Source organism: Endozoicomonas sp. ISHI1 (genome assembly GCF_024606225.1).
In the GTDB taxonomy this organism is placed as follows: domain Bacteria; phylum Pseudomonadota; class Gammaproteobacteria; order Pseudomonadales; family Endozoicomonadaceae; genus Endozoicomonas_A.
The window spans coordinates 1-57,311 of the sequence record NZ_JAGRPU010000004.1; the positions used below are offsets into that span (position 1 = coordinate 1).

The 57,311-nt window shown below is 47.5% G+C and carries 54 protein-coding genes and 1 pseudogene; 27 read left to right on the forward strand and 28 right to left on the reverse strand.

The annotated features are described in order from the left end of the window. Positions 1-236 (forward strand): transposase (locus KBW69_RS04280; RefSeq protein ID WP_257280042.1); only part of this gene is annotated, 236 nt, incomplete at its 5' end. 304 nt (positions 237-540) lie between these two features. Here KBW69_RS04280 and KBW69_RS04285 read toward each other — a convergent pair. The 3 genes from KBW69_RS04285 to phrB form a co-directional block, all read right to left on the reverse strand. Beyond that, positions 541-1,515: a DUF523 and DUF1722 domain-containing protein gene (locus KBW69_RS04285; RefSeq protein WP_257255356.1), complete on the reverse strand. Its 975-nt coding sequence runs from the start codon at positions 1,513-1,515 to the stop codon at positions 541-543. A 223-nt stretch (positions 1,516-1,738) separates the two neighbouring features. Beyond that, positions 1,739-1,933 carry a hypothetical protein gene (locus KBW69_RS04290; protein ID WP_257255355.1) on the reverse strand — a complete coding sequence of 65 codons (195 nt, stop codon included), beginning with the start codon at positions 1,931-1,933 and terminating at the stop codon, positions 1,739-1,741. Positions 1,934-2,032: 99 nt separating this feature from the next. Further along, a complete protein-coding gene (gene phrB / locus KBW69_RS04295) occupies positions 2,033-3,451 on the reverse strand; it encodes a deoxyribodipyrimidine photo-lyase (RefSeq protein WP_257280043.1) in 1,419 nt (472 codons plus the stop codon). 285 nt (positions 3,452-3,736) lie between these two features. Here phrB and eat point away from each other — a divergent pair, with 285 nt between their 5' ends. From eat to ilvD, 7 genes are all read left to right on the forward strand, one after another. Next, positions 3,737-5,173 (forward strand): ethanolamine permease, encoded by a 1,437-nt coding sequence (gene eat / locus KBW69_RS04300; protein WP_257252681.1) that lies wholly within the window; start codon positions 3,737-3,739, stop codon positions 5,171-5,173. Between the two features lie 61 nt (positions 5,174-5,234). Beyond that, the gene (locus KBW69_RS04305; RefSeq protein ID WP_257280044.1) at positions 5,235-6,608 is read left to right on the forward strand and encodes a glutamine synthetase family protein; all 1,374 of its coding nucleotides are present in this window, start codon (positions 5,235-5,237) and stop codon (positions 6,606-6,608) included. A gap of 23 nt (positions 6,609-6,631) precedes the next feature. Then, complete coding sequence (locus KBW69_RS04310; RefSeq protein WP_257280045.1) at positions 6,632-8,020, forward strand: aldehyde dehydrogenase family protein; 1,389 nt, start codon at positions 6,632-6,634, stop codon at positions 8,018-8,020. A gap of 18 nt (positions 8,021-8,038) precedes the next feature. Beyond that, positions 8,039-9,208, forward strand: a complete 1,170-nt coding sequence (locus KBW69_RS04315) for an iron-containing alcohol dehydrogenase (RefSeq protein ID WP_257280046.1) — start codon at positions 8,039-8,041, stop codon at positions 9,206-9,208. Further along, positions 9,208-9,915 carry a GMP synthase gene (locus KBW69_RS04320; RefSeq protein WP_257280047.1) on the forward strand — a complete coding sequence of 236 codons (708 nt, stop codon included), beginning with the start codon at positions 9,208-9,210 and terminating at the stop codon, positions 9,913-9,915. The genes KBW69_RS04315 and KBW69_RS04320 overlap by 1 nt, the downstream gene beginning before the upstream one ends. A 329-nt stretch (positions 9,916-10,244) precedes the next feature. After that, positions 10,245-10,955, forward strand: coding sequence for a DUF3581 domain-containing protein (locus KBW69_RS04325; protein WP_257280049.1), 711 nt, complete (start codon positions 10,245-10,247; stop codon positions 10,953-10,955). 150 nt (positions 10,956-11,105) lie between these two features. Further along, on the forward strand, positions 11,106-12,947 hold the full coding sequence (gene ilvD / locus KBW69_RS04330; protein ID WP_257280050.1) for a dihydroxy-acid dehydratase: 1,842 nt from the start codon (positions 11,106-11,108) through the stop codon (positions 12,945-12,947). A gap of 122 nt (positions 12,948-13,069) precedes the next feature. Here the strand turns inward: ilvD and KBW69_RS04335 are convergent, their stop codons facing one another. From KBW69_RS04335 to KBW69_RS04380, 10 genes are all read right to left on the reverse strand, one after another. Beyond that, entirely contained in the window at positions 13,070-13,501 is a 432-nt protein-coding gene (locus tag KBW69_RS04335; RefSeq protein ID WP_257280051.1) for a type II toxin-antitoxin system VapC family toxin, read from the reverse strand. Continuing rightward, on the reverse strand, positions 13,498-13,737 hold the full coding sequence (locus KBW69_RS04340) for a type II toxin-antitoxin system Phd/YefM family antitoxin (RefSeq protein WP_257253449.1): 240 nt from the start codon (positions 13,735-13,737) through the stop codon (positions 13,498-13,500). The genes KBW69_RS04335 and KBW69_RS04340 overlap by 4 nt, the downstream gene beginning before the upstream one ends. 277 nt (positions 13,738-14,014) lie before the next feature. Next, a complete protein-coding gene (locus tag KBW69_RS04345; protein WP_257253450.1) occupies positions 14,015-14,632 on the reverse strand; it encodes a LysE family translocator in 618 nt (205 codons plus the stop codon). 42 nt (positions 14,633-14,674) lie between these two features. Beyond that, positions 14,675-16,066 (reverse strand): sodium-dependent transporter, encoded by a 1,392-nt coding sequence (locus tag KBW69_RS04350; protein ID WP_257253452.1) that lies wholly within the window; start codon positions 16,064-16,066, stop codon positions 14,675-14,677. Positions 16,067-16,238: 172 nt separating this feature from the next. Beyond that, the gene (locus tag KBW69_RS04355) at positions 16,239-17,120 is read right to left on the reverse strand and encodes a hypothetical protein (RefSeq protein ID WP_257253453.1); all 882 of its coding nucleotides are present in this window, start codon (positions 17,118-17,120) and stop codon (positions 16,239-16,241) included. A gap of 293 nt (positions 17,121-17,413) precedes the next feature. Further along, positions 17,414-18,475 (reverse strand): DNA polymerase III subunit delta, encoded by a 1,062-nt coding sequence (gene holA, locus KBW69_RS04360; protein WP_257280052.1) that lies wholly within the window; start codon positions 18,473-18,475, stop codon positions 17,414-17,416. Beyond that, a complete protein-coding gene (locus tag KBW69_RS04365) occupies positions 18,472-19,035 on the reverse strand; it encodes a hypothetical protein (protein ID WP_257280053.1) in 564 nt (187 codons plus the stop codon). The genes holA and KBW69_RS04365 overlap by 4 nt, the downstream gene beginning before the upstream one ends. 177 nt (positions 19,036-19,212) lie before the next feature. After that, entirely contained in the window at positions 19,213-21,663 is a 2,451-nt protein-coding gene (locus tag KBW69_RS04370) for an aminotransferase class V-fold PLP-dependent enzyme (protein ID WP_257280054.1), read from the reverse strand. A gap of 111 nt (positions 21,664-21,774) precedes the next feature. Beyond that, the gene (locus KBW69_RS04375; protein WP_257255021.1) at positions 21,775-22,647 is read right to left on the reverse strand and encodes an aspartoacylase; all 873 of its coding nucleotides are present in this window, start codon (positions 22,645-22,647) and stop codon (positions 21,775-21,777) included. A gap of 42 nt (positions 22,648-22,689) precedes the next feature. Further along, positions 22,690-23,643, reverse strand: coding sequence for a LysR family transcriptional regulator (locus KBW69_RS04380; protein WP_257280055.1), 954 nt, complete (start codon positions 23,641-23,643; stop codon positions 22,690-22,692). A 593-nt stretch (positions 23,644-24,236) separates the two neighbouring features. Between KBW69_RS04380 and KBW69_RS04385 the strand changes: the two genes are divergently transcribed. Then, entirely contained in the window at positions 24,237-25,010 is a 774-nt protein-coding gene (locus KBW69_RS04385; protein WP_257280056.1) for a ferredoxin--NADP reductase, read from the forward strand. Between the two features lie 125 nt (positions 25,011-25,135). Here the strand turns inward: KBW69_RS04385 and KBW69_RS04390 are convergent, their stop codons facing one another. Beyond that, a complete protein-coding gene (locus KBW69_RS04390; RefSeq protein WP_257280057.1) occupies positions 25,136-25,351 on the reverse strand; it encodes a hypothetical protein in 216 nt (71 codons plus the stop codon). 195 nt (positions 25,352-25,546) lie between these two features. Between KBW69_RS04390 and KBW69_RS04395 the strand changes: the two genes are divergently transcribed. Beyond that, the gene (locus KBW69_RS04395) at positions 25,547-26,845 is read left to right on the forward strand and encodes an ankyrin repeat domain-containing protein (RefSeq protein WP_257280058.1); all 1,299 of its coding nucleotides are present in this window, start codon (positions 25,547-25,549) and stop codon (positions 26,843-26,845) included. A 39-nt stretch (positions 26,846-26,884) separates the two neighbouring features. Here the strand turns inward: KBW69_RS04395 and KBW69_RS04400 are convergent, their stop codons facing one another. Next, a complete protein-coding gene (locus KBW69_RS04400) occupies positions 26,885-28,072 on the reverse strand; it encodes a hypothetical protein (RefSeq protein WP_257280059.1) in 1,188 nt (395 codons plus the stop codon). A gap of 485 nt (positions 28,073-28,557) precedes the next feature. Here KBW69_RS04400 and KBW69_RS04405 point away from each other — a divergent pair, with 485 nt between their 5' ends. Further along, complete coding sequence (locus KBW69_RS04405) at positions 28,558-28,728, forward strand: hypothetical protein (RefSeq protein ID WP_257280060.1); 171 nt, start codon at positions 28,558-28,560, stop codon at positions 28,726-28,728. 73 nt (positions 28,729-28,801) lie between these two features. On the opposite strand, the gene KBW69_RS04410 is transcribed toward KBW69_RS04405, so the two are convergent. Next, positions 28,802-29,011: a hypothetical protein gene (locus KBW69_RS04410; protein WP_257280061.1), complete on the reverse strand. Its 210-nt coding sequence runs from the start codon at positions 29,009-29,011 to the stop codon at positions 28,802-28,804. Between the two features lie 127 nt (positions 29,012-29,138). After that, entirely contained in the window at positions 29,139-30,308 is a 1,170-nt protein-coding gene (locus KBW69_RS04415) for an alanine--glyoxylate aminotransferase family protein (RefSeq protein WP_257280062.1), read from the reverse strand. Positions 30,309-30,459: 151 nt separating this feature from the next. Here KBW69_RS04415 and KBW69_RS04420 point away from each other — a divergent pair, with 151 nt between their 5' ends. Continuing rightward, positions 30,460-31,170 carry a DNA-3-methyladenine glycosylase I gene (locus tag KBW69_RS04420; protein WP_257280063.1) on the forward strand — a complete coding sequence of 237 codons (711 nt, stop codon included), beginning with the start codon at positions 30,460-30,462 and terminating at the stop codon, positions 31,168-31,170. A gap of 66 nt (positions 31,171-31,236) precedes the next feature. On the opposite strand, the pseudogene KBW69_RS23650 reads toward KBW69_RS04420, so the two are convergent. Both KBW69_RS23650 and KBW69_RS04430 read right to left on the reverse strand, forming a co-directional pair. Then, positions 31,237-31,332 (reverse strand): annotated as a pseudogene (locus KBW69_RS23650) (3,4-dihydroxy-2-butanone-4-phosphate synthase); the annotation flags it as partial. An 81-nt stretch (positions 31,333-31,413) separates the two neighbouring features. Then, positions 31,414-32,280, reverse strand: a complete 867-nt coding sequence (locus KBW69_RS04430; RefSeq protein WP_257280065.1) for a hypothetical protein — start codon at positions 32,278-32,280, stop codon at positions 31,414-31,416. A 458-nt stretch (positions 32,281-32,738) separates the two neighbouring features. Here KBW69_RS04430 and KBW69_RS04435 point away from each other — a divergent pair, with 458 nt between their 5' ends. From KBW69_RS04435 to KBW69_RS04445, 3 genes are all read left to right on the forward strand, one after another. Next, the gene (locus KBW69_RS04435; protein WP_257280066.1) at positions 32,739-34,397 is read left to right on the forward strand and encodes an ankyrin repeat domain-containing protein; all 1,659 of its coding nucleotides are present in this window, start codon (positions 32,739-32,741) and stop codon (positions 34,395-34,397) included. 358 nt (positions 34,398-34,755) lie between these two features. Next, positions 34,756-35,163, forward strand: coding sequence for a hypothetical protein (locus tag KBW69_RS04440; RefSeq protein WP_257280067.1), 408 nt, complete (start codon positions 34,756-34,758; stop codon positions 35,161-35,163). Between the two features lie 473 nt (positions 35,164-35,636). Further along, complete coding sequence (locus KBW69_RS04445; RefSeq protein ID WP_257280068.1) at positions 35,637-36,200, forward strand: hypothetical protein; 564 nt, start codon at positions 35,637-35,639, stop codon at positions 36,198-36,200. A 74-nt stretch (positions 36,201-36,274) separates the two neighbouring features. On the opposite strand, the gene KBW69_RS04450 is transcribed toward KBW69_RS04445, so the two are convergent. Beyond that, on the reverse strand, positions 36,275-36,427 hold the full coding sequence (locus KBW69_RS04450; RefSeq protein ID WP_257280069.1) for a hypothetical protein: 153 nt from the start codon (positions 36,425-36,427) through the stop codon (positions 36,275-36,277). 144 nt (positions 36,428-36,571) lie between these two features. On the opposite strand from KBW69_RS04450, the gene KBW69_RS04455 reads away from it, so the two are divergent. Beyond that, positions 36,572-37,141: a YceI family protein gene (locus tag KBW69_RS04455; protein WP_257280071.1), complete on the forward strand. Its 570-nt coding sequence runs from the start codon at positions 36,572-36,574 to the stop codon at positions 37,139-37,141. 183 nt (positions 37,142-37,324) lie between these two features. Here KBW69_RS04455 and KBW69_RS04460 read toward each other — a convergent pair whose 3' ends face one another. Together KBW69_RS04460 and KBW69_RS04465 are read right to left on the reverse strand one after the other, a co-directional pair. Next, positions 37,325-39,136: a hypothetical protein gene (locus KBW69_RS04460; protein ID WP_257280072.1), complete on the reverse strand. Its 1,812-nt coding sequence runs from the start codon at positions 39,134-39,136 to the stop codon at positions 37,325-37,327. An 81-nt stretch (positions 39,137-39,217) separates the two neighbouring features. Further along, positions 39,218-39,394 (reverse strand): co-chaperone YbbN, encoded by a 177-nt coding sequence (locus KBW69_RS04465; protein ID WP_257280073.1) that lies wholly within the window; start codon positions 39,392-39,394, stop codon positions 39,218-39,220. 138 nt (positions 39,395-39,532) lie between these two features. Between KBW69_RS04465 and KBW69_RS04470 the strand changes: the two genes are divergently transcribed. Next, positions 39,533-39,949 (forward strand): response regulator, encoded by a 417-nt coding sequence (locus tag KBW69_RS04470; protein WP_257280074.1) that lies wholly within the window; start codon positions 39,533-39,535, stop codon positions 39,947-39,949. A gap of 130 nt (positions 39,950-40,079) precedes the next feature. Here KBW69_RS04470 and leuS read toward each other — a convergent pair whose 3' ends face one another. Further along, on the reverse strand, positions 40,080-42,677 hold the full coding sequence (leuS, locus tag KBW69_RS04475; protein WP_257280162.1) for a leucine--tRNA ligase: 2,598 nt from the start codon (positions 42,675-42,677) through the stop codon (positions 40,080-40,082). 1,052 nt (positions 42,678-43,729) lie between these two features. On the opposite strand from leuS, the gene KBW69_RS04480 reads away from it, so the two are divergent. Beyond that, positions 43,730-44,671 carry a hypothetical protein gene (locus tag KBW69_RS04480; protein ID WP_257255456.1) on the forward strand — a complete coding sequence of 314 codons (942 nt, stop codon included), beginning with the start codon at positions 43,730-43,732 and terminating at the stop codon, positions 44,669-44,671. Between the two features lie 89 nt (positions 44,672-44,760). Here KBW69_RS04480 and KBW69_RS04485 read toward each other — a convergent pair whose 3' ends face one another. Continuing rightward, positions 44,761-45,450, reverse strand: a complete 690-nt coding sequence (locus KBW69_RS04485; RefSeq protein ID WP_257280075.1) for a hypothetical protein — start codon at positions 45,448-45,450, stop codon at positions 44,761-44,763. Between KBW69_RS04485 and KBW69_RS04490 the strand changes: the two genes are divergently transcribed. The 4 genes from KBW69_RS04490 to hslU all read left to right on the forward strand — a co-directional run bounded on the left by KBW69_RS04490 (position 45,451) and on the right by hslU (position 50,379). After that, positions 45,451-46,050 (forward strand): SPOR domain-containing protein, encoded by a 600-nt coding sequence (locus tag KBW69_RS04490; protein WP_257280076.1) that lies wholly within the window; start codon positions 45,451-45,453, stop codon positions 46,048-46,050. Positions 46,051-46,118: 68 nt separating this feature from the next. Further along, positions 46,119-48,239 (forward strand): S9 family peptidase, encoded by a 2,121-nt coding sequence (locus KBW69_RS04495; protein WP_257280077.1) that lies wholly within the window; start codon positions 46,119-46,121, stop codon positions 48,237-48,239. Positions 48,240-48,391: 152 nt separating this feature from the next. Then, a complete protein-coding gene (gene hslV, locus KBW69_RS04500; RefSeq protein WP_257255452.1) occupies positions 48,392-48,940 on the forward strand; it encodes an ATP-dependent protease subunit HslV in 549 nt (182 codons plus the stop codon). 98 nt (positions 48,941-49,038) lie between these two features. Continuing rightward, positions 49,039-50,379, forward strand: coding sequence for an HslU--HslV peptidase ATPase subunit (hslU, locus tag KBW69_RS04505; RefSeq protein WP_257255451.1), 1,341 nt, complete (start codon positions 49,039-49,041; stop codon positions 50,377-50,379). A gap of 4 nt (positions 50,380-50,383) precedes the next feature. Here hslU and KBW69_RS04510 read toward each other — a convergent pair whose 3' ends face one another. From KBW69_RS04510 to KBW69_RS04520, 3 genes are all read right to left on the reverse strand, one after another. Further along, entirely contained in the window at positions 50,384-51,526 is a 1,143-nt protein-coding gene (locus KBW69_RS04510; RefSeq protein ID WP_257280078.1) for an LPS O-antigen chain length determinant protein WzzB, read from the reverse strand. A 26-nt stretch (positions 51,527-51,552) separates the two neighbouring features. Beyond that, positions 51,553-51,729, reverse strand: coding sequence for a hypothetical protein (locus KBW69_RS04515; RefSeq protein ID WP_257280079.1), 177 nt, complete (start codon positions 51,727-51,729; stop codon positions 51,553-51,555). Between the two features lie 79 nt (positions 51,730-51,808). Beyond that, on the reverse strand, positions 51,809-52,123 hold the full coding sequence (locus KBW69_RS04520) for a hypothetical protein (RefSeq protein ID WP_257280080.1): 315 nt from the start codon (positions 52,121-52,123) through the stop codon (positions 51,809-51,811). A gap of 277 nt (positions 52,124-52,400) precedes the next feature. Between KBW69_RS04520 and KBW69_RS04525 the strand changes: the two genes are divergently transcribed. After that, positions 52,401-52,784, forward strand: coding sequence for a DUF971 domain-containing protein (locus tag KBW69_RS04525; protein ID WP_257255447.1), 384 nt, complete (start codon positions 52,401-52,403; stop codon positions 52,782-52,784). Between the two features lie 8 nt (positions 52,785-52,792). On the opposite strand, the gene KBW69_RS04530 is transcribed toward KBW69_RS04525, so the two are convergent. Further along, positions 52,793-53,296, reverse strand: coding sequence for a hypothetical protein (locus KBW69_RS04530; RefSeq protein ID WP_257280081.1), 504 nt, complete (start codon positions 53,294-53,296; stop codon positions 52,793-52,795). 224 nt (positions 53,297-53,520) lie between these two features. Here KBW69_RS04530 and adk point away from each other — a divergent pair, with 224 nt between their 5' ends. The 4 genes from adk (at position 53,521) to KBW69_RS04550 (ending at position 57,134) form a co-directional block, all read left to right on the forward strand. Then, positions 53,521-54,171 carry an adenylate kinase gene (gene adk, locus KBW69_RS04535; RefSeq protein ID WP_257255445.1) on the forward strand — a complete coding sequence of 217 codons (651 nt, stop codon included), beginning with the start codon at positions 53,521-53,523 and terminating at the stop codon, positions 54,169-54,171. 157 nt (positions 54,172-54,328) lie between these two features. Further along, positions 54,329-55,000 (forward strand): tRNA (adenosine(37)-N6)-threonylcarbamoyltransferase complex dimerization subunit type 1 TsaB, encoded by a 672-nt coding sequence (tsaB, locus tag KBW69_RS04540; protein WP_257255444.1) that lies wholly within the window; start codon positions 54,329-54,331, stop codon positions 54,998-55,000. A gap of 74 nt (positions 55,001-55,074) precedes the next feature. Continuing rightward, positions 55,075-55,878, forward strand: coding sequence for an undecaprenyl-diphosphate phosphatase (locus KBW69_RS04545; RefSeq protein ID WP_257275430.1), 804 nt, complete (start codon positions 55,075-55,077; stop codon positions 55,876-55,878). 335 nt (positions 55,879-56,213) lie between these two features. Then, positions 56,214-57,134 (forward strand): class I SAM-dependent methyltransferase, encoded by a 921-nt coding sequence (locus KBW69_RS04550; RefSeq protein WP_257255442.1) that lies wholly within the window; start codon positions 56,214-56,216, stop codon positions 57,132-57,134. The last annotated feature ends 177 nt before the right edge of the window (positions 57,135-57,311 follow it).

The following is a 57,311-nucleotide window of genomic DNA, read 5'->3' on the forward strand; positions in this document are numbered from 1 at the left end:
ACAAGGCGGAGTGGGCAGAAAGACAAGTTGTTGAGATCGACCAATTCTTTCCAAGCTCCAAGCGTTGCTCCGGTTGCGGGTTTGTTCATGAAAGTCTGCCGTTGTCTATTCGTGAATGGGAGTGCCCTGAGTGCGAAACCCATCACGACAGGGACATAAATGCAGCATTGAATATCAAAACCGCCGGGCTGGCGGGGTTAGCCTGTGGAGCGACTGGAACGGGGATGGCTGCGTAAGCAACCATCTAGGGAAGGCGTGTTGAAACAGGAAGCCTGTTAGGTGACTAACGGGAATCTCGCTCCTTCAGGGGCGAGAGGATGTCAAGATACCGTTCCCGAAACCTTAAAGGTCGATGTAAATCCTGTCAGCACGCTCATAAAATTAGTAATAAGTAATTTTTAAATTTTATAAAATAGGTTATTACAAATGAATTGGCATAAAGAGCTGAATTTACAGCAGACCGTTTTTTCAGACTGTACTATTGAGCGTTGCAAGTTCGCCAGACACTTGCGCCCGGCGTTTATTTTGGAAGGTCAGGCTTCAGATCTGATTTCTGAGCCCTAATTGATCAGGGTGAGGGAGAAGATAGGTCTGCTGCTGGATGTAGTCGTTGCCATGATTTTCAATGAAATGACGTAGCATGGTCATTGGCACTACTAACGGCAGGATACCCTGACGGTACTCTTCGACCAGTTTGAGAAACTGGTTTCGCTCTGTGGTGTCCACAGTCTTCTTTACGTAGCCCAGAATGTGCAGCATGGTATTAGTGTGGGACTTCCGGGTTGCCCTTTTTTTCAGGGTGTTCATGAACTCTTCGAAGTATTGTGCCAACAAAGGTTGCAGTTCCATCTTGCCGCCTTTGGCAACGAGCTGTCCCAGGGCACTATAATCGCTGGGATTGTGAGCCATGATCATATATTTGTGGGTTGAGTGAAAATGAACCACAGCGGCATGACTGGGATTTTTCAGTACTTCGCTGTGCCAGCGGTGGTAGGCATACACCCGGGTGAAAAAATTTTCCCTCAAAACGGGATCATGGAGTCGGCCTTCTTCCTCCACAGGCAGAAGAGGTTGTGCTTCCATCAGGGCTTTGGCGTATGCACCTGCAGAACTGACGCCAGAAGGGAAGCCGTTTTCATGGTAGACCTTGACCCTTTCCATGCCACAACTGGGGGATTTTTGCATCAGGATATAGCCACTGATATCGGTTAATTCTCTGGCTTTTCTGTAGCCATAATCAGTCAGCTGATCGGTAACGTCCACATCTGGGTGATCGGTACCCACAACCCTGACCTGCTGGATATCCCCAACCAGACGAATAGGTTCCCTGGGGGTGCCCAGTCCGATGGCCACTTCCGGGCAGACAGACTCGAATTGGAAGAAATGACTCAGGGTATTCATACAAAACGAAGAGCGCTTGTGCCCACCATCGTATCGGACTTTCTGACCCATCAGGCAGGCGCTGATGCCGAGTTTGATGTCTTTTTCGGGTTCTGGAATTGAGACGATAGCCATTAAAACTTCCTCTTTATTATCCTTTTGCTTTCTATGTAACTTATTTTAGAGCAACCCCCTGGAGCCTATCGGACAGTAGGAAAGTTCGATCTGAATTCCAGAAAGAGCGGCTATCTTTTTCGTTGTAAGCGCACAGCGAGACCCGGGTACAAATGACATCACGATAGGCTGATATAATACCCGGCACGTATAAAACCGACAATAATGAGGGGGTGGGTTGCGCTCACTTAAGGAATTCCCATATCACTATTGCTGAGAAACCACCCACAACCCCAGACACATAATCGGGCAGGGAAAAACCGAATAGACTGCGAACCAACAAACCGATTAAGAAACTGGCCACCAACATCACTGCAAGGGTAATCAGGCATCGTTTCCAGAGAGGCAATATGGACGAAGCAGTTTTGACGTCAGTCATGATGATCCTCAAATGATCATAATCTCACAGTCTAGTAGGCGGCTGTCATAACCCGCAAATTCAGAGGCGTTATAAACAGCATGAACTATCCGATTTTTTTTAAGGCTGCTTCAAGGCTTTGAAAGCAGAGAGTACCCTCTCTCTTGATGCTTTGAGGTCGACAATCGGTGCCGGGTAGTTGATCTCATTAACATGATGTTGCCAGGGAGCGTGAATCTCCTTGCTACTCAGTCTGCTCAGCTGGGGTAGCCAGTGGCGAATAAACTGACCTTCTGAATCAAATTTCTCCGACTGACTGACAGGATTAAACATTCTGAAATAGGGGGCCGCGTCGGTGCCTGTGCTGGCAGACCATTGCCAGCCACCATTGTTGGCGGACAAATCACCGTCGATCAGATGCTGCATGAAGAAGGTTTCTCCGAGGCGCCAGTCAATCATCAGGTTTTTGGTCAGGAACATGGCTGTGACCATTCTCAGGCGGTTGTGCATCCAGCCGGTATTCACCAATTGTTTCATGGCTGCATCCACCAATGGAAAGCCAGTCTCACCTTTGCACCAGGCACTGAATGCCTCGTTATCCTGATTCCAGGGCAGATGTTCGGTTTCTGTGATGAACGCCCTGCCTCTGGAAAGCCTTGGGAATCCATGCAAAATATGTTTGTAAAATTCCCGCCAGATTAATTCACTCATCCAGCATTGCAGGCCATCGCTACCTGAATCCATTTCTCCATTGTTGGCCTGAAATGCAGCATAGAAACACTGTCTGAGGGAGACTGTTCCTGACACCAGATAGGGAGAGAGGGTGCTGGTGGCATCCATACCCGGAAAATCCCGAAACTTTTTATAACCTTCACTATGAGACTCGATAAAGGATTTGAGCCGGTTTGCGGCTTCTTCTTCACCGGCAGGCCAGAGTGCTTGAAGACCTTCCAATGGCGTAAACAGATTCAGGTAATCGACGGGCTGAACATCAGCCAGTTCCAGAGGCTTTTGTTGTTCAGGGGCGGGCAGTGGCTGAATCTGGTGCAGGTCAAGGGTTCGATACAGTGCTTTTTTAAAAGGCGTGAAGACTTTGAAATAGTCACCGCTGCCATTTAACAGATGACCCGGAGGGATCAGAGTCTGGTCAGAAAAACGCAGGCATTTCAGTTGTTGCCCGGCAAAGGTTTGTTCGACAGCCCTGTCTCTGTTTTCTTCATTGAGCCCATGTTCGTTATTAAAGCTTATGCCGTCGCACTGGAGTTGTCGGGCTGTCTGTAACAGTAATTGGGCACAGTGTTCAAATCGAATCGGTTGAATGACGACCAGTGGAATGTTGAGCCTGTTTAGAGAGTGTTCCAGTTGTTTGAGATTCTGCATCCAGAACCATAGCTTGTTCGGGCTGTCGTTATGCTCCTGCCATTGATCCGGGCACAGGCAATAGACGGCCACAACTTCATTTTTAACTGCGGAGTGGTACAGAGCAGGGTTGTCTCCCACTCTCAAATCGCTTCTGAACCAGACCAGTGTTCGACTCATATAGCTATGAGCCGGAATCCCAGCCCACCTCCTGAATATGCCAATGGATACGGTGCCTGATTGAGCTGGGTTTTCATAGTTTAATTAACAACCCTCAGTTCTATTTTTAAGTTATAACCTTGTTACGGCTTATGGAAGGAAGTAGATCATCCCGGGGTGGCGTTAACATTTCTGGCTTGATAGTTGCTTAACTGCATTCGAACTTTCTCACTATGCTACCAGAGGAGTTAACAGCATAGGAGAGCTAACAGGATAGCTTTTAAAAAGGTGCTACGCATGCTAGAGATGAGTTCCTCTCCAACAACTCGTTCTGTTGAATATGAACAGGTTTCTGATGATTATCTAAAGCAGAGACAGCTCAGGAAGGGAGCAGCGGGCTGGCTGGTCCTGGCTGGACTTGGGATTTCCTACGTGATTTCCGGAGACTTTGCCGGCTGGAACTTTGGGCTGGAACAGGGCGGTTTTGGTGGCATGCTGCTAGCCACACTGGTCATGGCCGTTATGTATACCTTCATGGTGTTGTCACTGGCTGAACTCTCTTCATCATTACCCACCGCCGGTGGTGGCTACTCCTATGCCCGTCGGGCAATGGGTCCCTGGGGAGGTTATCTGACCGGCACCGCCATACTTCTTGAATACGCCATTGCGCCTGCAGCGATTGCAGTCTTTATAGGTGGGTATGTGAATGAACTTTTTGGTTGGGATGGACCTCTGGTTTACGGTGCTTTCTATGCTGCCTTTATTGGCCTGCACCTTTTGGGGGCTGGAGAAGCGCTGAAAATCATGATGTTGATTACCGGTCTGGCATGTTTAGCCATAGTCGTGTTTATTATAGGAATGATTCCTGCCTTCAACGTCGACAACCTGTTTAATATCGCCGTCAATGCAGAAGCTACTGGCGCTTCCACTTTCCTGCCCGAAGGTTATATCGGTATCTGGGCTGCGATCCCATTTGCCATGTGGCTGTTTTTGGCAGTAGAAGGTGTTCCTCTGGCGGCGGAAGAAGCCACTGATCCAAAGAGGGATATGCCCAGAGGGATCATCACAGCTATGATCGTTCTGCTGCTGTTTGGAGGGCTGGTATTGATTCTCGCCCCCGGCGCAGCGGGTGCTGAATACCTGAAGGATCACGCCGCACCGCTGGTAGGGGCTCTGCAACAGGTCTATGGTAAAATCTCTTACATAGCAACTTTTGTAAACTTTGTCGGGCTTGCCGGTCTGATCGCCTCCTTCTTTTCTATTATTTATGCCTATTCCCGGCAGGTATTCGCTTTATCCAGAGCCGGTTATTTACCTCGTTTTTTGTCAAAAACCGGCCAGCGAAAAGTGCCAACAATGGCTCTGGCCATTCCGGGAATTATTGGCTTTCTGCTGTCATTGACCGGAGAAGGTGATCTGATGATCACTATGGCCGTTTTTGGTGCCACGCTCTCCTACGCCATGATGACGCTGTCTCATATTATCCTGCGAGTTAAAGAACCAGAGCTGGAGCGTCCTTATAAAACACCGGGCGGCATTATGACATCAGGAATTGCTTTTGCCCTGGCTATTGTTGCTTTTATCTCTACCTTTCTGGTGAGCTGGGAAGCCGCTTTCTGGTCAGCGGTTTTCTACGCCATCATGGTGGCCTATTTCGGGTTATACAGCCGACACCACCTGGTGGCCAAAGCGCCTGAAGAAGAGTTCGAAGCCATTACCAAAGCTGAGTCTGAGCTGAGCTGACTGGTCAGGTACCTCTCTGTTGCCTGACTTCTGATAAGCCTAAGAAAAATGAGTAGCGAGTATGCACAACCCCAGAGATGTCAGAACGATTGATGATGCCAAGAAAATTGTTAAAGAGAGGGGACTCTCCCACGTTAAGGTCGGTCTTTTCGATAATGACGGAATCATGCTCGGCAAATACATGAGCAAGGCCAAGTTTTTTTCAGCGCTGGAAAGCGGCTTTGCCTTCTGCGACGTTATCCTGGGCTGGGACAGTAAAGACCAGCTCTATGACAATGTAAAATACACCGGCTGGCATACCGGATACCCCGATGCTCCCGTTCGAATCTTGCCCCACTCTTGCCGGGAAATCCCTTTTGAAAATGGCATGCTACTGTTCATCGCAGAATTCAAGGATCAGTCAGAAGCTCTCTGTCCCCGCGGGACATTGAGAAGGGTGATCGAAAAAGCGTCCGACATGGGCTTTGATGCCCGTGCAGCGCTGGAATATGAGTTTTTTATGTTCCAGGAGACACCAGAATCGGTTCGGGAAAAGGGTTTTCGAAACCTCAAACCACTGACGCCTGACTGGTTTGGTTATTCCATGATCAGAAACTCAGTGCATTCCGACCTGTATCACCAGATACTGGAAATGGCTGAGGTGATGGACTTTCCCATCGAAGGTATTCATACAGAGACCGGGCCGGGCGTGGTCGAAGCAGCCATTGCCGTTGACTCTGCAGAAAATGCCGCAGATAAAGCGGCACTGTTTAAAACGTTTATGAAAGTGCTGGCACAGCGTAATGATCTGATGGCGACGTTTATGGCCAAGTGGTCACCGGATTATCCGGGGCAGAGCGGTCATATTCATTTGTCTCTGTTCAACAAAAAAGATGGGCAGTCGGCGTTCTTTGATCCCAGCCAGAAACACAATATCAGCCAGACACAAAGACACTTTATTGCCGGTTTGCAGCGATTAATGCCTGAATTCCTGCCCATGCTGGCCCCTACCGTCAATAGTTACACCCGACTCATTCCCGGTTTCTGGGCACCTACCGACGCGACCTGGGGGGTTGAAAACCGAACCACCGCATTACGTGTTATTCCGGGCTCAGAGAAGTCACAGAGAGTGGAGTACCGGTTGGGCTCTGCAGATGCTAACCCTTATCTTTCACTTTCTGCGGCGTTGGCTTCTGGCCTTCAGGGAATTATTCACCAATGGGAGCCCGAGGATCAGGTTAAAGGTAATGCCTACGATCAAGGGCACTCACCTGAATTCGCACTGCCTTCAACACTCTGGGATGCCGCACAGAAATTCAAACAATCCGAAGCGGCCCGAACTATGTTGGGTGATGCTTTCGTCGAACACTATGCCGCGTCCAGGGAGTGGGAAGAGCGGGAGTTCAGAAAACATATTACGGATTGGGAAATGGATCGTTATTTCGAAATTATCTGATTACTTCCAACGGATTCAGAACAATGAATAAAACACAGATCACTCTTTCACCGGTCGATGGTTCAGTGGTTGCTGAACGTCCACTGTCTGATGTTTCCGACATAAATCTGGCTCTGACGAAGGCTCAGAAAGCGCAGCTTGACTGGCAGAGTGTCGCACTGGCTGAGCGGCAAAAAATCTGCAGTAAAGCAGTGGATAACTTTGTCGATCAAAAAGACGACATTGCCAGTGAAATCACCTGGCAGATGGGCAGACCGGTCAAATACTCTGCCGGAGAAGTAGCAGGCTTTGAAGAGCGTGCCCGCTATATGATTGAAGCCTCAAGTGAAGCATTGAAGCCGGTCAAAATACCTGAAAAACAGGGGTTTACCCGTTATATCTGCAAAGAAGCTCTGGGGATTGTGCTGGTCATAGCTCCCTGGAATTATCCTTACCTGACTGCCATCAACAGCATTATGCCGGCACTGCTGGCTGGTAATGCTGTGTTGCTGAAGCATTCTTCACAAACCCCACTTTGTGCTGAACGCATGGTCGAAGTGTTTCTTGAAGCGGGTCTTCCTGAAGGGCTTTTTCAGTATCTGCACATGTCCCATGACAACACGGAGTATCTGATTCAGTGTGACACCATAAAACATGTAGCGTTCACTGGCTCAGTCCCTGCTGGAGCGGCAATAGAGAAAGCGGCTGCCGGACAATTCATAGGTATGGGGCTGGAGCTGGGTGGCAAAGATCCTGCCTACATCAGAGCGGACGCTGATCTGGATTCAGCGACGGACACGGTTATAGACGGTGCTTTCTTTAACTCCGGTCAATCTTGCTGCGGCATAGAAAGGCTCTATGTACATGAAGATGTTTATGATGCATTTGTTGAAAAAGCTGTTGCTCTGGTGAAGCAGTATCGTCTCGGACGACCCGATGATCCTGAAACCACTCTGGGCCCGCTGGTGAAAAGCAGTGCTGCGGACTTTGTCAGGGGGCAGGTGGAAGAAGCTATTTCACAGGGGGCGGTTGCCCATATTGACCCGGCCTTGTTCCCAGAGCATGAGCCGGGCACTCCCTATCTTGCTCCCCAGTTGCTCACACACGTGAACCACACTATGCGGGTGATGACGGAAGAAAGTTTCGGACCTGTTTTGGGGATTCAAAAAGTCTCTTCCGATGAAGAAGCGGTCCGCCTGATGAACGACAGTGAGTTTGGACTGACGGCCGCTATTTTCTCAAGGGATATTGAGCGAGCCGTTGAACTGGGCCGTCAGGTGCAAACCGGCACTTTTTTTGTCAATCGCTGTGATTATCTTGACCCGGCCCTGGCCTGGACTGGCATTAAAAACTCAGGTCGGGGCTGTACTTTGTCGGTGTTGGGTTTTGATGCCCTTACCCGACCCAAATCCTTTCACATCAAGCACGGTTGAAGCAGTAAGGAAACGTCAATGGACATTGAACAATACACAGCTAACTGGAATTTTCCGACAGCTATTCGTGCAGGGGCTGGCCGTATCAAAGATCTGCCCGCTGCCTGTATTGAATTGGGGATGAAAAAACCACTCATTATTACTGATCCGGGGTTGTCTCAGTTGCCTATGATTCAGGAGGCTCGTTTACTGGTCAGCTCTGCTCTTGACGGGTGCGGTCTGTTTTCCGGCATCAAGGGTAATCCAACCGGTGAGAATGTGTCAGCTGGTGTGGCTGCCTGTAGGGAAGGCAACCATGATGGCGTGATCGCTTTTGGCGGAGGTTCTGCCCTGGATGCGGGCAAAGCAATAGCCTTGATGGTTGGCCAAAGTCGTTCAATCTGGGATTTTGAAGATGAGGGTGATAACTACCTGAGAGTGAATGTGGAGGGGATGCTGCCTGTTGTGGCCGTGCCCACCACTGCCGGTACAGGCTCGGAAGTGGGGCGCTCTTCCGTGATCACCCATCAGGATGAACAGGTGAAAAAGATCATTTTTCACCCGGGTATGCTTCCCGGCATCGTGCTTCTCGATGCGGAACTGACCTGTGGTTTGCCTCCCAGACTCACCGCAGCTACGGGAATGGATGCTCTCTCCCATAATCTTGAAGCTTACTGTTCGCCTTTTCATCATCCTATGGCTCAGGGCATCGCACTGGAAGGCATTCGTCTGGTAAAAGACTATCTGCCCAGAGCGGTGGCGCAGGGCAGTGATCTTGAGGCCCGGCATCAAATGCTGGTGGCCTCCGGTATGGGAGCAACGGCCTTTCAAAAAGGTCTGGGTGGCATGCACGCTCTGGCGCATCCGCTCGGGGCTTTATACGACACTCATCATGGGTTGTTGAATGCCGTTCTAATGCCCTATGTTCTGAAAGCAAACAGAGCCGCCATCGGGCATAAAATGGCTGCTCTCAGTCGTTACCTTGATCTGCCGACTCCGGGCTTTGATGCTTTCTTCAATTGGGTGATAGAGCTCAGGGAACAGCTGGAAATCCCCCATACGCTGGCTGAAATCGGCATTGACGATAGCCAGCTGGATAAAGTCGGGCGGATGGCATTTGTCGATCCTTCTGCAGCCGGAAACCCAATCCCTTTCTCTGCGACTGAATATCAGCGGATATGTCAGGATGCTTTTCGTGGAGAACTGTGATGAAGATCGGTTTGCTGTTGTGTGATGACGTTGCACCGGAGCTGCGAAAGGTGCACAACAATTATCCGGATATGTTTCTGGCTTTGCTGAGAAAACAGCATCCTGATTTGGAGATGGTCACCTATCGGGTAGTGGATGGTGAGATTCCTGAAACCACCGATGAGTGTGACTGCTGGATTATTTCGGGCAGTCGTCACAGTGCTTACGACCCTTTTCCATGGATACCTTTACTAGAGGGGTTCGTCAGGAGGTTGTACGAAGATCGTTGCAAGCTGGCGGGTATCTGTTTTGGTCATCAGGTCATGGCAAAAAGTCTCGGGGGGAAGGTGGCGCTGGCTGATAAAGGCTGGGGTGTTGGTATGTCGTACAATCACATCACCCGGCAGACCAGCTGGATGGATCCTGCGGTTCAGGACTTCAAATTGTTGGTTAGCCACAGGGATCAGGTCATTCATCTGCCATCTTCTGCTGAAGTATTGGCCAGCAGTGATTTTTGCCCCAATTATATGCTGCAATATGGCGACTGTTTTGTCAGCGTTCAGGGGCACCCGGAGTTCAGTAAGTCCTACTCTGAGGACTTGATGAACTCGCGTCGGGAGTTGATTCCCGGGGACAGAGTGCTTATGGGCATGGATTCACTGAGAGATGATCCTGACAGTGATCTTGTTGCTCAATGGATCGTACAGTTTTTCAGGCAGAAGTCGTGATCTAACCCGGAAATTTAAACAACGTTTTGAGTCTCGATGACGGTCGAGCATAGCGGAATGTTGCATTTAATCTTCGGGTTAACAGTAAAAATAGTTTATTAATCAAATAGTTATATTAATATATGAAATGCTGAAACAAACAGCTACGTTTTAGTAACAGTAGTCTTATCCAGGTTTGACGTATGATATCAGTCAGTTGCCAGAGAGCGATCGGGTTCTCTGGCTATCTGGAGTGTTTGATTATCACCGCCCTGAGGACATCGAGGTCCATATGAGATGGATTGAGCGCTGGTCATGCTCCTGCAAGATCAGGCCAACAGAATAAGATTATGTTTTTAGACCAATATTGTACGGAGCTGGAAAATAACCAGTTCTCATTCAGTCGCCAGCAGTCCAGTGATTTTGCCAAGAATATCGCCAATGACTTCAACCCGCTGCATGATGTGGACACTAAGAAGTTTTGTGTGCCCGGTGATCTTCTTTTCGCCAAAATCCTGAGCTCTGAAGGGCTGTATCCCGACATGAGGGTGATTTTCAGCGGTATGGTCAGCGATGGCGTTACCCTGTCAATAGCAGATGCCAGGAATGGTGACAAGATTATTTGTGACCAGAGTGAGAAGGAATACCTCCGGGTTGAGCACAGTGGTGAGCAAACAAACGATGCCGATATGATTGCAAAGCTGGTCAAGGCATATGTGGCGTTCTCGGGTGAAAACTTTCCTCATGTGCTGGTGCCACTGATGAAAGAAAAGAATGTCATGATTAATGTGGCAAGGCCTCTGGTTATCTATGAAACCATGTCGGTTCATCTGGAAAGGATTGATCTGAAAGATCCGGTGATAGAGGCTTCCCAGTCTTCTTTGGAAGTGAATGGCAAACGTGGCAATGTCACCCTGGGTTTTATCTTTAAGGATGGTGATAAAGTCGTGGGACAGGGGAAGAAAACCATGGTTCTGGCCAACTTGCGGGAATACGATCAGTCTACCATAGACAGTATGGTCAATGAGTATAATCGCCGCCGGATAGAGCACGCAGTTTAATTCTTGTCCTGCATTATCTTTCGGGAGCCTATCAGGCTTCCGTCATTCTGTTATAATCCCGAATCCGCCAAGGAAGACAATAGATAGCCTCCTTCCCAGAGAGCTTCTCAAACATCAGGATCAAGAACCAGAGAGAAAGGATAGTGAGTCATGCCTGCATACCGTTCAAGAACCTCGACCCACGGTCGTAATATGGCTGGAGCCCGCTCGCTTTGGCGTGCCACGGGTATGAAGGATGATGACTTCAAAAAGCCTATTATTGCCGTAGCCAATTCTTTTACCCAGTTTGTTCCCGGCCATGTTCATCTAAAAGACATGGGACAGCTGGTGGCCAGAGAAATTGAAAAGCACGGTGGTGTAGCCAAAGAATTTAATACCATTGCCGTCGATGACGGTATCGCTATGGGTCACGATGGCATGCTTTACTCCCTGCCCAGTCGTGACATCATCGCTGACTCCGTTGAGTATATGGTGAATGCTCATACTGCAGATGCTCTGGTCTGTATCTCCAACTGCGACAAAATTACGCCCGGAATGCTCAATGCTGCCATGAGACTGAATATCCCTGTTATATTCGTCTCAGGCGGCCCCATGGAAGCCGGCAAAACCAAGTTGGCTCAGCACGGCCTGGATCTCGTCGATGCCATGGTGATTGCCGCTTCGGATGCTGATGATGAAACGGTTGCTGAGTATGAGCGTTCAGCTTGCCCAACCTGTGGCTCCTGCTCCGGCATGTTTACGGCCAACTCCATGAATTGCCTGACGGAGGCATTGGGTCTGTCCTTGCCGGGTAATGGTTCCATGCTCGCCACTCATGCTGATCGTGAGCAACTCTTCCTCGAAGCCGGTCGACGGATTGTCGATATCACTAAGCGATACTACGATCAGGATGATGAGTCTGTCCTGCCTCGCGCTATTGCCAGTTATAAGGCCTTCGAAAATGCCATGAGTCTGGATATCGCCATGGGCGGCTCCACCAATACCATTCTGCATTTGTTGGCTGCGGCACAGGAAGCTGGAGTCGATTTCACCATGAAGGACATTGATGCTCTGTCTCGTAAGGTGCCTCAGCTTTGCAAGGTGGCACCTAATATCCAGAAATACCATATGGAAGATGTCCATCGTGCTGGTGGAGTGTTTGGCATTCTGGGTGAACTGGATCGGGCAGGACTGTTGAATAACGATATCCCCACGGTTCACAGTGAAACTGTGGCCGCAGGTTTGGCAAAATGGGATATTAAACAGACCGGTGACGAATCGGTACGGACTTTCTTCAAGGCGGGTCCTGCGGGTATTCGTACGACACAGGCATTCAGTCAGGACACTCGCTGGCCAACGTTGGACGATGATCGCGAGTCAGGTTGTATCCGGAAACTGGAAAGTGCGTACAGCACTGAAGGGGGGCTGGCGGTTCTGACGGGTAATATTGCCTTGGACGGTTGTGTGGTAAAAACGTCTGGCGTCGATGAGAGTATTCTGGTTTTCGAAGGACCTGCTCATATCTGTGAGAGTCAGGAAGATGCGGTCAGTGATATTCTCGAAGGTCGGGTAAAATCCGGTGATGTTGTCATCGTCCGTTACGAAGGCCCTAAAGGTGGCCCGGGTATGCAGGAAATGTTGTACCCAACCAGTTACCTGAAATCCAAAGGTCTGGGTAAAGAGTGTGCGCTGCTGACTGATGGTCGTTTCTCTGGCGGTACATCCGGGCTTTCCATTGGTCATGCTTCTCCTGAAGCGGCAGCAGGTGGCAACATTGGTCTGGTGGAAAAGGGTGATATCGTTCGTATCGATATCCCAAACCGTACCATCGACGTAAAGTTGTCTGATGAAGAGCTGGCTGAGCGTCGCACCCAGATGGAAGCGAAAGGCAAAGCCGCATGGAGGCCTCTGAAAGAAAGGCCTCGTAAGGTTTCTGCCGCACTGAAAGCCTATGCGGCTATGGTGACCAGTGCCGATAAAGGTGCTGTCAGAGACGTGTCACTTCTCGACTGATTGTGACTGATGAACGACAGGTTGTATTTTGTATAGAGCCTGTCGTGTACTTTACATATCTTAAAAAATAAAAAATTCAGGACAACGAGTCTTTCTGATGGCGAGAACATTCTCTGCACTGGTTAACTTTTGAGATATAGCTTCACGCTTGCTTTTTTTGCAGCATTCGCCAGTGCATCATCCAGAGTGGCAAGTGGCAGACCTTCACGAATTGCCAATTCTAAATAGGCTGCATCATAACTACTGAGATTGTAATTTCTGGCAAGCCCCAGTGTTCGACTAAACGCCTGATTAGCCGTTAACGGATCAGCGAAAATAGGCAGATTTTCCAGCTGAGCAAGAAATCCTTCAGACAGGGCAATCTCTACATCACCTCTGTGCTCTGACCGAGACACTACATTACACACTTCCAGATGCCAGAGATTTGGAACAATTGCGTCAACCGAAACCAGTGTGGCCATAACATCCTCGGCATACTGCTGATCAGCAGCATCTTCTGTTTTCAATAGCCAGCGCATAGTTACAGAATTGTCTAACACGAAATCTGTCATCATCGGCGACCCTCTTCACGCAGAGCTTTCAAATCAACATCAGATATGGTTGGTTTCTTCATCTTTAGTAGATTATTAATGGCTGCTTTAGCCCTCAAACGACTTTTAGCTCGACTGGGGATCAGGTCAGCAATAGGTTTACCACGGTTAGTTATGGTAAAAGCTTCTCCAGCCTCAACACGGCGAAGAATTTCTGGGAGCTTGGTTTTTGCATCATAAGAGCCAATTTCTTCTGGCATTTCAGCGGCCTCTTTTTTTGGATTGTATAGACCAGTATACTAGTCTATTGTTTCTGTGCAACATAAATGAACCGTCTGAAATACTCATACCCAAAGGGAAACTCAACGATTGATAGACTGGTTTTATAAACCGGGATTTTTAGACTAATTTGCTGACAGAGCACGACTGCATTGAGGCATGAGCAGGAGCAGGAGCAGGAGCAATTGCCGCGAAGAGCAGTCTATTCTCGGTCGAGCTCATAGGGACACAAAATGGAGGCATGGATTGATCCGGGGATTAGATCATTAAAATTCTCAACGCCACCAGAATCAATAATCCACCGCACAGCCCGCTGATCAGTTTTGCTCTTTTTCTCAATGTTGGCAGGATACTGGCGTGTCCAGCAACACCAGCAATCAAACAGTACCAGAGGCCGTCACATAGAGTCGCCATAAGAGCCATTAGCAGCTGCGTTGTCAATGTGGTTTCAGCGTTAACGAACTGACTGAACAGAGCCAAAAAGAAGACGGCGATCTTGGGGTTAAGAAAGGAGATCAGGAATCCATCCAAAGCGGCCTGACGAAGAGAAAGTGATGAGGCATGTTGTCCTGATGCATCACCAATCAATGTTCCACTGGCGCTGATAGCTTTGTAACCCAGCCAGATCAGGTACGCGGCACCCAGCCAGGTCATCAGCTTAAACAGCCATGGAGTCCGGGTAATGACAACCGCTATACCGGCGGCTACCAGAAAAGCATAAATACCAATACCCGCTGCATGAGCGAGGGCGGTCACCAGGCCATGATGTCTTGAACCCTGGAGCGTACTTTTCATGACTGCAGCGAGGCTGGGACCCGGAGATATCGCCCCGAGGACGCAGACTGCCAATAGGGATAACCAGGATGATGCGCTCATGGATTCAACTTCATTGTCAAAAAGGCTGCGCAGTATAAGGGATCAGAGATTGCTCAGAAAGATTATCAGAATCAGACCCGGACAAATGGTCCTGATATACCAGGGCCAGATCTTCCAGAACAGACTCTTCCGGATTTCAGGAAAGCCCTGACTCAACGCTTTGAGCAGGCGATTTTGACGCATGATCCAGCTGCCGTAGATGGCAATTATCAGGCACAGAACGGGTTGCAGATACTGAGTAGCGATCTTAACGGTCAAGCCAAGAAGCGTTTCAATGTGATAAATGATCAAAACCGACAAGCAGGCTGAGATCACCGTAATACACCAGCTGGCACGGTGGCGTTGGAAAGAGAGCTTTTCAACCATAAAGGCTACGGTCGGCTCGGTCAGAGAAATTGATGAAGTCAGCGCGGCAATCGTTAGCAGCACGAAGAAAGCCAGGGCAACCAGCTGTCCAGACACTCCCAGTTGGTTAAATAAGGTTGGCAGTACGTTAAACACCAGCGTGTCAGCACTGTGGAGTTGTCCTTGAGCAGTGTAGATCTCTATACCCTGCTGCATGGCCGCATACATACAGGGAATGATTAGCATGCCGGCCAGAAACGCCACTGAACTGTCGACCAGTGCAACTTGAAAAGCAGTGAGTGGAAGGTTGGCTTTTTTACTCAAATAGGAGCCATAAACCATCATGCAACCCACACCCAGAGACATGGAAAAGAAAGATTGCCCGAGGGCTGAAATCAAAAGTTGTTGATTCAGCAGTTTGGAAAAGTCTGGAATCAGATAGACTTTTAAACCCTCCATACCACCGGGTCGGCTGAGCGCGAAAACAATGAGCACAGACAGAATAATGAACAGGGCGGGCATCAGTCTGTTACACCATCGCTCTATACCCTCTTTAACCCCTCCGTTGACGATCAATGTTGTCAGAGCCATGAACATCAGAGTGACCAGAACCGTCGAGTATATGTTGAAATCGGTCAGCCAGGTGGCCACCGTGTGCAGGCCACTCAATTCGAAGATCGGGGCCAGAGAGAAGCCTGTGAACCAGCCCCCGACAATGCTGTAAAAGCTGTAAATCAGAGTCAGTGTCAGCAACCCCATGATGCTGGTGATAAAGCCCAGCGCTCTGACCCAGTTTCTGTTATCCAGGTTGGTCATAGCAGTGACCGAGTTGGATTGACTGTATCGACCAATAGTGAGTTCAGCCACCAGAGTTGGGTAGGCAAGAATGAATGAAAAACAGAGATAGACCAGAACAAAGGCTGCACCGCCATTTTGTGCCGTCTGGGTTGGAAAACTCCAGATGTTGCCGACGCCCACTGCGCAACCGGCAGCGGCAATAATAAAGCCCAGTCTGCTACTGAACTGGCCCCTGGTGGCCTGAATGTTGTTGCAGGCTTGTGGCAGAGTGGATCTATTGTGGTCAGACATTCCATTCAGGGACTGTTAGTCCGCCTGCTTATTTTTTGATATGGCTTGTTCAATGCAGCTTACCCATTGTCTGATGAGCCGGATTTATCTGCACAGGGCTAACAGGGGATCCGCTGTATCAGTAAACCTCAAAACTATAGCAACGATTTTGAGGTTTGCTTTTTGTCTTTATCTACTTGTTGGGGCGAATGAACAGCAGAGGCTTGCCTTTTTCCAGTATATAGGGGTAGGCAATGGTTTTGTTGTCATCTCCAATACCTACTTCTTTGGGTGCCATGTAAAAGTACGTCCATCCTGGCAGGCGGGCACTTAGCTTCTGATAGAAGACATTCTCGCTAATGCTTTCCAGTCCTTCACCCTGGGTGATGGACAGTCGTGGGAAAGCGTCATCATCCATAGCTGAGAAAAACCAGGCTGGCTCTCCCGCGATGCTGAAATAGGAGAAAGGAGGAGCCTGGTCTACAGCTGTTGGAACCGGGATATAAAGGCTCAGAACACAGTTCATACGGGCAAAAGAGCAAGTGGCGCCGGTTTGTTCCAGGTACCACTGCTTGAAAGCCAGACCATTATGCTGATAAGGCGTTTTGATCGGCTTGTACTTGTAATTCATGTCGTTAAGGACGGTCATGGCGGAGCGGGTAAGCATCCGCTCCATCGTTTCTCTGGCTCGGATCTCATCTTCGGCCATGGTGATGGGCATCCAGGCAAATAATCTGTGGTGGTCATAATGGCTGGCGCCCGGTACAGTCCATCCCCAGTAAAAGTGTTCAAAAGCGCCATAAGGTTTGACATTTACACCCACAACACCGCTGGCGGCACCGTAGGCAGGGTGGGAGATATTACCCAGTTTGTAATCCTCTAGCTTGCCTTCCTTGCTATAAGCTCCTGCCGGCAACTGCTGGTCATGCACGTGTTCGTGCATGCCGCCTGCATAAGTCAGGTTTTTGGCCTTGGACCATTTTTCGTTATAGGCCCCTTTATGGTTTGACAGGTTGAAGGCACAGCCTGCTATCAGCATTGCAGCAGCTGCTCCCAGCAGGTTTCGAAAAATCATATCCATACACTCCTGTGCGCGGTTTCGGATCTCTCGAACCATCGGCTCAGCTTTAGGAGCCTTTATAGAAGTCGTTCGCTTGTTGCGAATGCGTCTAGTAGGCAGGGTTATTTAGTGCAATAAGAAATTATAAGCGACTAATTAAAGACAGAATGAGTTTAATGTTTGAGTCTGAAGAAAATTTTTAGCCAGACGTCTGACGGTAACAGTTTTCTGCTTGATGCCATTAAAAACATGAGGTCGCTGGTGATGGCAATCAGTGAAACTCACGGAGAGTCATCATGGAGATAGCCTCAAGCGTTTGAGGCAGATTCTGGCGTGAAGGCTGGCATGCCGGCCAGGCTGAGACTCAGGGTCAGTAATTCATCCCAGCTGTTGAGTTTTTCGAGCCCTTTGACACCTTTGTCAATATGGCCGGTGTGGATCAGCATTTGTCTAAAGGCACGTTCACTGTGACGACCCATACATTTTTCCAGCAGGTTTTTGCGTTTCTTGAGAATAAAGGGTGACATGCCATGAATTTTGGCCGCCTGATCATAAGCCACATTGGACGAGATACCCCGGGATTTTAAGCGGCTGAGATGGCTGAGCAGCCGCACGTCACGTGCCAGAGCCCAGAGTACAACCGGTGGCTCGATGCCTTCGCTTTTCAATCCACCCAGTATTCTGACCACGGACTTCGAATCACCATTCAATGCTGAGTCAGCCAGCTGGAAAACGTCGTAGCGGGCACTGTCAGAAACCGCTTCCCTGACGGTTTCCACTTCAATCTTTTTACCGTCCGCCAGTAGCTTCAGCTTTTCAATTTCCTGTGAGGCGGCCAGCAGGTTTCCTTCAATGCGTTCGCAGAGCAACGAGAGAGCGTCCTGACTGGCCTCAAACCCCTGACTTTTCAGACGTCGGGCAATCCAGCCCGGCAGCTTGTCATGTTCAATAGGCCAGACAGGAATAAACAGTCCTTTCTGTTCCAGAGTCTTGAACCATTTCGCCTTTTGACTGGCATTATCAAGGCGGTCGGTAATGATCAGCAGCAGGTTGTCAGGGGAAAGATGTTTCAGGTATTCCTGAAAGGCCTTGCGGCCGGCATCACCCGGCTTGCCATTGGGCATCCTGAGCTCAAGGATCTGCTTTTCAGCAAACAGTGAGAGGCTGTTGGCCGCTTCCAGAAAATCACCCCAGGCAAAACTGTTGTCGACATGGTAAACGTGACGCTCGGTGAAACCCTGTTTTCTTGCTTCTTGCCGGATTTGATCGCAACACTCCGAGACTTGCATGGGTTCATCGCCACTGACTATGTAAACAGCGGAGAGTTGTCGCTTGAGCTGGGCACCGAGTTGATCGGGTCTGATGTTCATTGTTGTGCTTTGAGCGCCTCGCGCTCGGTCTCACGGGCTTTGCGGGCTCGCTCTTCTTCCTGGCGAAGCACTTCACCGGAAATACCGGCTACCCTGCGGACACTGGTCAACAACAGTTCCTGACGAAGCTGATCAAAGATGATGGCTTCTTCGCTCTGAGCTGCGTTGGTCAGGTTCCTGTCCTGGAACATGAAACGCTCATTGGAGAGTACAATGGGGTCAAAGAGTTTCAGACCATCATTCGTGCTGAGCTGGTAGGTTGCTTTCAGGGTCAGCAGGCGTTCGTACTGACCGGCACTGGCCTGAATCTCATCGCCAGTCGTGCGCTCCAGACTTACCAGTTGCAGGTGGTAGTGGGCATTGTCTGTGATCTCAATACCACTCAGTGTCAGGGCTTTTTTTAACTCCCTGACAAAAGGGAGGTCACTCCCTGAGACAGACAGCTGGGCAATTTCACTGGCAATATCGACCTTGCCCCGCAGCTGAAAGCCGCAGGCTGTCAGCAGACTGGTGATCAGTAGCAGGGGCAGAATGGCTCCTGTATGAAAGCGTCTTGTCATGATCTCTCCAAATCGCGCTCAGGGCTCAGTTTTTTTTAGCTCAGGGCTGTTTTAGCTCAGGGCTGTTTTAGCTCAGGGCTGTTAAAGCTCAGGGGGGCGGCATGCTAGCACGCCATCCCCTAAAGGTTAACATTGGAATGCCTGCCTGTGTATCGTTGCCTCAAAGAGTTTACTGGTTCAGATCTCATCGGGATTAAAGTGCTTTTCCATAGGGCGACGAATCCCGAGTCCTTTGTGGACGATTCTTCGCATATCCATCTTGAACTGTTTTATCTGTTCATTCCTGTCAGCGGTATCCCGGATCAGGTAACCACCGGCCCGGGCAAAGGCCTGTTTATTGATGACCTCTTCCAGTTCGATGTCGACACCGCTGACGCCATAGACATTACTTTTAGTGGGTTCAATCCCTTTCCGGGTCATCTCTCTGGCGTACTCGACGGCTTCTGAGAGGTGTTTGTTAAATCGCTCGATAAAGTCAACGTTATCAAGCTGTGGGCCGGTCACACAGAAGTGAAGGGCTTCGGGGTGATTCAGCCCGTTAAAGCGCCATCTTGGCTTCATTCTACCCATGTAATCCTTAATGTGGTTCACCTTGAACGTATTCTCTCTTGATTTGAAAGCCAGACACATGGTGTGTTCACCCATGACGTGCAGTTCGGGAAAGTTCTGGATGATTTTTACCATTTTGGCCGCAGTATCATAGATTTGCTGAGCCCTGAGTCTGTACCCTTTTTTTCCATACTTCAGCATGGCTGCCCAGGGGGCTGCGAAGAGTCCTGTGGAGATACTGCCTTCGAGGTTGGCAACTGCATACATACCGCCTTTCCACTCGGTATCGACAAACGCCAGGTAATCGGATAAGTCACGGTTTCGCATCAGTAATACTGAGTTACTTTTCAGAGAATAACCGTACTTGTGAGTATCGACGCTGATGCTGGTAACCCCCGGAAGGCGAAAATCAAAGGGTTTTAAATGTGGGTAATGTTCCTGACCCAGCCAGGCCAGAATAAATCCGCCCAGACAGGCATCCACGTGCAGGCCAATGTCATACTCCCTGGCCATTTTGCTCAACTCTGGCAGTGGGTCAATGGTGCCGTACGGATAGTTGCCTGCAGAGCCAACCAGAAGCACCGTTTTTTCAGGATCTATCAGGCTGCGCACTTCATCAAGGTCTACAGTGTATGACGCTCCTTCGGTGTCCTCATGAACCTTGGCCACCTTGACGACAAGGTCGACGGGCCCCCGTTTGAAGGCTGGGTGAGCCGTGGAAGGAATAATGATCTCCGGATTCCTGATGCCCATGGCCACAGCCCTGTCTCTGTATGCTTTCAGAGCGGCTTTGATGCTCATGGAGCCGCTACTGGTGATCACTCCGTCCGGTTTACCAAGACCTTCATCCTGAATACTGTTTCCGCCCAGAGCTTCCAGCATCATGTTAACGACGCAGCTCTCAAAGTACATCGCGCTTGGGCTCAGGTCTTTCTGAATGGCATTGCTGTGGGAGAACATGCCAAAGATCTCATTCAGGAAGCCATAGTGATCATGATTACCACTGTAGACTGAGCCTGACACAGTCCCTTCTTCCCAGAGTTCATCTTCGTATTGCTTGAACCCCTGAGCGATATTCCTGATTTTCCAGAGAGGCTCCGGTTCCTCAGGAATTTCTTTATAGATGGGAGCGAAATGAGTGATTCCCGGATACATCCAATGTCGTATATAAAGCCATTTCATATAACCCAGAGGATACCAGGGGCCTTTTTCCTTGATTCTGTGATCCCCTACTTTGACATCACGGAATTCCAGAACAACATTCAGCATTTTTTCGATCTTTTGGTCATCGCCCAGAAACGCTTCCATTTCATCAATGATGGCTTCTCTGGTGGCCAGCGTTTCGCGGTTTAGAATATGAACGGCCAGCTGCTCCTGCTGATTCGGGTTGTCGGGTTTGAAGTGCATGACGACGGAGCTGATGGTTGAGCATCTGGAGCCAGGCTTGTTGCCATGGATGCGACAATGGTTGTTGCCCTGCCAAATCAGAGGGCTATGAAAATTAATCTCTGATCGGGATACCGAGGGCAATGTAGCATGAAAAACCGGGAAGGTATTGGAATGATAGTTTTCGTGGCTGCTGATGATTTTTTCCAGTGGTAATGCATGAGTGTCTTTATGGCAGGTTTCCACTGAACAGTAACGGCTTTCAGACGAAGTGGTGAGCAGATCAATAGAAAAAGGTGTCTCTTCAAAGGATGCCTCATGAATAATGGAAGGTACCAGAAAGATGTTGAGACTTCCTGTACCTGAGGCGCTGGACACCTCAGAGCGGAAAAATAATGAGTTATGTCCTTCTTTATTTTTGGGCCAGAGAAAATCCTGTTTGAGAACCTTTTTTCTGAGTTGATTCAGCGTGAGACCCGGAATCTCTTCATCCTCAACAGGGAGAAAATTAAGAGTACTGGAAAACTGACTCTGATTGGGCAGTGAGAAGACGGTAGCCTGATTAATACCGGAGAGAAATAACAGGCTGGTCAGTGTCAAAACGTTAGATAGTTGAGTGGGGCTGAAAAAAAGCCTGAGAGCCTTGAGGTAAGAAAGAGACTTCAGGGTCAAAGGGCGTCTGTCGTCTGGCATAATGTTGCCTGCATTTCATAGGCAGAGGATAGATAGGTTAGGCAATGAAATGCAGGGCTTTCGTTTTTCTTACAGATCAAATAGTAATAATAAACGCTTTGTTTTTGATTATTAATTGCCCGGACTAACCGTTTTCCTATTTGTCATGACAAAAGCCGTGTTCTCGTAATAGTAAGCTGCTTCATTGATAAAGATAGGGTATCCGGGTTCACCCTGATAAGGGGTGACGGTACCATCCATATTCTGAAACATCGGCATGCCCGGCTTCAACTCTTCAAAATCCCCGTCCTGTAGAGAGCTGTGAACCATGGCGGATACTTGTCCATCGTCGTTTCTAGGATAAAAGACTCGATCCGTGACGGTATAAACTTCAGTGGTGGCGGGCAGGGCGTTGTTCCATTCGCTTTCTGATAAATGGGTGAAGTCGACCAGGTGTCGGATCACTGATTCAGTATCTGCAAACTGATCGTGTCGCAAAACGCCGTTGGGAAGAGGGCCGACTTCAATAGTCACTGCATAATCAGAAAGACTGTTGAGCGTTCGGCTGAATTGGCTATCACGGTCACTCAGAATGATTTTTACATCCGGCATATGTTGTTGCACATAGGAGGCGGCCTGAAGGTTAAAAGCAGCCTGATCTTTGATGATTAAAGTCATTCCCATGTTGCTGGTGGTACTGTGCAGATCAATGATAAAGCGGCCATCGTTGGTTTTGGGGTCGAGCAGCCGATTGATTTCCCGGGCTCGGCGGTGTTCGTAGACCGAATCATCATCGCCGTCCAGAACCTCATCCGTGAAAGATCGATTCAGGTCGGCATCCATAAACCGTCTGACTGCTTTATGAGCTTCAATATTGGCAAGCAGGTAATCCACTGGAATGGTGCTCTCTTTGAAGCTGCCGTCCTGCTCCAACTTTCTGATCAGATGGGGCCCAATCAACTCGTTGCCATGGGTTCCGCCCACTATAGTGATTTTTTTTATCATAATCAGACCTTTTTTGCACTGGCTACAAGACTAATCCCGGCTTCAGGTTTGTACAACTTCCCGAGAAGTGAAAGGCATAACGGCGTCCGCAGAACTTTGAGGTTCTGAAGCGTCGGCGGCCCAGCTACGACAGAGTTGAATGAGTTCCCTGGTTCCCTGACTGATGTATTTTTGTTGATGCATGATGAAATAGAATCGTCGGCTCAAATCTCTGTCGGGAATTAACAAAGGTATCAGACTGCCCCTACTGAAGGCATCCTGAAGCGTAATTCTTGACAGGCAGCCAATTCCCAGACCCGCTTCAACGGCCCGTTTGATAGCTTCGGTGTGTTGCAATTCAATCACCACGTTCAGTTTGGGTAAAATGCCATGCATGGCTCGATCAAACGCCTGACGGGTACCCGAACCGGCTTCACGAAGAATCCAGCCAGCACTCAAAAGATCCTGATCTGTCAGTTGGGTTTTGTGCTCGAAGGCATGGCCCGGTGCGCAGAAGGCAACCAGTTCATCATCGCACCAGGGAATGACATTCAGATCATGGTGGTGCAACTCTCCTTCGATCAGTCCGATATCCAGATCAAAGTTCAGAACCTTCCCGGTAATGTTGGCGGTATTGGCCACTTCCAGATCAATATGGGTGCCCGGTTTGTTTCTCATCATCCGGGCAACAATGTTGACGGCCAGATAATTGCCAATAGTCAGAGTGGCACCGACCCGAATCTGGCCTGTCAGGGTTTTACCGGAGAGTTTCTGCTCAAGCTGCCGGGCTTTTTCCAGAAGGGCTTCGGCGTCCGGTCGAATCTGCTGACCGAGGTCATTCAGCTGAAGTCTTTTGCCAATGCGATCAAAGAGCTGAGCATTGAACTTTTGTTCCAGTTCTTTCAGTGCGCTGCTGGCGGCTGACTGGGACATGACCAGGGCTTTAGCGGCGCGGCTGAGGTTTTGCTGGCGGGCAGCCTCCAGAAAAACCTCCAGTTGTCGGAGAGTGAATTTCATGAGCTAATCGATTTAATCGAATAATCTTATAAGAATTATCTGTTTCACAAATATCCTACCCCTGACTAGTATATTCCGGAAGACAAAATAGTATGAATAAATGAACTTTCGGCTAATTTTTCTCTCTAACGTTCGACTGGGATGAATGTTTTAAGGCTGTGCGTAAGAAATATTCACCCTGACTGCACTGGCTCCACTTTTCTGGCAGCCGAAGCAATGCGACGTCGAACAAAGGATATCTGCTATCAGATGTGATTGTTTGATATTGATCTAAAACACAATAAGGATCTGATAATGGATATAAACTCTCATACCTTCAATCTGCCAAATTTGAAACAATTGATTCTGGAATCGAATCGTTTCGGTAAAGACAGTACAAGAAAAAAGTGCTTGGGGCAGCAGCCTTCTTGAATATGCTCTCGAAGCTAAGGATAAGGAAGCGGTTCAAAAACTCATTGACAGAGGGGCTCGAGTTACAGACCGCGCCCGCGATGAAGTTGATGCCGTTTTGAATGGTTAATAAGAGTCAATAACTATTCAGGATGCAGCAAATAGTCAGGCAGTAAGATCGAACACCAGGAGTGATATCGACCATGAGTAATCTTATTCGGGAAACAGTGACCAGTGTACATCACTGGAATGATACCCTGTTTAGTTTCACCACCACACGCAACCAGGGCTTGAGGTTCAAGAACGGCCATTTCACCATGATCGGTCTGGAAATCGATAACAAACCTCTGCTGAGAGCTTACAGCATTGCCAGCGCCAACTATGAAGAAGAGATGGAGTTTTTCTCCATCAAAGTACAGGATGGCCCCCTGACCCAACACCTGCAGAAGCTGGAAGTGGGAGATGATATTTTGGTGGGCACCAAGCCTGTGGGTACTCTGGTAGCTGATCATCTACTGCCCGGAAAGAATCTCTATCTGCTCAGCACCGGTACCGGTTTGGCTCCTTTCATGAGCATTATCAAGGATTTTGAAATCTACGAGCAGTTCGACAATGTGATTCTGACCCATGGCGTTCGCTATGTTTCTGAGCTGGCTTATCAGGATCGGATTCAGAATGAACTGCCAGAAAATGAATACTTTGGTGAAATGGTTAAAAAACAGTTGAAGTATTACCCAACGGTTACCCGTGAACCGTTCCGTAACCAGGGTCGTCTGACGGATTTGATTGCAAGTGGCAAGTTGTTTGCGGACCTCGATCTGCCAGAGCCCAATCTGGAAAATGATCGCTTTATGCTCTGTGGCAGCCCTGCCATGTTGAAGGATCTATGCCGTATTCTGGATCAGCGTGGCTTTAAGGAAGCCCGTGGTGGAAATCCGGGGCACTATGTTATCGAAAGAGCTTTTGTGGAGAAGTAATCCTTTCCAGAACAGGCTGTCGTAAACCAGCCAATATGTGTGCCCGGATGGTCTCTCATTATTTGGGATACGATCTGAATGGTCAGGTAGTTGCCTTTGGTCAGATGAGCGCCTACTTTGATCTGTCATGTCTGCGTTTTATTGAAAAGTTTCTGGTCAAGCGGCTGGGCTTTTTCCAGAAGTGCTTCGGCTTCCGGCTGAATCCGGTGGTCGAGGCCATTCCGCTGAAGTCTTTTGCCAATGCGCTCAAATAGCTGAACATTGAATTTTTGTTCAAACTTTTTCGTTGTGCGGTTGGCTATCCTACCCCTGACTCTATGTTCCAGAAGATAAAATTGCATGAATAAATGAACATTCGGCTAATTATTGTGTCTTACGTTCTGTTGGGATGAATTTATTAATGCACTGTGTAAGAAATAATCATCCTGATGGCACAGGCTCTAACAGCTGCAGCAATGAGTTCCCGAACAAAGCATGTCTGCTATTAACTGGCATTATTATTTGGCGTTGATCTAAAACACAATAAGGATTTGATAATGGATATAAATTCTCACACCTTCAATCTGGCAAATTTGAAACAATTGATACTGGAATCGAATCGTTTCTTTGAAGACGATACAAGAAAAATCAACAATTTGACTGAAGATGATGTTTCTAAAGAGTGTGGCTTTTGCTCTAAGGGGGTGTTTGGCTCTCACAACGTCGTTGTTGCACACGCTCCATCGGGTTTTTTTGTAAAGTCAATCAACCTCCATCTTTTTCATGGTTCCTGCCGCAGGGAACTTGCAGCCATCCAGCAGAATCTTCATTCCCGGAAAATATGCCCCAGCTGTCAGGAAGACTTTGGCCGGGCATTAGAATTTTCATCGGTGGCCCATGCGGTAATATCTGGCCAGATAGATCACGCCCTGCAACTGATGGAGCATGAAGAGCCGGGCTCGAAACACTCATGGCAGGAAGCGAAGATGTCAGCCCTCCACATTGCAGCGATAAAGGGCGACCAAAATATAGCCAGACTACTGGCCGGGGATCCTGACATCAATGAAGATATTGAAGCGGATGAAGGCATTGGTGTCGACGAAGTACCTGACATTGACGTAGATATTGACGTTCAAGACACAAAGGGCAACGCAGCACTGCACTACGCAGTCAGCAATCATAACCTGGAGACGGTGAGAACATTACTTGACTTCAATGCTGGTTTGAACATCCGCAACGAGTGTGGCTATACACCTCTGCATCTGGCTGCCCAAAAGCCTGAATGTCCTGATTTGTTTACCCTTTTGATGGAGCATGGAGCCCGTTTCGATATTCCAGATAAAAACGGTCACAGGGCAATCCATATAGCTGTTGATGCTGGCCATGAGTTGGCACTTGAAACTCTGATTAAAAACGGAGCCGATGTGAATGCAACTGCTCGCGATGGGCGTACCGCCCTTCACTACGCAATGGTATTTGGTTTACATCAAAGTTACCCAAAAAAGAAAAACCATTTAGGCCTGGTCAGGATGCTGATCAATGCGGGGGCAAAAGTTGAGCTTCGCACCGGACGCGGTTACACAGCTTTTGACGGAGTCGATTATGAAAGAAATCCATCCGTCAGGGCGGAAATTATTAAATTGTTACTCTCGTCTGCTATTAATGGCTTTGCTGATATTAATGCACCGGCAGGTCATTCAGGTCGCGACCCAGGTCCCAGCCTTCTTGAATATGCTCTCAGAGCTAAGGACAAGGAAGCATTGCAACAGCTCATTGACAGAGGCGCTCAAGTCACAGACAGCAACCGAGACAGAGTTGACTCGATTTTGAATGATTCTAAGGATAATTTCCGATAAATGCCCACTACCCGTTAGAGGCACTTATTTAAAGGCTTGTTATTGGCTGTTTGAGAAAAAAAGATGTTGATTCAGAATACTAATAACATGAATCTGATTATCTGAATTATCGGTGTCATTTTCCCTTGGAGCAGCACAATTACATGCGCCGTTACAATGACAGGATTCTGTTAATTCTGAATATTGTGGAGGGGGTTGGTTAGCTATGATATCTAATTCTGCATAATGTGGAGGGGGTTGGTTAGCCATAACATCGTAATTATCAACCGCGAGAGTCAGCGTATAACCATGAGCGCTAGCCACAATCGCCAACACTGGAACACCATCGTCGGATACTCGATTAAAGTGGTATTCTACCTTAATTCCGTTCGTTAAATTTACTGTTATAAAATGTGATGGTTTCCGGCTTCCACTGTTACTTACGTCGTTTTGCTCTCGCACAAGAATTACAGCTGGCACAGCTGTATGGGATAACTGAGGTATTATCAAATCTAACCTCTGGTTGGTCGATGGGTTTAGATGCTCTATTATCCATTTTTGTGTTTCCGGAGTATTCAGGAAAAGGTCAAATATTTTAGTCTTGCTGTCTGTAACCAGTGTGCCTGGCGATGAAAATATTTGGCTATCACTGCTAGCCCTATGAAATAAAGAGCATTTTTGAACAATGACAACTTCTGGTAAATCCTTGGGTATTACTGCTCTCAATACTCTGATTCTGTCCAACTCATCGTATGGTCTATGGGGCACTTTTTTTGCCCAGAACTTCAAATATATAGGGAAACAGAACACGCAACAGAACACTTTAGCAGCTTCATATGCTGCTGTTGTCGTTTGACCTCTCAGTATGTATTGAGTACGAAAGCTATGTTGAATAGAACAACTGCCAGTTTGCAAATTCCCCAATAAAGTATCAAAAGGTGACGGCATAATATAACCAGGGTTGTTCTGATCAAAAACCATCAGAGTGGAAGAGATGATGTCATAAATGACATAATCATCCACTGTACAAACATTACAGGATTGGGTGCAGTCATCTAACACTGATGAATGATCGCCTGCTGTGTCCGCATCGCTATGACTGGTCATGGTGGATGTTACAGTTGTTCCACTTAGTAGTGAATTCCCGTTCTGTTCCAGCTTCCAATTAAAGCGTAACTCTTTTGAATTTGAATAAGATGATAGCAAGCAGAGAAAGAATAAAATAATCAAACTGACGTTTGTTTTCATTGTTAACTCTCTATTTAATATTCATCAAATATTAGAGAATGGCAGTTAAGAATAGCTCAATTAGTTTAAATGACAATTTTTGGAGTTTTAACAGTTGGTAAACGTACCTGCACGTTTAAAAAATTTTATCCCGGATTATTCTGATAGAGCGAGGTACATTTGATACAGGGAGAAATAGAAACTGAGTGGTCGGCTTAAGTAATATTTGATATAAATCTGAGAGAATATTCATAGATATGGCGTAACTTGAAAAAATGCCACAGTCGCGTCAACGATGTCACTTCGTTTGAGTTAATTCGGTAAAGTCTGGTCAGAGTATTTTTACAGTACGTATGACTCGAAGATCCCTGGAGAGCTGCGAACTGGAATTCTGGTTTTCAATAAACCCCCACTACCCAACAGAGACATGCATCTTCAAGCTGCCTGATACGAATTTGGCTTGAAATCATCAAGCTTGCCGGGACGAATCCCCGGCCAGCACCTTGATGGTGGCACCTGACGCTGTTGCGAAAACCGCCAGCACGAAAGAGACTCTGCTTGCAGGTAAAGTCGATCTGATTTGCAAGCAGTTACACACTGATGTTCAGACAACCGCAACCAAAGTAGGTAGTCTGGATGTAAGACAGAGTGAGCGTGATACCGGCTACTGCGGGTAGACTTGCTATCCAATGGAAGGCGTGCGGTCCGAAAGCGCAGTAACGACGATCAGCGTAGACGAATAAAGTATGATTACTGCTTTATTTTTTCTTTAACGTTATCGTATACGCCTTCGAGTCCACCTCTTTTTCCCACCTCAAAGTCAAACCAGGCTTTGTCGGCAAAGCGGGGATAGTCCGCTTTCACATAGGCATAATCCTGTCCAATGGACATTTCAAAATGCCGGGACAGGCCGACGATCGCAACCAGAGCCACTAGAATAATTGCCATCAGTTTGTACATGCTTCATACCCTAATGAATTCGTTTCTTCGATATTAGCAGAATGATTTTTTTAGGCTCGATGTACTGTTGAGAATTTTCTTATTAAAAATTCAGGTCTCCCTCACCGGATGAAGGAGACCCGTGCCATCAGTTCTGTGAGCGATAAAACGCGAGAGCGGCGGCCGCCCCGTTTTTATCAGAATCCAGTACTGCCTGCAGGGCACCCAGGCAGCTCAGAACATGGGTCTGGTCGGCGCTGCAGCCCATCAGGCCAATCCGCCAGACCTTTCCAGCCAGATCGCCGAGGCCTGCACCGATCTCCAGGTTGTACTTTGACAGCAAGTCACTTCTCACTTGTGCGTCGTCGATACCATCAGGAATCCTAACCGCATTAAGCTGGCTCAGACGTTCATTTTCAGGAACAACCAGTTCCAGCCCCATAGCTTCCAGACCGGCGGCCAGAGCTTGATGGTGAAGCTTATGGCGGCCCCAGGCGTTTTCGATACCTTCTTCCTGCAGAATAACCAGTGCCTCGTGAAGGGCATACATCGCGTTCACAGGTGCGGTATGGTGATAAGCCCGCTTGGCTCCTTTGCCCCAGTAACCCATAATCAGGTTCATATCCAGGAACCAGCTCTGGACCTTGTGTTTGCGGCTGGCAATTTTCTCTACGGCTTTTTCACTGAAGCTTACCGGAGAAATACCCGGCACACAGGAAAGACATTTCTGGGTGCCTGAGTAGATAGCATCGATCCCCCAGGCATCCACTTCCAGTTCAGATCCACCCAGTGACGTGACGGCATCAACGATGGTCAGGCAGTTATGCTCTTTGGCCAGACGACAGAGTGCTTCTGCATCAGAGCGGGCACCGGTAGAGGTTTCTGCATGAACGAAGGCCAGAATTTTGCTGTCCGGATGAGCCAGCAGAGTTTTTTCAACTTCAGCCACATCAACAGCACGACCCCATTCACCCTGAACAATTACGGGTTCGCCGCCAGCCCGCTCAACGTTCTCTTTCATACGGCCACCAAAGACACCGTTGATGCATACCACTACCTTGTCACCTGGCTCGATCAGGTTGACAAAGCAGGCCTCCATACCAGCGGAACCGGGTGCCGAGATAGGCAGTGTCAGGGCATTGCGGGTTCTGAAGGCATACTGAAGCAGTTCCTTGACCTCATCCATCATGCGAACAAATTCAGGGTCAAGATGACCGATGGTGGGGCGGGACAGGGCTTCTGTAATTCGAGGGTACACGTCTGAGGGACCGGGGCCCATCAGGGTTCGTTTGGGTGGGTGAAATGATTGAATGGTCATGTCTTGTTCTACTGTTATTGACCTTTTGGTCAGGTTTATGACAAGGGAGCCTGTATGTAATACACATTTTATCACTAAGTATCAATGTTCAATTTTTTTTGAGCAATGTATACACTTTCCGGCAAATCGCTGTTGGAGGTATGGAGTGGTCATGAAGCCAGAACGCTATGACATCATTTTTGAACGTGCCTGTGAACGCAAAGGAGGAGAAGCAGCTGTTGAATCTTTGCTGGTAAAACCTCTCTCCAGTGACCAATTACAAAGCATTCCGGACGATCGCTTCCTTGCAGAACTTACCCGCAAGGTTTTTCAGAGTGGCTTTGTCTGGAAAGTGGTGGAACAGAAATGGCCTGACTTCGAGGAGGTTTTCTGGAGTTTTGATATTGAAAAGCTGCTGATGATGCCTGACGACATGCTGGAGCGAAAAGCGACTGATCCCAAAATTATTCGTCATCTCAAGAAGGTCTGGAGCATTCGGGAAAACGCCCTGATGATCCATGATGTACGACAGAGAGAAGGCAGCTTTGCAGAGTTTGTCGCAGTCTGGCCTGAAGATAATATCATTGGTCTCTGGGCCTACCTGAAAAAGCATGGCAGTCGTCTGGGCGGGAATACTGGTCCCTATGCGCTGAGGGCATTGGGCAAAGATACCTTCTTGATGACAAGGGATGTTGAAGGTTATTTCAGAGCCATGAAGATCATTGAAGGCAGTGCTGGCAGTCAGAAAAGTCAGAAAGCTATTCAATTATTTTTCAATCGGCTCAGAGAGAGCAGTGGTCGATCTCTCACCGAACTTAGCAGAATATTGGCTTTTGGTGTCGGCGATAACCGTGTTCAGGCGTTGATGGATACGGCTCACTGAATAGAATTTAAGCACAGGCAGACAATACCACTGCATTCATGGATCAACAGGGCCATCTGTTCTACTGTGAGGGGCTTTTGCTGCAAAAATCAGGTCCCCTTCATTTTCCCGGTTTTCGTCATCCATCAGAATGACGTTTTTGCCGCTGCGAAGTGCATCAATCGCTCTATCTAAACGCTGGAATGGGTTACCAAATGATTCTGATAATACTTCAGAGCCTGGTGGACTTCTAAAGTCAGAGCGTTAAATCTCACCCATCATATTCTTGAGATGAAAGCGCCCGATGTCCAGCTCGGGTGTCCAGAAATCGACATCATGCAGGTATTCCATCTTGGCGCTGAGCTTTTCAAGATCGGCAATGATGGCTCTTGAACGAAACAAAGGATCATTCACTTGTCGGACAATACAATCCGCATAGGCCTGGTAGGTCGCTGACTTGTCATTTTCAGGTAGTCTCAGGGCTTGCTCCAGATCGCGATACGTTCCGGTAAAATCACCATCAAGTAGCTTTTCATTAGCCTGCTCACGGAAAAAAGCCGTGGTTACAGGAATGGCAAAAACTGCCAGATCTTTTGACCAGATGTGCTTCAGCCTCAGGGCTTCAAGTTGACGCATGATGTTTTTAAGCGGGACCTGATTTTCAAGTTCATGGTTCAGTAGGCCCAGCCAGGAGCGTATTTCAAGCTCATCAATGGCCTCGGCAAATTCATGGGGGGCATCCCCGAAGGCGTTGAATTGCTCTATGGCTTTAATGGCAGGAACAAAACTTTTGTTACTGTAATGAATTACGACCCCAATAAAAGCAGCCTTGCCGGCAATCCTTAGCTTCTTTTTCCCTTTTGGCTCTTCACTCCAGCGAATGAGTGAGTCCTGGATGGCCGGATTATTAGCGCGAATATAATCCAGCTCCTGATTTATTTGTTCGGGTGTGTATTCATTGACCAGCATGAAGCAGAAAAGGGATTCCAGCAGCTCAGTTTGATCCTTAGCTACGGCATCCTTGAGTCTCTGACTAAGCTCAGCACGGGTCATTTTCTCTGATAAACCCGGGTAAGGGCTATTACTCTCTTCTGGGATAACGTTATCAATCGGTTCAGCTGCTTTATTCATAGTCTCTTCCGGTCTGTTACACCTTAAAAACACTCTGTTTTGCAGGGGATGTGGCTTATATCGGCCATATTTCCGGTATCTGAGAGCAGCTTGTCAGTTTATGCCTGTTGATTCAGTGATTTATATTAATCGTGCTTTCCAACTCCTATGTAATGCATATACATTGCCGTATACCCGTAAACTCGGAAAAATCAACTGATGAATGGTTAAAACACTATCGCCCGAATAGGGTCTGGTGGAAATGAGCCTTGGCCTGTGGCTGGTGGTTCAGCTTTGCCCTGAAAATTCCAGCGTTTCACTCTTCAGGAAGAAACGGTGCGGACCCGTTTTCATTAGCCCGGTTATCATCAGTCTCTTCGTCGGTCATGTAGTCCAGCTCCTGTCGGTTAATTTTTCATCCGTTGATTTACTTCGCCCAGAGCCGATAAATCGGTCATTACTGTGACTCAGGGATAGCTATGAAAACGGGACCACGCCTGCCGACTGATCAGGTTCAATCTGATCAAATGCCCCGGCAGCAGGACTTGGATTCAGGGCGTTTTAAGCACCGGGCAGTCCAAAGTACCGACGGCCAAACTTTTCTGCACATGCTGTTTGCAGCATTCACTCAATCCACATCTTTGCTCAGTCGGGTAACGCAAACTATATTACGGCCTTTGCTCCACCTGATTGGTCATGGAGAGCTTCTGTTAACCAGAGCGCAGAAAATTGAGCAATCGAAATCAGAGCCGCAGAAAAGATTACCGTTTTTGGTCATGAATCTGATGTCACTGTCGACCCGGTTTGATGGTGAAGATAAGGCAAGACTTTATGATTTTAGTGACGGTTGTTGCTATGGTCTTGCCTCAAGCTACGTACTGTACGAGCAGTTGGGGTGTACAGAGGAATATGATGAACTTTTGAGCACTGTAAGTCAGGATCCGGCACTGGGCTGGGTATTTTGGGATAAGCACTATGATCATCTGGCGGATGCTATTCTGGACGCCCAGCAGATGTTTAAAGCCGATCCTGCCACACAGGATCATCAAACGCTCTTTTTATTAAAACTGCGGCCTTTTTGTGAATCGTTACTGGCTTTTCAGGCACCGGGTAGAACAACGTTGCAGGAAGAAGTGCCTGAGCAAAATACAGAGAAGACTGCACAATGGATTGTCTCGGCGGCTGATGGCAATACCCCGGTCTTACATTCAACTCCCTCGTACCCAATTGGGCTTACCGAATCCGGGTTGTGCTTATTATTAAACAAGATCGCAGAAACGACTCGGGAAGGCGGGGGCAGCCGTCTTTTTCATCTCCGGACCGGCATGCATATCCTATCTCTGCAAGTGACTTCCGAAGGATTTGAAATCAGGGATCAAAATATTCGTAACTATAAGCAGTTATTTAAAAAGGAACGGGACTTCTTCGCTGCTAAATGCATAGCCGAATCTTTAAACACCAGTCAAATCTTGTCATCCGGCATGGCCATTCCAAACGAGTCAACGGATACCGTATTTTCCATCAAGGAATTCACAAACGTTTCATCAGCCAGCAACAACTCAGGACACAGGCGTCTTGAAACCCTGTTAGCGGAAATTCCGGAAGCCAGGCTTTTACCCATAAATCATCGTAACCCTCATAAGTTCAATCAGTTGCTACTGGCTGTTGCATTTGGACCCAGTGAAGTGGCTGAAAAAGTGATGGTTAAAGCCACGGAGGTCGCAGACATAGAACCAGGCTTTTTCAATCAGCAAGATCATTTTGGCCAGGTTGCCCTGACTTTGGCTATAGCCATGAATCATACAAATGTCGTGCATAAGTTGTTAGATCAACCGGGCATCCGTACCAATCTACCCAGACAAGATGGTGCAATACCATTACACAGTGCCTGTCATTATGGTCACGCTGAAATAGTGGAAAAGTTACTCGTCAGACCTGATGTCCAAATAAATCACAAAACGAATGAGGGCGAAACCCCGATACTGATGGCGATTAAAGCCGGGCATATTGAAATCGTTAAACGTCTTCTTGAACAGGGTGCTGATATTGAAGCATCTTCAGTAGCGTTAGCTCCTGAGGCATGTCATGGTGAAATCAGGAAGCTGATAGAGACAGAGTTGAAGAAGCGTGGGTTATAGCCTGCAGAGGAAACACAAAAAAGCGCTTTTTACTGAAATTTTTTGAATATTATCGAATGAGCGTAAAACCTCGTGCTTTGCGACACCCTCTTGAGGACGGGGATGTAAGCTCGGCTTGCAAAGCAAACCCCTTGTGCTATTTTGCAGTCTGTCAGGCGTTTTTAGCGATTACGCTACCTGACATGAAAGGTAAAATACTTTCCGCTCTCTGCTTGTGTTTCTTCACGGGGTCGCCCGGACAATCCGAAAGGTAGAACAGACTGTCGAATAAGGTGTGTCCCGGTATTGGGTTAAGGATACACTGCGGTCGGGCATGACCCTCTGGCTGTAGGAATCCCCGTCGTTCACGGCGGGTAGGATGTCGAGTTTGGTCAGCATCGAAATATCAATGCACAGATCTGCATCCAAAGAAATGAAAAAAGTAAATTATGTTATTAAAATATTGTCTCTTATAGTATTGCTTTCATTATGTACTTTCTCTAAATCTGACGAATCTAATTTTAATTTTGTTAGCGAAGGCTATCACTATGAATGTCGTTTCTATGACTGCCCGATTATATCGACTGCCATGCTAGCTTTCTCTTCTGTTGTTGCTGTAATTGGCTTTTCTATTGCCGGAATAGCAATTGTCGGGTCGTCGCTGGTAACTATTCCAGCCGTTGCAATGGGTGCTTTGATTTCAATAGGCGCAGTTGGATTGGCGATGGCAATTCCTGTTCTCATTATTGTAGTGCCAGTAGGATTTGTTTTGTATGTTTGTTTCTGAAAAATCGCGCATGCCAAATGGTACCAAAGGACGCCGCCTTCGACGCGCGCTGGATTCAGGGATGTAAGTGACCAGACTAAGCCACTTCCAGTGGCTACGTTAGAGGCAAATGCATAGTTACCTTGGGATGCTTGACCAGTCCCAAGCGCTATGGATAGTGGGTAAACAGTGTATTGAGGGTTAATCACATTGCTGCTATCAAGAAACCGCCTGCTTAATATTGTCTACGCGACCCCGTCGAGGTGAACTTTACTGGTGAAAGCCTGGTTCGGTGCGTAAGCGCCAAAAAAACAGTGTTGGTTTGCCCTGGCAGGCAAGTCAACATTCCTCCCTTACTAAAAGCATGGGGTATCCAGTTGAGATAAAACGATGAACTTTTTCTTTGGAAATCTGTCAAAGCTACTGTCCACAACGCAGTCGCGACGGTTTAACAATCGACATCAGATAAATAACCAGCTCAAAGGAAGAAGAGTATGCAGAGCCATCCCATCATATCGGAGCAAACTGTCGGCGCAGCTTTTGAATTGAGGCTTTACGGCAGCAGATTCAGCAAGCCTGCTATTTTGTTACAAGCCCGTAGAAATGGCTCTTATCACTGTTTTGCCGGTAGGTCAGTCAAGGATCTCAAAGAGGTTTCTGTATTCTTTTCCGATGCGAACACCTGTCACATTCGTATGCTGGACGGCATCTTTCAGTTCCATGTACGTCCTATCCCCATTAAGTCTCTGTTTTCCCCGAAGCCGGATGCTCAGATTAAAACGACAAGCACTGACAATCCTGAAATAACTGCCTCCACCGTCGATGATGTTGTTGATAATAAACTACTGCCAGAGGTTGCTGCCCATTCCGGCAAGCCCCAGCCGTTAGCTTCGGAAGATTCCTTCAGCTGTGCGCACAGTATGGCCCCATACGCCATGCCAGGGAGGTGGCAGCCAAGCGACGATACTGAGTCAGAAAGCGGGGTCTATCCTACTCAGGCCGATTCAATCACGATGGCTCCCATCTTGTCACTAATGACTGTGAAGACAGAGCCCTGATTCCTGGCTGCCAGGCAGATGGCAAATGGTTCCGTAAAGAGTACTTGGCTATCCGGGTATGTAAGGTGCTAATATTAATTTCCAGGCTCTGTGGCGGTTTCTGTCACCGGTTTACCTAACTCAACGACCAACTTTAATGCGGATACTTTGAGCTCAGCAATGTACGGTTTCGTTTTCTTTTCAGGCATTTGGACACCTTGATGGGCTCTTAAATTAGCCGTGCTCATGAGTGTCCTGAGAACTGTAAACACTCCATTCAGGGACGAGTAGTTCACCGCATCATTCGTGGAAGTTAATCTGACCTGGCCCGGAGACAACATAGTGACAGCTGAGTTTGAGTTGGCTTATCGCGTGATTTTAAGGGAAAAAAGATGAAGAAATTTCTTATATTCCTACTACTGTTCACTGCTTGTGGACTGAGTAAAGCGGCGCAATTTGAACTAAACCGAGACATATCAAGAGTCTCATTCGCTACGGTGAAGTTACAGTATGTTATTGAGCCAGCGACAATATCCTCTCTGACTGGCAGCATTAGTGAAGCCGGTCAGTTAACTCTGGATATTCCAATCTCTGGCATTGACACTGGAATTGGAATAAGAAATGAACGCTTGAATAAGCTATTCTTCCAATCGGATTTATTTCCCAGCGCTAAGGTTTCAGCAGAAATTTCCAACTCATTATTAGCTTCTGACTTAGTGATCCAACAGCTAACTGTTCCGGCTAAAGTAACTCTGTTTGGCCATACACAAGAATTGGAATTTTCAGTCAATGTGGTAAAAAGCGGAAAAGTATTGTCGGTAGCCAGCACTCAGCCTGTTATCATTCGAGCTTCAGAATTTGGTATTCCGGCTAAAAACCTGACAGAGCTGGCAAAAACCGTGGGTCAGATTCCGATTTCTGATACTGTTCCTGTCAATTTCTCATTAATATTCACCCAATAAATATTGGTACTTTTAAAGTCAGGAGGGATCAGTTCTCTGGAATTGCTTATCAGCGGCTGACTATCCAGTGCAGCCAAGTGCTGAAATATAGACGCTTCGTTCATCCCTGACTTGTCGAAGGATGGTTGCACGATACTTTTATAAGCCCGGTTCGAACGGTATGAGGTGTACCGCTTGACTGCGCTAGTTCTTTTGTTTGGCCAGATCTTGATATTTGTCGATGATTCTTTCCAGACTTTTCTTTTCTGAAGCCATAGTGTCCTGGACACTCTTGGGGACCTTGTTCATATTTATTTGGCTCATTTCGCTTAACAGGCCTTTTGCCTGGTTGTGTAAATCTTCGAGCTGATCTGCTGATAATTTTTGATTATTTTTTCCGGTGGTGTCCTTAAGGCGCAGCTCGGCAAATTTGTCGGTGACTGGGTGAGCGGATTTTAGCCAGGGCGTACAATGATCAAGGGTGTACTGAAAGCTGTTCACCCTGGCTACTTTGAAGACACCTTCGCCATGCGTTTTTGCGGTAATGCTTTCCAGAGGCACTTTACCGAAAGGTGTGTCATCCAGCTTCACCCTGTATTTACCTTCCGTTCTGTTCTTAAGGTCATCTAGCAATGCCGTGTAATTCTGATATTCCCGTTGGGATATAACATCCAGTTGTTGATTCAGCCATTGAGATACTTCTTTACCCGAGTTGGGTTCAAGATCCTGCAGGCTCATGGGATCAAGATGGCCATGCTCGGACAGGGGTAACATCATCTGGCTGACTGCTGCCATTCTCACATTTCTGCCAAGCTGATGTTGGTCAAAGAAACGATAAAAGCCGGTAAGGGATTCACCTTTCTGGAAAGCAATATCTTCCAGCCTGTTCCTGAGTTCTTTCTGGGTATCAGAGACACTGCTTTTGTTACTGAATATTGAAGCGCCTGGCACCTCATGCTTGAACCATTTTTTGTCGACGCTTGCTTTTTCAGAAGCCCCCGTCAGAGCCATGGCTCTCAGATATCGGGTGAAAAACTTCGGCATCTGCTCTTTCCAGGGGGTGTCCTTGCCTTGGGCGAGACTTTTGGACATATATTTTGCCGGTGCATCCAGTGCCGCTTGTCTTTTTCTCTGACGTCTAACCGGAAGAGAAATTTCACTAATATGGCTGGTCGGTTCTGTTTCAACTTTCTCTGGTGCTGTGACAGGCGTTTTCTGCACGCTCGCAGGCTCTGTGTTTTTTGCTGTCGGAGCTACATTATTGGGCAGTGAGCTGGTGCGGACTGGTGGTTTTGGAGGTACTTTCTTAACGGTTCTTTCCGGGGGAGCTTGCTTCAGAAGTTTTGCGCCCTCTGTTACCAGACGTCGGTAAAAATGCTTCTTCAGGTTTTGTATCGCAGCGGGATCATCTGCGACTCCGGGGCTTTCCAGTTTGTTGGCTGCGTCCCTGAGGGCTTCTTGTATATCAGAGAATGCATCGTCACCCTCAACACAGGAGCTGGTTTTGAAGGTGGCAATCAGTTCCCGGTATTGCGCCTGCCTGTCTGATGCCGATGATATTTTGGCCAGGTGATGATCCAGAAGATTACTGGTTGCCTTTTGTATAGTAGCCGACTGAGGCAATGCGTTCGTTGAAGCTGTTGCAGGTTTGCTGATGGATCGACTGGCAAGCGATTTGGCTTTCGGGGGTCTTTTAGTAAGCACCTGGCTTCTGGGTCTGGTTGGAGCCTTCTGCTCAATAGCAGGTTGTTGTTGCGGCTTAAGATCGGGCGCTTTAGGGGCCGGTCTGCGAGGTCGGGACGATGTCTTGTAAATGTGTTTTGGCGTTGGAGGAATAACTCGAACGCCTCGTTCATGGATGGAATGCTTTTTAGGAGTTACCTGATCCTCTGGAGGGAGCATCTTGTTGAAGACATTACGTAATGCCCTGACTCTGCCATCATTAGAAACCTGCTGGGTTCCCTCGGGCTGGATCCATTGCGGACCCTGACCTGAGGTTTTGTCGATTAAGCTCATACTGTCCCTGTATGCTGTTTTTTTTACCGTCCCTTAAGAATAGTAGAACCTAATAGCTGCTCTATTTATTATCACTTCTTATTAGCTTTTGGCCGCATTTCTAATCCATTTCTTCAGTTGATTCCCGGGCAGGGCAACGGATGTGCGGTCAATTTCTTTCCCGTTTTTGAACAGAATCAGGGTTGGGATGGAGCGAATTTTGGGAACCCGGTTGGGAGTGCTGTATAAAGGGCAGACGATTTGAACAGGCTTAGACATATCATTTACCGGGGGAGCATGAAAAATAGTACTTGATAGGTGGGGGTGTATTGCGACTTATCAATAGTGTTTGATAATGCAATCTTTGGGTTAACCGCTAATCTGAAAGTAAGATAATTATTCTAAACAGGTTGAATCATGGATGTTTCCCAAATTGCTGAGTCCGGTGTGCTGAATAACAAGAACGTGCTGGTGGCTGAAGATAATCCCGCCAATCAGCTGGTGCTAAAAAAGTTACTCAAAAAAGTCAATATTGTGCCTGTCTTTGCAGAAAATGGTCAGGAAGCTCTCGATCAGTTCAAGAGTAATCAGGATAACTGGGATCTGATTCTGATGGACTGTGAAATGCCTGTTATGAATGGTTACTCTGCTACCGAAGCGATCCGGCAGTTTGAACAGGAGGCTGGAATTGAGAGGCATACCATCATCGGTCTTAGTGCTCACGCTATTGACGAGTTTAAAAACAAGGCTTTATCAAAAGGTATGGACGATTATCTGACCAAGCCCATTGAACGTGACGCTTTGTTTCAAACTCTGGTGGATTATCTCAGCTGAATTATGCAGTCTGTTGAACTCTGGCAAAACCTGTCCAACTCATATCCTTTCTGAAAAGTCACACATCGCATATTAAAAAGGCCAGCAGAAATGCTGGCCTTTTTGACAGTGAGCTGTGGTTAATAACCGGTCAGCTGGCAACAATGTTAACCAGTTTGTCCGGTACTACAATCACCTTGCGAACGGTCTTTCCTTCGATGAACCTTGTTACGTTCTCTTGTTCAAGCGCCAGCTTTTCAATCGCCTCTTTATCCATGCCAGCTGGAACTTCCAGTTTTGCACGAACCTTGCCGTTGACCTGAATCACCATGGTGATAGCGTCTTTTTCCAGGGCCGACTCGTCCACTGCTGGCCAGCCAGCCTGAACCACAGGCTCTGCATGACCCAGAGCATGCCAGACACTGTGCATAGCGTGAGGGGCAATAGGTGCCAGCATCAGAGTGGAGGCTTCCAGGGCTTCACGAAGAACGGCACGGCCCTGATCACTGGTGTCCCCGAACCTGGCAATTGCGTTGTTCAATTCCATGATGGCAGCAATAGCGGTGTTGAAAGTCAGACGACGTTCGCAATCATCGGAAACCTTTTTGATGGTTTCATGAGTTTTGCGACGCAGGTCTTTCTGTTCCTTGCTCAAGGATTTACTGTCCAGAGCCGGTAGATCGCCGGAAGCCAGATGTTCGGAAACCTGTTTCCAGAAACGACGCAGGAAACGGTGGGCCCCTTCAACAGCGCTTTCTGACCATTCCAGGGTCTGTTCGGGAGGAGCAGCAAACATGGTGTATAGACGAATGGTGTCAGCACCGTACTTATCGATCAGATCCTGTGGGTCAATACCGTTGTTTTTGGACTTGGACATTTTACTCATGCCCGCGTGCTCAACGGCTTCACCGGTTTTTTTCAGGGTGGCTTTGATCAATCGACCTTTGTCGTCCAGTTCAAAGTCTACATCTTTGGGTGAAATCCAGTGCTTCAAGCCTTTTTCGTCCAGTGAGTAGAAGGTATCCGCAAGAACCATGCCCTGGCACAGCAGCTTTTTGAATGGCTCGTCGCTGTCGACCAGACCCGCATCACGCAGCAGTTTGTGGAAGAAGCGGGAGTAGAGTAAGTGCATAACGGCATGTTCAATACCGCCAATGTACTGATCCACTGGCAGCCAGTAGTTGGCAGCAGCCGGGTCCAGCATTTGTTCATCCGTCTGGGGAGAGCAGTAGCGAGCGTAGTACCAGCTGGATTCCATGAAAGTATCGAACGTATCGGTTTCACGGGTTGCTATCTGGCCGTCATGGTTGGTTTTAGCCCACTCGGGATCGGCCTTGATGGGTGAATGAACACCGTCCATCTCAACATCTTCAGGCAGCAGTACCGGCAGATCTTCAAGAGGGACAGTGACTTCAGTGCCATCTTCCAGATAACGCATGGGAATTGGAGTCCCCCAGTAACGCTGACGGCTCACACCCCAGTCACGCAGACGGTAGTTAACCTGCTTTTCACCTTTGCCTTGAGCAATCAACTGGTCGGCAATGGCATTGAATGCTTCCTGAGAAGTCAGGCCGTCAAATTCACCAGAGTTGATCAGCTTGCCTTTTTCAGTGAACGCTGCTTTGGACAAGTCACACTGTTCGCCATTTGCAGGCTCTATGACTTGCTCGACAGGCAGCTCAAAGCGACTAGCAAATTCATAGTCGCGCTGATCATGACCGGGTACCGCCATAACAGCGCCAGTGCCGTAATCCATCAGGACGAAGTTGGCAGCCCAGACAGGTACTTCTCTGCCGGTGATCGGGTGAATAGCTCGAATACCAGTATCAACCCCCACTTTTTCCATGGTGGCCATTTCTGCTTCGGTCACACCATGGGTCTTGCATTCTTTAATGAAAGCCGCCAGTTTCGGATTGTTTGCAGCCGCAGCTTTGGCGATGGGGTGCTCTGTGGCAACGCCGATGTAAGTGACACCCATCAGTGTGTCCGGGCGTGTGGTGTAGATCTGGAATTCTTCTGGTGAGCCTGCAGTCGGGTTAGCTATCTCAAAGGTCATCTGAACCCCTTCAGAGCGACCAATCCAGTTACGCTGCATGGCTTTAACCTGCTCAGGCCAGTCTTCCAGCTGATCCAGGTCTGCCAGCAGTTCATCGGCATAAGCCGTGATTTTTACAAACCACTGGGGCAACTCTTTACGCTCAACCAGGGTGTCACAGCGCCAGCAACGGCCATCTTCTACCTGCTCGTTGGCCAGAACGGTAGCGTCGTTAGGACACCAGTTCACAGAAGACATCTTCTTGTAGACCAGACCCTTCTCGTACAGTTGGGTGAAAAACCACTGTTCCCACTTGTAGTAGTCTGGCTTGCAGGTGGCCAGCTCACGATTCCAGTCATAACCGAAGCCAAGACGCTTCAGCTGGCCTTTCATGTAGTCAATGTTCTCATAAGTCCATGGGGCTGGAGCGGTTTTGTTTTTGATAGCGGCGTTTTCTGCCGGTAGGCCGAAGGCGTCCCAACCCATAGGTTGCAGAACATTTTTGCCCTGCATACGTTGATAGCGGGAAACCACGTCGCCAATGGTGTAGTTGCGAACGTGACCCATGTGCAGTCGACCGCTGGGGTAAGGGAACATGGACAGGCAGTAGTATTTTTCTTTGCCAGCCTCTTCAGTGACAGCAAAGCTGTCGTTCTCTTCCCAGTAGTTCTGGGCTTCTGTCTCGATTTTATGCGGGTGGTAATGCTCTTCCATCATGGCTCTTTGCGAGAATCTGGATTTAAAGGGTTTCGTGCCCTGCATTTAAAAATTTGTACAAATGTGCAAATTCGCAGAGTGGAGGGAAACGCTAGTGCTTAGTTTAACCCCCGAAGCATACATGAGTGAGGGCAATGGGGGTAGCGTTTGTCTCTTCCAATATGAAATTTCAGCAGAAACAGAAGGTGCACCTACACTTTCTGAGCGTCGAGCTCGCGCTGAATGGCCAACAATAAGGCTCTGCAGTAGAAATAACGCCAAATTTATGGACCGCGCCGGAGATGCAGGCTCCCGGGATTTTTTGTTATAGGGTTTGTACAACAGAGCACAACAAGGCTGACAGGACGACAAAGTATAAGTTTGGTGATGTACTGAATGCAATGGATGAAGTGGGTGTGCTGGACGTGGCTAATTTGTTCCAGTTTTGTATATTCAGTGAATGACCAGTAATAAACCAAGTGCCAGAATGCTCTTGATATACTTCCTCCAACACAATTGACGCACTGATGGATTCATGATTGAAAGACAAAGATACTTAATTCTGAACCATTGCACTCGCTAAAAACGAGAAATCGTTCAACTCTATCTAATGGTGCGGCTGAAAGAACTTCTGATATAAAAGTATAAAAAAGCAGGGTTAAAATTGCGGTTTTGTCTATATGCACGGGCTATAGCTCTTTTAAATATTTGAAACTAGCAGCCTGTCGGACTTAAGCGTCCGTAGCGAGGATTGCAAGAAATTGAGGATAAAAATTTCTGCTTCTGAGGAGAATAGCGAGCTATTTGACGAAGAAGCAGGAATTTTTAGACCAATTTATTGCAACCGCAGTAGGACAGCCTTAAGTCCGACAGGCTGCTAGCATATTTAATTGATGTGTACTTGCCATATAACCCAATTATAGGGGCTGCTCCGCAGGTGCTGCCCCCTCCCATCTGGAAATTTTTGTAAGGTAGCCTTGCTGAATGGTTAGCAATGATAACCAATTATGGAACAGATTTCATAAACAGATATCTCATATTTAAATCATTTTTTTTAGGAGATATCAACTATGTTGCCAAGTCAAAAGCCCGTAGTATCTAAATTGCAAGCTCAATTTTGCTTAGCACCTAAATTAGAGCTTGATAAAGAGCTCGATTTACCTGCCACTAAAAAATGTAAGGCTGGTGATAGTAGTGAATTGAAAGGATGGGCACTAAAAAAAAGAAAAATAGAATCAAAGTCTTTAAATAAACCGTCTGACATTGATGAAATAAAAGAACTTAAAGCATTGGTTTCGAAGATGGGTGGCGCATTAGGGGGTGGTATAACACTTTCTGATGAAGTGAAAATAAAGGATAAGGAGAAAATGATTTCTCTATTCAACTTGATGCATGCATGTTTAGAAAAATATGAGTTGAATGAAGTGCCAGATAAATACCCCGATTTAATAAATATAAAAGAGGCAATAGAAGATACAACAGGTTTATTTAAAAGTGTGTGTGATGGATTTGTAAGAATTTCTTGTTTAAGGAGTTGTGTTAATATCGATCAAGTGTTTTTAGCTAAATTGCATGACTATTTGGGTGATGATACTTGCTTGGAAGTTTATGCTGGTAATGGTTGGCTTGCCTCAGAACTTAAACTAAGGGGGTGCAATATTGTTGCTACGGATAATTTCTCCAGGTTTGATAAAGAAAGAAGTAGATATTCTCCATTTTTAAGAAATGTCGAAAAAGTAAACGCTTCCGATGCCGTTGCTGATTTTATTGGTAAATTACAAAATAAAGAAAGAGGAGCTATATTAGTGTGTTTTCCCGAAGGTGATTTAAATGAATTAAAGTTGGTTTTTAAAGCACCAGTACAAAATCCTGATATTAGAATAATTGCTATAGGAGCTAATGCTGCAATGTGCTGTATGCCTGAAAGTTTATCTAACAGCGATATAACAGAAACAATAGCCTATACCCCATCCATGAATGGAGAACGTGTTATAGAATACCGGTCCACCTAAGGCTTCAGCCGCGAGCCGACAGGCACGTCGGGCGGAGCGGCGAAGCCCCAAGAAGCCCCAACGAACCGGAAGCATTCGTTTGATCGTGGTTATTGGCGGGTAAGCAAGGCTTGGAGCATTTCTTTGACTTCACTAAATTCAGAGCTTTGCTGGTCAATTTTCTGTTCGAGGCAGTCAAACCGCTCTTTAACCTCATGTTTGAATTGGCTATGTTCTTTTTCTTGCAGGTCAAAGCGCTCTTGAACCTCATGTTTGAATTGGCTATGTTCTTTTTCTTGCAGGTCAAACCGCTCTTTAACCTCATGTTTGAATAGACTGTGTTCTTTTTCTTGTTGGTCAAACCTTTGGTGCATTTCACCACGGGTTTGACCCAGACCATCAACTACGTCAGTCAAAGTGTTGCGAATATGATCAATCTCTGTTGGCTGAGGTCTTGCTTTGGAGCTCACTGGCATAACTCCAATCAATGTGAGTGAATAGCACAGAGTAGCAGAGATTAACGCTAAGACACTTTCTTTGTGCGCTCCACCGTCAACTCCGCTCTGCAATGACCTTCTTCTACCGTTTTGAAATGTCCCGTTTTCAGCTTGGGATTGGCCATAAAGACCAGATCTAAAGTCACAAGTGCCGTGATTGCATGGTAACAGAGGGTATCCGTGGTAATATGACCTTGTTCGTGAAAATCGTCTTGTTAAAAAGGATATTGTGCAAAACTTCGATTCATGGGTGAGAATGAGTCTCTTGTTTTTCCCTTTTGAAGTAGATTTTGCATCAGACATATGAGCACCCGTACTCCACCAAAAAGAGGCGCCAGCAAGGCCGCTTCGAAAAAGAAATCCAGTCAACAGTCAAAGCTGCCAGGCTGGATCTGGCTGGTCACCGGTTTTGCGGCTGGCTTTTTTGTGGCTTTCCTGATCAATCTGACACCGGCTCCTGTTTCCGTTAATGCGCCTGCCAAGTCTGTTGAAGCGGCTCAGCCCGATAAGAAAAGTCCGGAACCGGTCTTTGATTTTTATACCGTGCTGCCCGAACAGGAAGTCATTCTGCCTGAACCTGTTGAGCGGCAGTCGCCGCCGACAGTAGCGGCCAGTGAAAAAACTGGTTCAAAATCCGTGTCTGAAGCGCAAACAACCACAAAGCCCGGTGTAAAGTATTTGTTACAGGCAGGTTCATTCCGAAGTGCCAAAGATGCCGAACGCCTCAAGGCTCAGTTGCTGTTGGCAGGCCAGGAACCCAGAGTCGTCAAGGTGACCGTGGGGGCAGGGGAGTCATGGCACAGGGTTCAGCTGGGGCCTTTTGAAACATCAGAAAGTATTGATCAGGCAAAGCAGGTGCTGGCTGATTTCAAAATTGATGGTCTGTTGCTGAGAATGAAATAGCTGGATTCACTTTTTATTCTTGAATGATACAGTGCCTTGAGCGAAGAAAAATCAATCAGGTGGTAAGTATGAAAGCACCGGTAGCCCAAAAAATAGCCCATGAAATCGTTCAACATGGTATTAGCAGGGTGGATGACTACCACTGGCTGAGAGATAGAAACTGGCAGAAGTTTATTGCCGGTGATCTGGATTTTGATAATCCAGCGGTTCTTGAGTACATCCGGTCTGAAAATGCCTATAAAGATGAGTGGATGAAAGGCTACAAGGAGGTTGAAGAAAACCTCTACGGTGAAGTTCTGTCTCGTATCAGGGAAGATGATGAATCTTGGCCGGTCAAAGAAGGTGCTTTTTTCTATTACACAAGGGAAGAAAAAGGCAGGGACTATCCGATTCTTTGTCGCAAGAAAGGCTCAAGAAAAGCTCACGAAGAAGTCTACTTTGATGTAAACAAGGAAGCAGAAGGTAAAGAACTTTATATTTTCGGTGCTTCAGGCACTAACCTCAAGCAGACTCATTTTGCCTACAGTTTCAATCTGACCGGTTCAATGGAGAGAACCATCCGGGTTCGGGATCTGGAGACGGGGCAAGATCTGAAATGGGAGTTTCAAAACAGTACCGGGTCTTTTCTTTGGCATGGCAATGAGCATCTGTACATTGTTGAGCGGGATGAGTCGGGTCGTGGTCGTGACGTGTACAAAGTCGATATTCACAAGGGCGTTACTGAAAAGGAGTTAATCTATTCCAAACCGGAAGAATACGACAGTATGTTTTTATCGTTATCCCGAACCAATGATCGTGAGTATTTCATGATTCATCTGGATAGTGGTTCTACTCATGTCGTGTATGTGGCTGGACGGAATTCTGATCAGTTTGAAAAGTTTGCTGTGGGTGAGAACGATGTCTCTTTCTCCCTGGAGCATTACAGGGGGGACTTCTACATTCTGACCAATCAGGATGAAGCCAATGACTTCAAAGTCATGAAGTGTCCGGCAGCTCCTCACATGCCGATAGCCGATGAAATGCCTGTAGCTCATGAAAAGTGGGCTCAGGAAAACTGGCAGGACTTCATTGCGGAGCAGAAGGGCCTGTGCCTGAGCAGTATCCACTTCTACAGCCACTTTCTGATTGTTGAACGCAAAAATAACCAGAAAGTGCTCGACGAAGTGGCTGTGATGGATATGGATTCCGGAACCTTCTCAATCATCTCCATGCCTGAGGAGGCTCATTGTCTGGAGTTTTATGGTGACTGGGATCATCAGGCGACCGTTGTCAGGCTTGATTATGATTCACCTATATCGCCAAACACAGTGTTTGAGCTGAATCTGGAAAATGGCGCTTTGACAGAAGTTTATCGCAAGGATGTTCCGAATTTTAATGCCTCGCTCTATGAAGTGAAGAGAGAGTTCGCCCCGGCTCGGGATGGTGAGCAAGTGCCACTGACCATTATCTACAAGAAAGGCACTAAGCTGGATGGTAGCAACAAGACCATGGTCTATGGTTATGGTTCTTATGGTCATGGAATGTCGGCAGGTTTTTCTTCGCCTAAATTCAGCCTGATTGATCGTGGTTTTGTCTATGCCATTGCTCATATCAGAGGTGGCGATGACAAGGGGTATGACTGGTATCTCAATGGTAAAATGCAGCATAAAATGAACACCTTTAACGATTTCATCGATTGCTGTGAGTACCTGATTCATCGTAACTATACAAGCAAAGGCCAGATTGCTATCAATGGTGGCAGCGCGGGCGGCTTGCTAATGGGGGCTGTCACCAATATGAGACCTGATCTGTTTGGTTGTGTTGTTGCCGATGTGGCTTTTGTTGATGTGATCAATACGATCAGTGATGCATCTTTGCCCCTGACTGCGCCAGAGTGGGAAGAGTGGGGTAACCCGATAACGAGTAAAGAAGACTTTGACTACATCTCTGGCTACTCTCCCTACGACAATATAGAGGCCGGGAACTATCCGCCTGCGCTCTACAACTCGGGGATATCCGATGAGCAGGTCACTTACTGGGAGCCGACCAAGATGGTGGCCAAACTCAGGGCGTTGAAAACCGATGACAACCCTCTGATCCTTAATATGAAAATGCATGCAGGCCATGCCGGTGCCAGCAGGCGTTACGAGTGGATACAGGATATAGCGTTTGACTACTCCTTTATCCTGAAATGCTTTGATATGCGGTAACAGAGTGCCAAGTGCGAAAATTACACTCATCACCAACTGGTTAGTTACTCACAATGCGGTATGGAAAGTTTTTCCGGGCCGCCCCCTTGATAATTCTGTCTTCTCCCCAATATTAAGTGACGAATCAAGCAAAATGCTAAAAGGAGCCTACCTTGGAACAGTATCGTGGCACCACCATTCTGTCCGTACGTCGAAACGATAGTGTGGTCGTAGGCGGTGATGGTCAGGTTTCACTGGGTAACGCCGTCATTAAGGGTAATGCCCACAAGGTGCGTCGCCTGTTTAAAGGTAAAGTGATAGCTGGCTTTGCCGGTGGCACAGCAGACGCATTTACTCTTTTTGAACGTTTTGAAGCCCAGTTGGAAAAGCATCATGGGCGTCTGGAAAAAGCAGCCGTTGAACTGGCGAAAGAATGGCGTACCGACAGGACATTGCAGCGTCTGGAGGCCATGTTGATTGTAGCTGATGCTAAAGCATCTCTGGTCATTACCGGCAATGGTGACGTTATGGTCACTGATGATGGCATTCTGGCCATTGGCTCGGGTGGATTCTTTGCTCAGTCTGCTGCCAAAGCGCTTTATCAGAATACTGATTTGGGCGCGAAAGATATCGTAGAGAAAAGTCTGGAAATAGCTGCAGATGTCTGTGTCTATACCAACCAGAACCGGGTTATCGAAGAAATCAAGATAGAGCAGTCTTGACCAAAAGGCTGAAAAGCAGAAGTCAGTTACAATATGGCTTCTCGCTGACAGTGTTTAAATGGTGAGTTTGCTGATCTTTCGTTTACAGAGTTTGTGACATGTCAAATATGACCCCTCGTGAAATCGTTCACGAACTGAATAAACATATTATTGGCCAGGATGATGCCAAGCGAGCCGTAGCCATTGCTCTTCGCAATCGCTGGCGTCGTATGCAGCTGGATGAAGAGCTGCGAAATGAAATCACTCCCAAGAATATTCTGATGATTGGTCCTACCGGCGTGGGTAAGACTGAAGTCGCTCGCCGTCTGGCTAAACTGGCTAATGCGCCTTTTATCAAGGTCGAGGCAACCAAGTTTACAGAAGTGGGTTATGTTGGCCGTGATGTTGAATCTATTATCAGGGATCTGATGGATGCAGCTATAAAAATGCTGCGTGAGCAGGAAGTTGAGAGAGTAAAAGATCGTGCTCTCGATGCGACAGAAGAAAGAATACTGGATGCCTTACTGCCGCCTCCCCGCTCCTTCTCGGAGGACGCCGAAAAGCCTCAGGATAATACAACCCGTCAGGTGTTCCGCAAGAAGCTGCGTGAAGGCCAGCTGGATGACAAAGAGATCGAGATTGATGTTCGCGAAGCAGCCATGGGTGTGGAAATTATGGCACCTCCCGGCATGGAAGAAATGACCAGCCAGCTGCAGAATATGTTCTCAAATCTGAATTCTGGAAAGCAGAAAAAGCGCAAGCTAAAAGTCAAGGACGCTTTGAAACTGGTTCAGGACGAAGAAGCTGCGAAACTGGTCAATGAAGATGAACTCAAAACCAGAGCGATAGAATCTGTTGAGCAGAATGGCATTGTTTTCATCGATGAAATTGATAAGGTGGCCAAGCGCTCTTCCAGCTCAAATGCTGATGTTTCCCGTGAAGGTGTTCAGCGGGATCTGTTGCCATTGATCGAAGGCTGCACCGTTTCCACCAAGTACGGTATGATCAAAACGGATCACATTTTGTTCATGGCTTCAGGGGCGTTTCATCTTGCCAAGCCATCTGATCTGATTCCGGAACTGCAGGGCCGCCTGCCTATTCGTGTTGAATTGAAGGCACTTACCACCAGAGACTTTGTTCGTATCCTGACTGAGCCGAATGCATCCCTGACGAAGCAATATCAGGCTCTGATGAAGACAGAAGAACTCAATATTACCTTTGCTGAAGATGGTATTGCCCGAATTGCGGAAGTGGCCTGGACAGTCAACGAGAACACCGAGAATATCGGTGCCCGTCGTCTACACACTGTTATTGAGCGTCTGCTGGAAGAGATCTCCTACAGTGCAGCAGACCTCTCTCACAAGCACAGCGAATCACCGCTGTTGATTGATGCTGCTTATGTTAACGAGCATCTGGGTGAGTTGGTTCAGGACGAAGATCTGAGTCGCTATATCCTCTGACCTTTTAGCCGACCATACTCGGGACGTTATGGTCGGCAGCTCGCTTTCTCTCTTCTCTGCTTTTGAGAGCTATCCTGATCAGGGCAAGGAAGACTCCGGCCATCAGACCTAACATAGCGCCTAAAACGACAATAAGCTTTTTATTGGGTTTAGAGGGCGAAGCTGGCATGACCGCAGGTTGCTCTATCTTGGCTGGAATCATGGAAGAAAAGTCCGGGTCCAGTTTTTCTAATTGTTCCAGCTGGTAAACACGACCGGATACACCTCTGATATAGGGTTTTTCTGTGCTATTTTCTGTTTCGGGAATGCTGTAAAAGCGATACTTCTCAATTCTGTTATTGATCGCGTCAACTCTCGACTTCAGAAGCTTCTCACCCAGCAGGTAAGGGGCTCCATCAAGAATGGTTGCATTCACTTCACTGGTCCGAAGTTCAGTAATCCCGGCGGCTTGTGCCTGGGCTAAAGCTTCTCTCAGTTCTGTCAGGCGCAGTTTGTTGTAGGATATGAAGTTTGATTCCAGACGATTGATATGGCTTATGATCTGTTTTTTCTTTATGTCAATTTGTGCTTGAAAGTTCTCATTCATATGGTTTAAAAATCGGTCCTGAGCGTATGGCAAAAGAATTTCATTGACGATTGATGCTGATTCTTCAGGGCTGTGAGAGCTATATCGAATTTTCGTTCGACTGTCCCCCTTGTCCGTTGTGATGGCTAAGTTGTTAGAGAATGCCTGATATTGCGCTGCAAGCATTTCAGGATCGGGTGTGGAAGTATTATCCGCAAGCGATGACTCCTGGAAAGCATAACGTCTTGCAGCAGGACTGGTTAAATACTTCATATACAGCTGATAGGCTTCTTCAGTCGAAAGGTACCCCGAGCCACTGTTATTACTATTTGAAGCAATTAAGAACACATTACTGTTCCAGGCTGCAATATCTGCAGAAGAGGGTTCGTTTAAGACGGCTTCAGTTGTGTAGCTTACAGGAAGCTTAAAGGCTGTAACCACAGCAATGGCTGTTGCTAAAGTGGTAATCGCTATAATCAGCCATTTTTGGGCAAATAGTTTTTCTACAAGCTCAAAAAGATCAATTTCGTCGTCAGGGTAAGGGTTATGGTATAAGTCATTAGGTGTCTGTAGGTTGTTCATGCCTGAGATAAAATCCTTGGGCGTAATTATTGGTTAGGTAATGACTCGCCATTATCCTGAATAAAAGGGTTAATGTCTCCTCTGGTTTTATGTCGATCATTCAGGGGTGGGTTGTAGCTTGCCTGGGAATGGATTGTTGTTATATTGAGGATGTCAGCCAATAGGCCTCCAACTCTGTCGGAGGCCGCTTGACTGTCACTCATAGTTCAGTGATTTTCAACGTTTTATCGCTACTTGCAGTCAACAGCTGGCAGCCAGTGGTACTGAAAGCAGCGTAGTTGATCACTTCTTCATAGAGGTGCCTTGTTCGAAGAATACCCCATCGGCATCACGACCAAAGGTTCTCGTTGTTCCATCCTGACTGGTCATCAGGACTTGGGTACCATCGGCGCTGAAGGTAGCTGACCTGATTGGGCTATCACGAAAAACGGTGGCCTTTTCTTCCGATGATCCATCGGATTTCGGGCAATAGATTTTCGCGCTGCCATCATCACAGACGACAACCTTACCGAAACAATTACCTTGAGCTTGAACAGGCTGTGGCGAGACTGAGTAAGTCTGCCCAGCAGCAGCGCTGGGCGTGTTATTTACGTTCATGTTAAGTTCCTTTCGTTAATTTAGTAGTATCCTCGATCACAAGGATGTTGGTTTGAAGGGCATTCAACAAAGATGTCCTTCAACTCTTTGAATGGTTTACAGATGGAAAGTTCAAAACATTGATGTAAGCGCAACTAACAAGGAAGCAAGACTCTAACTACCATCGGACACCTATTCACCCTTTCATATCAAGTTGTGTCTCAAATTTGTCCCCTACAGAGGACTCTGATGTAGACTGCGTTAAGCCAGTCGTTCAACTAAAGCAGAGACTTTCAGCATGCAGCAAAAAATCCCGGAAGCATTGAACTTTCACAAGCAATCCCAACGACTCGAGTTGAATTACAGTGCAGATGAGACATATCAACTCAGTAGCGAGATGCTTCGCGTCCACAGTCCTTCTGCCGAGGTCAGGGGGCATGGTAATCCAGTGCTGCAAAGGGGTAAAAAGCAGGTTCAGATCATCAGCATAGAAAGGGTGGGCCATTATGCGATTAAAATTCACTTTAATGATGGTCATGACAGTGGCATCTACGACTGGGGCTATCTCTACGATCTTTGCGTCAATCAGGAAAAATACTGGGAGAGCTATCTGGAGAAGCTTCACCAGGCGGGAGAAAGCCGTGAAGCTGATGCTGATGTCGTCAAACTGATGATCCGTTAAATCTTTAATTAATTGAAAAGACTACCTCTTTCGGGTTTCCACAAGTAGACCGCTTTACTCCAGGGGCATTCATAGAGCTGCATCATGGTTCTCTCATTATGAGTGATGACGATCTGGTAAGTGACTGATTCTCTCTGGGGCCTGCTGGTCAGGATAATGGTGGCAGGTTTACTGATAAGAACAGGGGTTCCACCCAGGTTGAGGGTCTGTTGGTAGAGCCTGTTCATGATGGTTGAGATGCTGCCACTGGCAGGATCGTAGGAAAAATTTTCGTTAAATGAAACTCTGTAAGTGCGCTTGTCAACGGGCAGGTCGCCAATGTTCTTGCTTATCTTACAGTTGTCGAGAGTAAGATAGCCGGAAGGCGGTCGGTTACTCTTTATAGCGGATAGTAGCCAGCGATGTCCCATGATTTTAGCGTTAGGAAGTGCCAAAGTGGTGACCGGCAAGGTCACAGCCAGTAGGGTCATAGCCATTATGGACACTATCTTTACTCTGTATGACCTTCTCATGTCTGCTTCTCTTCAGAATGGGCGTTCTGATGACTGTATCGGCCAGCGGATGCAGAAATTTCATAGTTGTGACTTAACCTCGTTTATCTTGGTGATGGGTATATGGAGGTTAGAATTTTCCTGTATCAACTTGTAACGCAGTGACTCTGTGTATATCCTTTGTGCCTTTTAAAATCGTCATAACAAGGCTCGAGCAGTGGGTCTTGACAGACAGGAGCCTGTTCATGAGAGTGATTCTGTTGGGTGCCCCGGGTGCCGGAAAAGGTACGCAAGCCCAGTTTATCATGGAAGAGTTTGGTATCCCCCAGATCTCTACCGGCGACATGCTGCGCGCAGCAATCAAGGATGGTACCGAGCTAGGTCTTAAAGTAAAGGCGGTTATGGATTCCGGGTCTTTGGTCTCAGATCAAATCATCATTGAGCTGGTTAAAGAACGTATCGGCAAAGACGATTGTGCCAAAGGTTTCCTGTTTGATGGCTTCCCCAGGACCATCCCACAGGCTGAAGCACTTCGTGATGCCGGTGTAGATATTGATCATGTGATCGAAATTGCCGTTGAAGATGAAGAAATTGTTCAACGCATGGCAGGAAGACGTGTGCACCCTGACAGTGGCCGTACCTATCACGTTGTCTACAACCCACCAAAGGTTGAAGGTAAAGATGATGTAACGGGTGAAGACCTGATTCAGCGTGATGACGATATTGAAGAGACCGTCCGCAAGCGTCTTGGAGTTTACCACGATCAGACCGCCCCTCTGATCAGCTTCTACGAGAACATTGAAGGACAGACCCGCTATACCCGTGTTGAGGGTGTAGGCAGCGTTAATGATATCAAGGCCAAAGTGATCAGTGCCCTTAAGTCTTCGGCTGCCTGATAAGCTTTGTTGTCTGGCATCTCCAGATGCTAACCGTAGAAAAAAGGACGACTATGCGTCCTTTTTTACGTTTTCAAGAGACTTTCGCATTAGCGGGCAATGATACGGCCTGCTTTTGAATGTGTGAGATACCCCTCCTCTCTATAGAGATACAACGATGAAAATCCTGGCTCTTGATAGCGCTACAGAAGCCTGTTCAGTTGCACTGAATCTGGACGGTGAGATTGTTGAGCATTTTGAGTTGTTACCCAGAAGGCACAGCCGTGAGCTTTTGGGAATGGTTGACAATCTTTTGAAAAAGCAGGGCGTCAGCCTGTTTGATCTGGATGCCATGGCTTTTGGTCGTGGGCCTGGTGCTTTTACAGGTCTCAGAATAGCGACTGCCATGGTGCAGGGGTTAGCGTTTGCCACGGACAAACCGGTTGTTGCAGTGTCAACCCTGAGAGCCTTGGCACAGGAAGGCTTCAGAGTGCATCAGTCAAACGCTGTACTGGCATCTATTGATGCCCGCATGGGGGAAGTTTATTGGGGTGCTTTCAAGGAAGAAAATGGATTGATGAGGCCAGTGATTGAAGAGAGCGTTATTGCTCCAGAGCAAGTGCTCGTGCCCGATGGCGAAGAGAACTGGCTGGGAATGGGAACGGGTTGGCAGTTCGAAGACTTGCTGGCAGCAAAAGTGGTGAAGTGTTTTCCCGAGGCTTATCCCAGAGCGGCAGATATCGCTATTCTGGCTGCGGCTGATTTTAACGAAGGATTTGCAGTGCCTGCTGAGCAGGCCAGACCTGTCTATCTCAGGGATAAAGTTGCTCTCAAGAAAAGTGAACGCTGAAATGCCTTTTCTTTGTTAACCATTCTTTGAAGCCGATATGTGCTGATATTACCCGGTAAGGGAGGGATGCTATCGTGGATAGCCTTCAGGTAATCATTCTTGCTCTGCTTCAGGGCCTGACAGAGTTTCTGCCAATTTCCAGTTCTGCTCATCTGATATTGCCTGCGCAGTTGTTGGGTTGGACGGATCAGGGGCTGGCATTTGATGTGGCTGTTCATATTGGCACATTGATCGCAGTTGTGGTCTATTTTCGTCAGGATTTGATCAGAATTGCCCTGGACTGGCTGGGCTCTGTGGCAGGTAAAGGCTCAACGGTGAACAGTCGTCTGGGTTGGTACCTGATTTCTGCGACCTTGCCAGCGGTTCTGTTTGGTTTTGCCCTGAAGTCTGTGGGTCTTGATGAGGCTATGCGCAGCATTGCTGTCATTGCAGGAACAACCATGATTTTTGGTGCTCTTCTGGGTTGGGCTGACTATAAAGGGAAAAAAATACAGCCTATTGAAACGTTGAACTTCCGTCAGGCTATGATCATTGGCTTTGCTCAGGCTATTGCCTTGATTCCGGGAACGTCTCGCTCAGGTATTACTATAACAGCTGGCCTGATGCTCGGCTTGACTCGTGAGGCGGCAGCCCGCTTTTCATTTTTGTTATCCATTCCGGTCATACTGGGGGCGGGGCTGCTTCTGACACTGGATCTGATTAAATCCACAGAGCCGGTCGACTGGGGCATACTGTTCTCTGGTGCCCTGATAGCAGGTGTCAGCGCCTGGATCTGTATGCATCTCTTTCTGTCATTTATCAATCGAATCGGATTGATGCCTTTCGTGATCTATCGCTTTGCTCTCGTTGCTGTACTGATGGCTGTTATGATGTTCTGACCATCAGTATGGTTATGGCTAAAGGCACAGCCATCTATCCTGCCGTATGGGTGAGTTTATCTACTGAATACTCACTTTTTTGTTATTAAAAAGTGGCTTCTTCTGCCTGTAAATTCCAGTTGATCATTTGTGTAAACAGGCTTTACTTCTTATTAATCGTAATTGGGGACTGTTCAGAAAAGACTGCGTCTGTTTCAGACTGATCTGAATGAAAGCACTTTTTCATAGGACGGACTACTGCACTTGGGTATACGGTTAAGTACGAAAGATCAGTGCCAGCACAGTTGAAGAATTGGTTCAGCTCCTACTCACTGTCCTAAAACCAGGAGATTTGAATGAGCAGTATTCGTCAGGGCATCAATAAAGTATTTCGCCGCCAGACATACCAGGTTGTGAAACCGAGCGAGCATTCCGATACTTCTCCAGACCTCGCCGTCGAACTTGAAAAGTACCGCTCCAGAGATCACTGGAACAGGTTTTGTGAACGCTTGCTACTATCCTCCTTAAAGAGCCTCACACAAAGCGTTCTAATTGAATGCGACAAACACGGAATTGAGGCACAGGAATGGGCGTCTGGTGTTGAAGACGAGTTGCGTTTTTGGTGGGATGGCCTTTCCAGGAATATGCTTGCGGCTCATCATGAAGACTTCCGAAAAGAGTTTCTGCTGGACTTTCCTTTTCAATATGAGGACTCATTACCCGGAAATGCAGAAGGTCATATAGAAATCCTCGATATGGGCTGTGCGCTGAAGCCAGCGGTTGGGCGTCTCCTCAACCAGCAAAAGCTGGACATAATAGCCGCTGACCCACTGGCATGTGCCTACAACACATTGATGGATATCTACGGTCTTGAGCGCGGCTACGACCTGGTTTTTGGTGTAGCAGAGAAAACGGCTGACCTGTTCGGGCAAGAACGGTTTGATTTCATTCTTGCACAGAACTCTATCGATCATGGATACGACCCAATACTTTCCTTTGAGCAGATTTGCAGGGCGTTGAAGGTTGATGGTGCCGCTCGCTTCCAGCATTTTGTAAATGAGGCGGAAACGCAAGACTATTCAGGATTCCACCAATGGAACATCGAAAAACACAGTGATTCCACACTGAGGGTCTGGAACCGTGGCAGCAGTCAGGTCGTTGACTTTAGTGTATATGGCTGCGAGGTTAGCGTGAACGAATTCGTCTATGAACGGTTCAAAACAGAGGAAACTGTTGGCATCAATGTTCAGGTCAAGAAGGTCAAAAGTGTGGTTTGACGTCTAAAGTATTAAGCCAAATCACCTGCACGTGATGTGCAGCTCCTGCGCGGTGTCAGGCAAGGATTTTGCGCAACATCACAGCGGTCCTCAGCGCCATTCATTGCGTTATTTGACACAGCATTGATCTGCTGGGAAGTCTGCGTTTTCTGCCAAAAATTGTAATTCCACACTTTT

Coding starts and splice junctions, on each gene's coding strand:
- KBW69_RS04285 (WP_257255356.1), bottom strand. CDS start 1,515: ATGGCTATCGTCTCAATTCCAGAACCCGAAAAAGACATCAAACTCGGC.
- KBW69_RS04375 (WP_257255021.1), bottom strand. CDS start 22,647: ATGATAAAAAAAATCACTATAGTGGGCGGAACCCATGGCAACGAGTTG.
- KBW69_RS04440 (WP_257280067.1), top strand. CDS start 34,756: ATGTCGAGTTTGGTCAGCATCGAAATATCAATGCACAGATCTGCATCC.
- KBW69_RS04485 (WP_257280075.1), bottom strand. CDS start 45,450: ATGTCTGATGCAAAATCTACTTCAAAAGGGAAAAACAAGAGACTCATT.
- KBW69_RS04335 (WP_257280051.1), bottom strand. CDS start 13,501: ATGATGACAGATTTCGTGTTAGACAATTCTGTAACTATGCGCTGGCTA.
- KBW69_RS04435 (WP_257280066.1), top strand. CDS start 32,739: ATGAAAACGGGACCACGCCTGCCGACTGATCAGGTTCAATCTGATCAA.
- KBW69_RS04480 (WP_257255456.1), top strand. CDS start 43,730: ATGTTGCCAAGTCAAAAGCCCGTAGTATCTAAATTGCAAGCTCAATTT.
- KBW69_RS04315 (WP_257280046.1), top strand. CDS start 8,039: ATGGACATTGAACAATACACAGCTAACTGGAATTTTCCGACAGCTATT.
- KBW69_RS04405 (WP_257280060.1), top strand. CDS start 28,558: ATGGTGGCACCTGACGCTGTTGCGAAAACCGCCAGCACGAAAGAGACT.
- KBW69_RS04355 (WP_257253453.1), bottom strand. CDS start 17,120: ATGATTTTTCGAAACCTGCTGGGAGCAGCTGCTGCAATGCTGATAGCA.
- KBW69_RS04495 (WP_257280077.1), top strand. CDS start 46,119: ATGAAAGCACCGGTAGCCCAAAAAATAGCCCATGAAATCGTTCAACAT.
- KBW69_RS04420 (WP_257280063.1), top strand. CDS start 30,460: ATGAAGCCAGAACGCTATGACATCATTTTTGAACGTGCCTGTGAACGC.
- KBW69_RS04510 (WP_257280078.1), bottom strand. CDS start 51,526: ATGAACAACCTACAGACACCTAATGACTTATACCATAACCCTTACCCT.
- eat (WP_257252681.1), top strand. CDS start 3,737: ATGAGTTCCTCTCCAACAACTCGTTCTGTTGAATATGAACAGGTTTCT.
- KBW69_RS04340 (WP_257253449.1), bottom strand. CDS start 13,737: ATGCCAGAAGAAATTGGCTCTTATGATGCAAAAACCAAGCTCCCAGAA.
- KBW69_RS04290 (WP_257255355.1), bottom strand. CDS start 1,933: ATGACTGACGTCAAAACTGCTTCGTCCATATTGCCTCTCTGGAAACGA.
- KBW69_RS04400 (WP_257280059.1), bottom strand. CDS start 28,072: ATGAAAACAAACGTCAGTTTGATTATTTTATTCTTTCTCTGCTTGCTA.
- KBW69_RS04350 (WP_257253452.1), bottom strand. CDS start 16,066: ATGTCTGACCACAATAGATCCACTCTGCCACAAGCCTGCAACAACATT.
- KBW69_RS04305 (WP_257280044.1), top strand. CDS start 5,235: ATGCACAACCCCAGAGATGTCAGAACGATTGATGATGCCAAGAAAATT.
- adk (WP_257255445.1), top strand. CDS start 53,521: ATGAGAGTGATTCTGTTGGGTGCCCCGGGTGCCGGAAAAGGTACGCAA.
- KBW69_RS04515 (WP_257280079.1), bottom strand. CDS start 51,729: ATGAGTGACAGTCAAGCGGCCTCCGACAGAGTTGGAGGCCTATTGGCT.
- KBW69_RS04325 (WP_257280049.1), top strand. CDS start 10,245: ATGTTTTTAGACCAATATTGTACGGAGCTGGAAAATAACCAGTTCTCA.
- holA (WP_257280052.1), bottom strand. CDS start 18,475: ATGAACATCAGACCCGATCAACTCGGTGCCCAGCTCAAGCGACAACTC.
- KBW69_RS04430 (WP_257280065.1), bottom strand. CDS start 32,280: ATGAATAAAGCAGCTGAACCGATTGATAACGTTATCCCAGAAGAGAGT.
- KBW69_RS04455 (WP_257280071.1), top strand. CDS start 36,572: ATGAAGAAATTTCTTATATTCCTACTACTGTTCACTGCTTGTGGACTG.
- KBW69_RS04460 (WP_257280072.1), bottom strand. CDS start 39,136: ATGAGCTTAATCGACAAAACCTCAGGTCAGGGTCCGCAATGGATCCAG.
- KBW69_RS04470 (WP_257280074.1), top strand. CDS start 39,533: ATGGATGTTTCCCAAATTGCTGAGTCCGGTGTGCTGAATAACAAGAAC.
- KBW69_RS04390 (WP_257280057.1), bottom strand. CDS start 25,351: ATGCAATTTTATCTTCTGGAACATAGAGTCAGGGGTAGGATAGCCAAC.
- KBW69_RS04520 (WP_257280080.1), bottom strand. CDS start 52,123: ATGAACGTAAATAACACGCCCAGCGCTGCTGCTGGGCAGACTTACTCA.
- KBW69_RS04530 (WP_257280081.1), bottom strand. CDS start 53,296: ATGAGAAGGTCATACAGAGTAAAGATAGTGTCCATAATGGCTATGACC.
- KBW69_RS04450 (WP_257280069.1), bottom strand. CDS start 36,427: ATGAGCACGGCTAATTTAAGAGCCCATCAAGGTGTCCAAATGCCTGAA.
- KBW69_RS04345 (WP_257253450.1), bottom strand. CDS start 14,632: ATGAGCGCATCATCCTGGTTATCCCTATTGGCAGTCTGCGTCCTCGGG.
- KBW69_RS04550 (WP_257255442.1), top strand. CDS start 56,214: ATGAGCAGTATTCGTCAGGGCATCAATAAAGTATTTCGCCGCCAGACA.
- KBW69_RS04410 (WP_257280061.1), bottom strand. CDS start 29,011: ATGTACAAACTGATGGCAATTATTCTAGTGGCTCTGGTTGCGATCGTC.
- KBW69_RS04525 (WP_257255447.1), top strand. CDS start 52,401: ATGCAGCAAAAAATCCCGGAAGCATTGAACTTTCACAAGCAATCCCAA.
- tsaB (WP_257255444.1), top strand. CDS start 54,329: ATGAAAATCCTGGCTCTTGATAGCGCTACAGAAGCCTGTTCAGTTGCA.
- KBW69_RS04370 (WP_257280054.1), bottom strand. CDS start 21,663: ATGCCAGACGACAGACGCCCTTTGACCCTGAAGTCTCTTTCTTACCTC.
- KBW69_RS04385 (WP_257280056.1), top strand. CDS start 24,237: ATGAGTAATCTTATTCGGGAAACAGTGACCAGTGTACATCACTGGAAT.
- phrB (WP_257280043.1), bottom strand. CDS start 3,451: ATGAGTCGAACACTGGTCTGGTTCAGAAGCGATTTGAGAGTGGGAGAC.
- KBW69_RS04395 (WP_257280058.1), top strand. CDS start 25,547: ATGGATATAAATTCTCACACCTTCAATCTGGCAAATTTGAAACAATTG.
- KBW69_RS04415 (WP_257280062.1), bottom strand. CDS start 30,308: ATGACCATTCAATCATTTCACCCACCCAAACGAACCCTGATGGGCCCC.
- KBW69_RS04490 (WP_257280076.1), top strand. CDS start 45,451: ATGAGCACCCGTACTCCACCAAAAAGAGGCGCCAGCAAGGCCGCTTCG.
- KBW69_RS04365 (WP_257280053.1), bottom strand. CDS start 19,035: ATGACAAGACGCTTTCATACAGGAGCCATTCTGCCCCTGCTACTGATC.
- KBW69_RS04310 (WP_257280045.1), top strand. CDS start 6,632: ATGAATAAAACACAGATCACTCTTTCACCGGTCGATGGTTCAGTGGTT.
- hslU (WP_257255451.1), top strand. CDS start 49,039: ATGTCAAATATGACCCCTCGTGAAATCGTTCACGAACTGAATAAACAT.
- KBW69_RS04445 (WP_257280068.1), top strand. CDS start 35,637: ATGCAGAGCCATCCCATCATATCGGAGCAAACTGTCGGCGCAGCTTTT.
- KBW69_RS04380 (WP_257280055.1), bottom strand. CDS start 23,643: ATGAAATTCACTCTCCGACAACTGGAGGTTTTTCTGGAGGCTGCCCGC.
- leuS (WP_257280162.1), bottom strand. CDS start 42,677: ATGGAAGAGCATTACCACCCGCATAAAATCGAGACAGAAGCCCAGAAC.
- KBW69_RS04320 (WP_257280047.1), top strand. CDS start 9,208: ATGAAGATCGGTTTGCTGTTGTGTGATGACGTTGCACCGGAGCTGCGA.
- KBW69_RS04465 (WP_257280073.1), bottom strand. CDS start 39,394: ATGTCTAAGCCTGTTCAAATCGTCTGCCCTTTATACAGCACTCCCAAC.
- ilvD (WP_257280050.1), top strand. CDS start 11,106: ATGCCTGCATACCGTTCAAGAACCTCGACCCACGGTCGTAATATGGCT.